General features: G+C 64.0%; 57 protein-coding genes and 1 pseudogene (1 of these 58 only partly in view). 15 read left to right on the plus strand and 43 right to left on the minus strand.

Annotated elements, in window-relative coordinates:
- Positions 1–143 precede the first annotated feature (143 nt).
- From NKI79_RS13695 to NKI79_RS13715, 5 genes are all read right to left on the minus strand, one after another.
- On the minus strand, positions 144–1,082 hold the full coding sequence (locus NKI79_RS13695; protein WP_352802115.1) for an ABC transporter substrate-binding protein: 939 nt from the start codon (positions 1,080–1,082) through the stop codon (positions 144–146).
- A gap of 86 nt (positions 1,083–1,168) precedes the next feature.
- Positions 1,169–2,146, minus strand: a complete 978-nt coding sequence (locus NKI79_RS13700; RefSeq protein ID WP_502894194.1) for an ABC transporter permease subunit — start codon at positions 2,144–2,146, stop codon at positions 1,169–1,171.
- 20 nt (positions 2,147–2,166) lie between these two features.
- Positions 2,167–3,711 (minus strand): sugar ABC transporter ATP-binding protein, encoded by a 1,545-nt coding sequence (locus NKI79_RS13705; RefSeq protein ID WP_352802117.1) that lies wholly within the window; start codon positions 3,709–3,711, stop codon positions 2,167–2,169.
- Entirely contained in the window at positions 3,708–5,087 is a 1,380-nt protein-coding gene (locus NKI79_RS13710) for an FGGY-family carbohydrate kinase (protein WP_352802119.1), read from the minus strand. Before NKI79_RS13710 ends, NKI79_RS13705 begins: the two co-directional genes overlap by 4 nt.
- Positions 5,084–5,866 (minus strand): DeoR/GlpR family DNA-binding transcription regulator, encoded by a 783-nt coding sequence (locus NKI79_RS13715; protein WP_254817809.1) that lies wholly within the window; start codon positions 5,864–5,866, stop codon positions 5,084–5,086. Before NKI79_RS13715 ends, NKI79_RS13710 begins: the two co-directional genes overlap by 4 nt.
- Before the next feature lie 226 nt (positions 5,867–6,092).
- Between NKI79_RS13715 and NKI79_RS13720 the strand changes: the two genes are divergently transcribed.
- Genes NKI79_RS13720 through NKI79_RS13730 form a run of 3 tightly spaced genes read left to right on the plus strand, consistent with a single transcriptional unit; the run spans position 6,093 to position 9,272 of the window.
- Positions 6,093–7,136: a class II aldolase/adducin family protein gene (locus NKI79_RS13720; RefSeq protein WP_352802121.1), complete on the plus strand. Its 1,044-nt coding sequence runs from the start codon at positions 6,093–6,095 to the stop codon at positions 7,134–7,136.
- 1 nt (position 7,137) lies between these two features.
- The gene (locus NKI79_RS13725; RefSeq protein ID WP_352802123.1) at positions 7,138–8,424 is read left to right on the plus strand and encodes an FGGY-family carbohydrate kinase; all 1,287 of its coding nucleotides are present in this window, start codon (positions 7,138–7,140) and stop codon (positions 8,422–8,424) included.
- Complete coding sequence (locus tag NKI79_RS13730) at positions 8,421–9,272, plus strand: TIGR01459 family HAD-type hydrolase (RefSeq protein ID WP_352802124.1); 852 nt, start codon at positions 8,421–8,423, stop codon at positions 9,270–9,272. Before NKI79_RS13725 ends, NKI79_RS13730 begins: the two co-directional genes overlap by 4 nt.
- 20 nt (positions 9,273–9,292) lie before the next feature.
- Here NKI79_RS13730 and NKI79_RS13735 read toward each other — a convergent pair whose 3' ends face one another.
- The 6 genes from NKI79_RS13735 to tesB form a co-directional block, all read right to left on the minus strand.
- Positions 9,293–10,099 (minus strand): exodeoxyribonuclease III, encoded by an 807-nt coding sequence (locus tag NKI79_RS13735; RefSeq protein ID WP_352802126.1) that lies wholly within the window; start codon positions 10,097–10,099, stop codon positions 9,293–9,295.
- Between the two features lie 134 nt (positions 10,100–10,233).
- Positions 10,234–10,917 carry an outer membrane lipoprotein carrier protein LolA gene (locus NKI79_RS13740; RefSeq protein WP_254817814.1) on the minus strand — a complete coding sequence of 228 codons (684 nt, stop codon included), beginning with the start codon at positions 10,915–10,917 and terminating at the stop codon, positions 10,234–10,236.
- Between the two features lie 133 nt (positions 10,918–11,050).
- The gene (locus NKI79_RS13745) at positions 11,051–13,705 is read right to left on the minus strand and encodes an FtsK/SpoIIIE family DNA translocase (protein ID WP_352802127.1); all 2,655 of its coding nucleotides are present in this window, start codon (positions 13,703–13,705) and stop codon (positions 11,051–11,053) included.
- A gap of 340 nt (positions 13,706–14,045) precedes the next feature.
- A complete protein-coding gene (locus NKI79_RS13750) occupies positions 14,046–15,368 on the minus strand; it encodes an ammonium transporter (protein WP_254818068.1) in 1,323 nt (440 codons plus the stop codon).
- Between the two features lie 49 nt (positions 15,369–15,417).
- Positions 15,418–15,756 carry a P-II family nitrogen regulator gene (locus tag NKI79_RS13755; RefSeq protein ID WP_023679755.1) on the minus strand — a complete coding sequence of 113 codons (339 nt, stop codon included), beginning with the start codon at positions 15,754–15,756 and terminating at the stop codon, positions 15,418–15,420.
- A gap of 220 nt (positions 15,757–15,976) precedes the next feature.
- The gene (tesB, locus tag NKI79_RS13760; protein ID WP_352691683.1) at positions 15,977–16,852 is read right to left on the minus strand and encodes an acyl-CoA thioesterase II; all 876 of its coding nucleotides are present in this window, start codon (positions 16,850–16,852) and stop codon (positions 15,977–15,979) included.
- 100 nt (positions 16,853–16,952) lie between these two features.
- On the opposite strand from tesB, the gene NKI79_RS13765 reads away from it, so the two are divergent.
- Positions 16,953–18,197, plus strand: a complete 1,245-nt coding sequence (locus NKI79_RS13765) for a ubiquinone biosynthesis hydroxylase (protein ID WP_352802364.1) — start codon at positions 16,953–16,955, stop codon at positions 18,195–18,197.
- 34 nt (positions 18,198–18,231) lie between these two features.
- Here NKI79_RS13765 and NKI79_RS13770 read toward each other — a convergent pair whose 3' ends face one another.
- The 4 genes from NKI79_RS13770 to NKI79_RS13785 all read right to left on the minus strand — a co-directional run bounded on the left by NKI79_RS13770 (position 18,232) and on the right by NKI79_RS13785 (position 19,478).
- On the minus strand, positions 18,232–18,447 hold the full coding sequence (locus NKI79_RS13770; protein ID WP_352802128.1) for a hypothetical protein: 216 nt from the start codon (positions 18,445–18,447) through the stop codon (positions 18,232–18,234).
- A gap of 4 nt (positions 18,448–18,451) precedes the next feature.
- Positions 18,452–18,757, minus strand: coding sequence for a hypothetical protein (locus NKI79_RS13775; RefSeq protein WP_352802129.1), 306 nt, complete (start codon positions 18,755–18,757; stop codon positions 18,452–18,454).
- A 143-nt stretch (positions 18,758–18,900) separates the two neighbouring features.
- Positions 18,901–19,257: a YciI family protein gene (locus NKI79_RS13780; protein ID WP_352479974.1), complete on the minus strand. Its 357-nt coding sequence runs from the start codon at positions 19,255–19,257 to the stop codon at positions 18,901–18,903.
- Between the two features lie 2 nt (positions 19,258–19,259).
- Positions 19,260–19,478, minus strand: coding sequence for a hypothetical protein (locus NKI79_RS13785; RefSeq protein WP_352802130.1), 219 nt, complete (start codon positions 19,476–19,478; stop codon positions 19,260–19,262).
- 222 nt (positions 19,479–19,700) lie between these two features.
- Between NKI79_RS13785 and NKI79_RS13790 the strand changes: the two genes are divergently transcribed.
- Positions 19,701–20,126: an OsmC family protein gene (locus tag NKI79_RS13790; protein WP_254817821.1), complete on the plus strand. Its 426-nt coding sequence runs from the start codon at positions 19,701–19,703 to the stop codon at positions 20,124–20,126.
- Positions 20,127–20,435: 309 nt separating this feature from the next.
- On the opposite strand, the gene NKI79_RS13795 is transcribed toward NKI79_RS13790, so the two are convergent.
- The 7 genes from NKI79_RS13795 to NKI79_RS13825 form a co-directional block, all read right to left on the minus strand.
- Entirely contained in the window at positions 20,436–21,074 is a 639-nt protein-coding gene (locus NKI79_RS13795; protein ID WP_352479972.1) for a YceH family protein, read from the minus strand.
- Between the two features lie 239 nt (positions 21,075–21,313).
- Positions 21,314–22,093 (minus strand): succinate dehydrogenase iron-sulfur subunit, encoded by a 780-nt coding sequence (locus tag NKI79_RS13800; RefSeq protein ID WP_352802133.1) that lies wholly within the window; start codon positions 22,091–22,093, stop codon positions 21,314–21,316.
- Positions 22,093–22,530, minus strand: coding sequence for a DUF3052 family protein (locus tag NKI79_RS13805; protein ID WP_352479734.1), 438 nt, complete (start codon positions 22,528–22,530; stop codon positions 22,093–22,095). The genes NKI79_RS13800 and NKI79_RS13805 overlap by 1 nt, the downstream gene beginning before the upstream one ends.
- A 2-nt stretch (positions 22,531–22,532) precedes the next feature.
- Complete coding sequence (sdhA, locus tag NKI79_RS13810) at positions 22,533–24,371, minus strand: succinate dehydrogenase flavoprotein subunit (protein ID WP_352802135.1); 1,839 nt, start codon at positions 24,369–24,371, stop codon at positions 22,533–22,535.
- Positions 24,372–24,374: 3 nt separating this feature from the next.
- Positions 24,375–24,770, minus strand: coding sequence for a succinate dehydrogenase, hydrophobic membrane anchor protein (gene sdhD / locus NKI79_RS13815; RefSeq protein ID WP_352802137.1), 396 nt, complete (start codon positions 24,768–24,770; stop codon positions 24,375–24,377).
- 1 nt (position 24,771) lies between these two features.
- A complete protein-coding gene (sdhC, locus tag NKI79_RS13820) occupies positions 24,772–25,191 on the minus strand; it encodes a succinate dehydrogenase, cytochrome b556 subunit (RefSeq protein WP_292663224.1) in 420 nt (139 codons plus the stop codon).
- A gap of 243 nt (positions 25,192–25,434) precedes the next feature.
- The gene (locus tag NKI79_RS13825; protein WP_352802139.1) at positions 25,435–25,815 is read right to left on the minus strand and encodes a hypothetical protein; all 381 of its coding nucleotides are present in this window, start codon (positions 25,813–25,815) and stop codon (positions 25,435–25,437) included.
- Positions 25,816–26,065: 250 nt separating this feature from the next.
- Between NKI79_RS13825 and NKI79_RS13830 the strand changes: the two genes are divergently transcribed.
- The gene (locus NKI79_RS13830; RefSeq protein WP_352802140.1) at positions 26,066–26,425 is read left to right on the plus strand and encodes a hypothetical protein; all 360 of its coding nucleotides are present in this window, start codon (positions 26,066–26,068) and stop codon (positions 26,423–26,425) included.
- Here NKI79_RS13830 and NKI79_RS13835 read toward each other — a convergent pair.
- Together NKI79_RS13835 and NKI79_RS13840 are read right to left on the minus strand one after the other, a co-directional pair.
- On the minus strand, positions 26,409–27,629 hold the full coding sequence (locus tag NKI79_RS13835; RefSeq protein WP_352802142.1) for a GGDEF domain-containing protein: 1,221 nt from the start codon (positions 27,627–27,629) through the stop codon (positions 26,409–26,411). The two genes, NKI79_RS13830 and NKI79_RS13835, sit on opposite strands and share 17 nt — an antisense overlap.
- 77 nt (positions 27,630–27,706) lie before the next feature.
- Positions 27,707–28,903 (minus strand): GGDEF domain-containing protein, encoded by a 1,197-nt coding sequence (locus tag NKI79_RS13840; protein ID WP_352802144.1) that lies wholly within the window; start codon positions 28,901–28,903, stop codon positions 27,707–27,709.
- Between the two features lie 160 nt (positions 28,904–29,063).
- Here NKI79_RS13840 and NKI79_RS13845 point away from each other — a divergent pair, with 160 nt between their 5' ends.
- On the plus strand, positions 29,064–29,375 hold the full coding sequence (locus NKI79_RS13845; protein WP_352508957.1) for a hypothetical protein: 312 nt from the start codon (positions 29,064–29,066) through the stop codon (positions 29,373–29,375).
- Positions 29,376–29,435: 60 nt separating this feature from the next.
- Here NKI79_RS13845 and leuC read toward each other — a convergent pair whose 3' ends face one another.
- The 5 genes and pseudogenes from leuC to rplS all read right to left on the minus strand — a co-directional run bounded on the left by leuC (position 29,436) and on the right by rplS (position 34,457).
- Positions 29,436–30,845 carry a 3-isopropylmalate dehydratase large subunit gene (gene leuC, locus NKI79_RS13850; RefSeq protein ID WP_352802145.1) on the minus strand — a complete coding sequence of 470 codons (1,410 nt, stop codon included), beginning with the start codon at positions 30,843–30,845 and terminating at the stop codon, positions 29,436–29,438.
- Positions 30,846–31,094: 249 nt separating this feature from the next.
- Positions 31,095–31,729, minus strand: a pseudogene (locus tag NKI79_RS13855) (class I SAM-dependent DNA methyltransferase).
- A gap of 52 nt (positions 31,730–31,781) precedes the next feature.
- Complete coding sequence (locus NKI79_RS13860; protein ID WP_352802147.1) at positions 31,782–32,597, minus strand: amino acid ABC transporter permease; 816 nt, start codon at positions 32,595–32,597, stop codon at positions 31,782–31,784.
- Positions 32,598–32,863: 266 nt separating this feature from the next.
- Positions 32,864–33,661 carry a transporter substrate-binding domain-containing protein gene (locus NKI79_RS13865; protein ID WP_254817834.1) on the minus strand — a complete coding sequence of 266 codons (798 nt, stop codon included), beginning with the start codon at positions 33,659–33,661 and terminating at the stop codon, positions 32,864–32,866.
- 256 nt (positions 33,662–33,917) lie between these two features.
- Positions 33,918–34,457, minus strand: a complete 540-nt coding sequence (gene rplS / locus NKI79_RS13870) for a 50S ribosomal protein L19 (RefSeq protein WP_254817835.1) — start codon at positions 34,455–34,457, stop codon at positions 33,918–33,920.
- 356 nt (positions 34,458–34,813) lie between these two features.
- On the opposite strand from rplS, the gene NKI79_RS13875 reads away from it, so the two are divergent.
- A complete protein-coding gene (locus NKI79_RS13875) occupies positions 34,814–35,566 on the plus strand; it encodes a sulfite exporter TauE/SafE family protein (protein WP_023679781.1) in 753 nt (250 codons plus the stop codon).
- Here NKI79_RS13875 and trmD read toward each other — a convergent pair.
- Positions 35,548–36,246, minus strand: a complete 699-nt coding sequence (gene trmD / locus NKI79_RS13880) for a tRNA (guanosine(37)-N1)-methyltransferase TrmD (RefSeq protein WP_254817836.1) — start codon at positions 36,244–36,246, stop codon at positions 35,548–35,550. The two genes, NKI79_RS13875 and trmD, sit on opposite strands and share 19 nt — an antisense overlap.
- Positions 36,243–36,842, minus strand: a complete 600-nt coding sequence (rimM, locus tag NKI79_RS13885; RefSeq protein WP_352802149.1) for a ribosome maturation factor RimM — start codon at positions 36,840–36,842, stop codon at positions 36,243–36,245. The genes trmD and rimM overlap by 4 nt, the downstream gene beginning before the upstream one ends.
- Before the next feature lie 115 nt (positions 36,843–36,957).
- Here rimM and NKI79_RS13890 point away from each other — a divergent pair, with 115 nt between their 5' ends.
- Positions 36,958–37,896 (plus strand): tyrosine recombinase XerC, encoded by a 939-nt coding sequence (locus tag NKI79_RS13890; RefSeq protein ID WP_352802151.1) that lies wholly within the window; start codon positions 36,958–36,960, stop codon positions 37,894–37,896.
- An 85-nt stretch (positions 37,897–37,981) separates the two neighbouring features.
- Positions 37,982–39,049, plus strand: a complete 1,068-nt coding sequence (locus NKI79_RS13895) for a TraB/GumN family protein (protein ID WP_352802152.1) — start codon at positions 37,982–37,984, stop codon at positions 39,047–39,049.
- A 373-nt stretch (positions 39,050–39,422) separates the two neighbouring features.
- On the opposite strand, the gene NKI79_RS13900 is transcribed toward NKI79_RS13895, so the two are convergent.
- From NKI79_RS13900 to mdh, 10 genes are all read right to left on the minus strand, one after another.
- A complete protein-coding gene (locus tag NKI79_RS13900; RefSeq protein WP_352802153.1) occupies positions 39,423–39,752 on the minus strand; it encodes a hypothetical protein in 330 nt (109 codons plus the stop codon).
- A 58-nt stretch (positions 39,753–39,810) separates the two neighbouring features.
- Positions 39,811–41,217 (minus strand): dihydrolipoyl dehydrogenase, encoded by a 1,407-nt coding sequence (lpdA, locus tag NKI79_RS13905; protein WP_352802155.1) that lies wholly within the window; start codon positions 41,215–41,217, stop codon positions 39,811–39,813.
- 18 nt (positions 41,218–41,235) lie between these two features.
- Positions 41,236–41,991 (minus strand): SDR family oxidoreductase, encoded by a 756-nt coding sequence (locus NKI79_RS13910; protein WP_352802156.1) that lies wholly within the window; start codon positions 41,989–41,991, stop codon positions 41,236–41,238.
- Entirely contained in the window at positions 41,988–42,443 is a 456-nt protein-coding gene (locus NKI79_RS13915; protein WP_502895552.1) for a hypothetical protein, read from the minus strand. The genes NKI79_RS13910 and NKI79_RS13915 overlap by 4 nt, the downstream gene beginning before the upstream one ends.
- 96 nt (positions 42,444–42,539) lie before the next feature.
- Positions 42,540–43,841 (minus strand): 2-oxoglutarate dehydrogenase complex dihydrolipoyllysine-residue succinyltransferase, encoded by a 1,302-nt coding sequence (gene odhB, locus NKI79_RS13920; protein ID WP_352802157.1) that lies wholly within the window; start codon positions 43,839–43,841, stop codon positions 42,540–42,542.
- A gap of 29 nt (positions 43,842–43,870) precedes the next feature.
- Positions 43,871–46,858, minus strand: coding sequence for a 2-oxoglutarate dehydrogenase E1 component (locus tag NKI79_RS13925; protein WP_352802159.1), 2,988 nt, complete (start codon positions 46,856–46,858; stop codon positions 43,871–43,873).
- 131 nt (positions 46,859–46,989) lie between these two features.
- The gene (gene sucD, locus NKI79_RS13930; RefSeq protein WP_352802161.1) at positions 46,990–47,892 is read right to left on the minus strand and encodes a succinate--CoA ligase subunit alpha; all 903 of its coding nucleotides are present in this window, start codon (positions 47,890–47,892) and stop codon (positions 46,990–46,992) included.
- A gap of 48 nt (positions 47,893–47,940) precedes the next feature.
- The gene (locus NKI79_RS13935; protein WP_352738344.1) at positions 47,941–48,312 is read right to left on the minus strand and encodes a cupin domain-containing protein; all 372 of its coding nucleotides are present in this window, start codon (positions 48,310–48,312) and stop codon (positions 47,941–47,943) included.
- A 4-nt stretch (positions 48,313–48,316) separates the two neighbouring features.
- Positions 48,317–49,510 (minus strand): ADP-forming succinate--CoA ligase subunit beta, encoded by a 1,194-nt coding sequence (gene sucC / locus NKI79_RS13940; RefSeq protein ID WP_352802163.1) that lies wholly within the window; start codon positions 49,508–49,510, stop codon positions 48,317–48,319.
- 41 nt (positions 49,511–49,551) lie between these two features.
- Complete coding sequence (gene mdh, locus NKI79_RS13945) at positions 49,552–50,520, minus strand: malate dehydrogenase (RefSeq protein WP_352507328.1); 969 nt, start codon at positions 50,518–50,520, stop codon at positions 49,552–49,554.
- 232 nt (positions 50,521–50,752) lie between these two features.
- On the opposite strand from mdh, the gene NKI79_RS13950 reads away from it, so the two are divergent.
- Entirely contained in the window at positions 50,753–51,181 is a 429-nt protein-coding gene (locus NKI79_RS13950; protein ID WP_352479661.1) for a GNAT family N-acetyltransferase, read from the plus strand.
- Between the two features lie 34 nt (positions 51,182–51,215).
- On the opposite strand, the gene zapE is transcribed toward NKI79_RS13950, so the two are convergent.
- A complete protein-coding gene (gene zapE, locus NKI79_RS13955) occupies positions 51,216–52,418 on the minus strand; it encodes a cell division protein ZapE (protein ID WP_352802165.1) in 1,203 nt (400 codons plus the stop codon).
- Between the two features lie 140 nt (positions 52,419–52,558).
- Positions 52,559–53,098: a protease inhibitor Inh/omp19 family protein gene (locus NKI79_RS13960; protein ID WP_352802166.1), complete on the minus strand. Its 540-nt coding sequence runs from the start codon at positions 53,096–53,098 to the stop codon at positions 52,559–52,561.
- Between the two features lie 314 nt (positions 53,099–53,412).
- Here NKI79_RS13960 and NKI79_RS13965 point away from each other — a divergent pair, with 314 nt between their 5' ends.
- From NKI79_RS13965 to mtaB, 4 genes are all read left to right on the plus strand, one after another.
- Positions 53,413–54,423, plus strand: a complete 1,011-nt coding sequence (locus NKI79_RS13965; protein WP_352802168.1) for an MBL fold metallo-hydrolase — start codon at positions 53,413–53,415, stop codon at positions 54,421–54,423.
- A gap of 71 nt (positions 54,424–54,494) precedes the next feature.
- A complete protein-coding gene (locus NKI79_RS13970) occupies positions 54,495–54,656 on the plus strand; it encodes a DUF1328 domain-containing protein (RefSeq protein WP_352479665.1) in 162 nt (53 codons plus the stop codon).
- A gap of 75 nt (positions 54,657–54,731) precedes the next feature.
- Positions 54,732–55,616, plus strand: a complete 885-nt coding sequence (gene dapF, locus NKI79_RS13975; RefSeq protein WP_352479666.1) for a diaminopimelate epimerase — start codon at positions 54,732–54,734, stop codon at positions 55,614–55,616.
- On the plus strand, positions 55,616–55,791 hold the 5' end (the start) of the coding sequence (gene mtaB / locus NKI79_RS13980) for a tRNA (N(6)-L-threonylcarbamoyladenosine(37)-C(2))-methylthiotransferase MtaB (protein ID WP_352802170.1). Its footprint extends 1,126 nt past the window's final position; 176 of the gene's 1,302 nt are visible here — the first part of the coding sequence; it begins with the start codon at positions 55,616–55,618; its stop codon lies beyond the right edge, outside the window. Before dapF ends, mtaB begins: the two co-directional genes overlap by 1 nt.

Below are 55,791 nucleotides of genomic sequence, written 5' to 3' on the forward strand. Positions count from 1 at the left end.
CATTGATTGTATGCGGTGGCCCCATTTTTTGGGCGCGGGTATTCCCCGGCGCCGCGCCCCCTCGCCAAAAGCGGTTTTTGCAAACCCTTCCCCCCTAAAAACGGGGGCGGCCGGTCCCCCCGCCCCCACCAGGCTTGGGAGGCTTAGCGAGCTGCGGTCCAGCCCTTGTAATCCTTCAAATTGTCGGCCGTGATCAGCTTCGGGTCGAGCAGTACCGTCGGCTCGGCCGGCTTCTTGCCAGCAAGCAGGTCAGCCGCCATCGTCAGCGACTGACCGGCCATCACATAGGGATCCTGCGAGGCCGAGGCTTTGATCATCGACGTGCCGGAAGCGAGTTCCTTCTCGATATCGGGCGCGCCGTCGACCGCGGTGAAGATGAACTCCGAGCGGTTGAGCTGCTTGGCCGCAAGCTGGGCGCCGATCGCCGTCGGATCGTTGATGGCGAAGACCGCGTCGATCTTGTCGAAACGGGTCAGCAGCGACTGGAACACTTTCAGGCCGCCGTCACGCGAGCCTTCGGCGTTCTGGTCGTCGGAAAGGATCTTGATGTCGGGGTGTTTTGCCAGCACGTCCTTGCAGCCCTTGACCCGCTCCAGGATCGATGACGAGGCCGGGCCGTTGAGGATGACGTAGTCGCCCTTGCCGCCGGTATGATCGACCAGATATTGGCACGCCTCTTCGCCGGCCTTGACGTTGTTGGTCATCACGGTGACGTCGGCGCCCGGCGCCGAAACGTCGAAGGCGGCAACGACGATGCCGGCCGCCTGTGCCTTCTTGACCGCCGGCGCGATCGCCTTGGCATCGACGGCGTTGAGCATGATGACGTCGACACCGGCGGCGATGAAGGAATCGACCTGCGAAACCTGCTTGTTGAGGTCGTAGTCGGCCGATACCGAGGTCACCTGCACATTCGGATTGATCTTCTTGGCCGCGTCCTCGATGCCCTTGATGGTGGCGACGAAGAACGGATTGCCGAGCAGGCCGACCGAGATGCCGACCTTGTTCAGGTCCTTGGCCGATGCCGGCGCGATGACGGCGGCCGCAAAGGCTGCGCCGCAGAGCAGTTTAGCGATGGTCTTCATTGTTTTATTTTCCTCCTGATGCCCCGCGCCTCTCACGGTGCGTTACACATGAAACCGGCTCGTTGGATGCCGGCGACTAAGGGCCATCACGTTCTTGCTCCTGCCTGGAGCCGGTAACGGTCGAGGGCGACCGCCACGATGATGACCAATCCCTTGATGATGTACTGCCAGATGTCCGAAACACCGGCGAGGATGAGCCCGTTGGACAGCACGGCGATGATCAGGCCGCCGATCAGCGTGCCCCAGATCGAGCCGACGCCGCCGACGAAACTGGTGCCGCCGAGGATGACCGCGGCAATCGCGTCGAGTTCGTAGGACTGGCCGAGCTGCAGCCCGTTGGCGGCATAGAGCCGGGCCGCCGACATAGCGCCGCCAAGCCCGGCCAGAAGGCCGGAAACGCCATAGACGAAGAGCAGCACCAGCGGCACCTTGATGCCGGTCAGCCTGGCGGCCTCGGCGTTACCACCGACGGCATAGATCCAGGTGCCGAGCACGGTGCGCTTGAGCACCAGCCAAGACAGCACCACGACCGCCAGCGCGATGATTACCAGCCACGGAATGCCGAACAGCGAACCGTTGCCGATGAAGTCGAACGGCAGGTCTGCGTTGAACACCGTAGTGTCCTGGCCAAGCAGGCGGGCGACGCCGCGCACGGCGGTCAGCGATCCCAGCGTGACGATGAAGGGCGGCAGCTTGATGTAGGCGATCAGCAGCCCGTTGATGACGCCGAAGCCGAGCCCGACGAGAATGGCCGCCGGCACGCCCAGCAGTCCCCAATCGGGCACCAGCGACACCATCACCGCCACCATCGCCGAGGCAGCAAGGATCGAGCCGACGGACAGGTCGATGCCGCCGGTCAGGATGACGAAGGTCATGCCGGCCGCCAGCACGATGTTGATCGACGATTGCTGCATGACGATCAGCAGATTGGTCTGGGTGAAAAAGCGCGGGTTGATGAACTGGAAGCCGACCGCCAGCAGAATCAGGATCGGCAGCATGCCGAGTGCGGCGATGGCGGTGCGCCACCTCGTACTTCTGCCGATCGCCCGGTCGTCCGCTTTCATCGTGTCGGCCACCTTGTCGGTCATCGCTGAGCCGCTCCCGTTGCAAGTTCCATGATCGCTTCCTGCCGCAGCGGCTCGCCCTCCAACGCCGTCACCTCGCCGGCAATGGTGCCGTCGCGCATCACCAGCACGCGGTCGGCGATGCCGATCACCTCCGGCAGTTCGCTGGAGATCATCAGGATGGCGATGCCTTTCTTGGCCAGGTTGTCGATCAGCCGGTAGATTTCCGACTTCGCCCCGACATCGACGCCGCGGGTCGGCTCGTCGAGGATGACGACTTGCGGCTCGGTTTCCAGCAGGCGGGCGAGCAGCACCTTCTGCTGGTTGCCACCCGACAGCGAACCGGCATTGGCCTGCACCGAGCTGGTGCGGATGGAGAGGTCTGACACCGCCTTGGCGGCGCGCTTTTCGGCAGCCGCGAAGTCGCGCAGACCGCCGGCCTTCGCGTCCTTTGCCAGCACGCCCATGCTGATGTTGTCGGAGATCGACATGTCGAGAAACAGGCCAAGTTGCTTGCGGTCCTCGGTCAGGTAGGCGATGCCGGCATCGAGCGCCTCGCTCGGCGAACCGATGGATATCGGTTTGCCGCCGAGCTCCAGCGTGCCCGAGATGTGCCTGTCGGCGCCGAAGATCAGCCGTGCCAGTTCGGTCCGGCCCGAGCCGACCAGGCCGGCCAGTGCCAGCACCTCGCCTTTGTGGAGGTCGAAGGAACAATTCTTTATGAGATTGCCGTCCGACATGCCGCGCACCGACAGCGCGACGGCGCGCTTGCTGTCCGGCGGGCGATGATCCTTCTTGTAGAAGGTCGACAGATCGCGCCCGACCATCATCGATACCAGGCGCGAGGCGTTCAGGTCGGCGCGGTCGAGCGTGCCGACATAGCCGCTGTCGCGCAGCACGCTGACGCGGTCGGCGAGCTGGTAAACCTCTTCCATGCGGTGGCTGATGTAGATGATGGCGATGCCTTGCGACTTCAGCGTCGCGATCACCTCGAACAGCCGGTCGGTCTCACGCGAGGTCAGCGACGTGGTTGGCTCGTCCATGACGATGATGCGCGCATTGGTCGACAGCGCCCGGGCGATTTCCACCAGCTGGCGCTCGCCGAGCGACAGGCTGGTGACCGGGGTGCGCGCCGAAAAGGCCACGCCGAGCCGCGCGATGATCTCGCTGGCGCGCCGGTTGCACTGCTCGCGGTCGACGATGCCGAACCGTCTTGGCTCGTTGCCGAGGAAGATGTTCTGCGCCACCGACAGATTGGGCGCCAGCGACAGCTCCTGATAGATGACCGCAATGCCGGCGGCGCGCGCCTTAATCGGGTCGCCGGTGGCGGCCGGTACGCCGTCGATCAGGATTTCGCCGCCGGGGTCCGGGCGGTAGGCGCCGGACAGCACCTTCATCAGCGTCGACTTGCCGGCACCGTTCTCGCCCATCAACGCGTGCAGCTCGCCGGCGTGAACGGTCAGCGACACATCATGCAAGGCGCGGATCGCCCCGAACGTCTTCGAGATGTGGCGCATCTCCAGCACCGGCTGGCGCACCGTCTCGATCCGGGCGGCGGCGCTCATCGTGCACCTCCCGAGGCCGCCCTGGCCACGCCCCGGTCGGCGGCAAGGCCGCGCCAGTCGTTGCGGTAGCCGGCAAGGCCGCTGAAGCTTGCCGCGTGCACCGCCTCCGGCGCCTCGGTGGCAAACTCGCGTCCGACGCTTTCAAAGGCAAGTGCGGCGGCGCCGGTGGCGCTGCCCTCCAGCGTTGCGCCCTGCAGGAAGGCCTGCCCAGGCCGCAATTGCGCCAGCAGCGCGGCAAGCAGCCCGCCATTGTTCAGGCCGCCATCGACGATCACCGTATTGTCCGAATGGATCAGCTCGAGACATAGATCGAGCATCAGCGCGACGTAGAGCAGCGCCACGGCCGCGCGTTCCTCGGCATTGGGCGTACGCCCGACCAGTTCGCCTCGGCGGTGCGGCATCGGGCCGCCGGGCGCGAAGCTCGGCAGCGCCATGATGCCGGCGTCGATCACCCGTTGTACCGATGACGGCGCAATTGCGCCCTGCCAGCCGGCGCTGATCGTGGCGAATTCGCGGCCGCCCATGAAGCGGATGGTCGGCACCGGGCCGCCGTCGACATCGACATTGACCAGCATGTCGCGCTCGCCATCGAGTGCATCGAGCGGACAGTCGGGATTGAGCACGACCACCCAGGTGCCGGTCGAGACCACGGTCACCGGCCCGAGCTGCTGTCGGCGGTAGGCATGGAGCGCAGCATTGCTGTCATGGACGCCGTTGTGGACGGCGACCGGCTTGGCGGCCCGGCTGAAGCGCTGCTCGCCGATCACCGCGCCGGCACGCTCGAAGGCGGGCATCTGGCCGCGCCAGCCCTCGGCATCGACCAGCGAGCTGAAATCGCGTTTGCGCGGCGCCCATAGATGCGAATGGCAGCCGAGATAGGAGACCTCCGACACCGGCCGGCCGCCAAATCGCCAGCTCCAATATTGGGAGTAGCCGAGGATCGACGTCGCTGTGGCGAAGGCACCGGGCTCCACCTCCTTCAGCCACAACATGTGGCGGCCGTAGTTGAAGCCAAGCGGCAGGCGCGGCGAAAAGGTCTCGGCAAAATCCGGAATGCGGCGGTCGATCTGCGCGGCGATTTCAGCTGGCGGTTCCTGCTCGTAATCGAGGATCGGATGCGTCAGCGCGGCTTCGTCGATCAACGCGAAGGTGCAGCCATGGCCGGATACCATCAGCCCTTCCACGCCATGCGTATCGACGGCGTCATCAATGGCGCGAGCCGCCCAGTCGTGCAGCGTTGCCTCGTCGAGGACGCTGAAGCGGCCTTTGCGGATCCAGCTCGGCTGGGTGCGGCGCTCGTCTAGGATCTGTCCGTTCTGGGCGAAGACGAACAGCTTCGAATTGGTCTTGCCGAAATCGAGGACCGCGATGTTCACTGGGCGCCTCCTGAGGAAGCGGCGATCCTCACCGTGACGCCGGCATCTTCGAGCATGCGGGCATCTGTCTCGGACAGGCCGTCATCGGTGACCAGCGTGCCGATCCGCGACAGCGGCAGCGCCACATTGCGCGCGTGGATCGACAGTTTTCGGCTGTCGGCCAGCACGACGATCTGGTCGGCGCAGAGGCTGAGCTCGACGATCGAGCGGACCAGCAGCGGGTGTGATTCCAGAAGGCCTTCCTGGCCGATGCCTTGCGCGCCGAGAAAAAACTTCGAGGCGTAGAACGGCACCGTCTGCGTCAGCGAATGGATGATGCCCGGCTCGCGGTGAAGGTCGCCGCCGGCAACCGTCAGACTGCAATGGCCGTGATCGCTGAGATAGGCCGCGAGCGGCATCGAGTTGGTGTAAAGCCGGATATTGCGGTCGGCGAGCTTGACGCCGAGATGGAAGCAGGTCGAACCGCCATGCACGATGACCGCGTCGCCGTCGCGCACCATGGTGGCGGCGAGAGCCGCGATCTGCCGCTTGGCCTCGACGGCAAGGTCGCGGTTCTCGTCATAGGGCCTGGCATAGGCGACGCCGGCTTGCGAAGCGCCATCGAGCGCCGAGATGCCGCCATAGACCTTGCGCGCTTCGCCGGCCTCATCGATCTTGTCGATGTCGCGCCGCACCGTCGCCGCCGACACGCCAAGCCGCTCCTGCAGCTCGCGCACCGATGCGAAAGGCCGGTCCCGCAAAAGCTCGACGATCTGACGCTGGCGGCCGGAGTCGCTCAACCCTTACCTCCCAATGCGCTTGCCTCCCAAGCCACTGCACGGCATTGCCATTTTGCACGGCAATTGGTGCAACTTACTCAACGGCCCTCGGATTGCAAGTCTGATTTGACGCGATAACATCACTGTTGACGTAACTTACTCGCATCTGCGATACCAGCGTCGGTCTTCGTCCCGGCGACAGGGCGTCCAAAGCCGTGGCCACGCGGCCGGTTTGTGGAGGATTTCGATGACGATCAGTGCGGATGCGCAGGAATTGGCAGCGCTGCGGTCGCTTTCCGCCGAGATCGGCAGCGACCCGCATCTGACCCAGGCCGCCGGCGGCAACACCTCGCTAAAAGCCGGTGACACGCTCTGGATCAAGGCCTCCGGCACCTGGCTGAAGGACGCGCTCACCGCGGACATCATGGTGCCGGTCAGCATTCCGCCATTGCTCGACGCCATCGAACGACGCGAGCCGACCGCCGAACAGCCACAGGCCTTCGCTATCGGCGCCCTCAATCCGTGCGGCTTGCGCCCCTCGATCGAGACCACCGTACATGCGCTGATGCCGCAGCGCATCGTTCTGCATGTCCACTGCGTCGAGACCATTTCGCTGGCCGTGCAGGCCGACTGCGAGGCCGAGGCCGCCAGGCGGCTCGACGGCCACCAATGGGCGTATGTTCCCTATCGCCGGCCGGGACTGCCGCTCGCCCAGGGCATCGCCGAGCGCCTTCGGCCAGGCGTGGATATCCTGATCCTCGGCAACCACGGCCTGGTCGTTGCAGCCGACACCGTCGCTGAGGCAGGCATGCTGCTGCGCAGCGTAACCCGGCTGTTGTCACGGCCGCCGCGCCAGGTAACTGAGCCGGACACCGCGGCATTGATGGCGCGCGCCGGCGACAGCGACTACAGATTGCCGGCGGATGTCGAGGCGCACGCGGTGGCGATCGACCCCGAAAGCTGCCGCATGGCTTCGGGTGGCAGCCTCTACCCCGACCACGTCATCTTTCTCGGCAAGGGCTCGGTCGTGGCGAGACCGGGCGAGGGTGTGAAGCGCGTCATCGAGCGCTGCGGCGCCGCACCCGCGGCGATCCTGTTTCCCGGGCTCGGGGTGCTGATGCGCGGCGACGCGGGTGCCGGTGCCGACGCCATGCAGCGCTGCCTCGCCGACGTGACAGCGCGGGTCGATGTCGCGGCGAAGCTTAATTATCTGACAGCGGCAGAGAATGACGAACTGATCAACTGGGACGCCGAAAAATATCGCCAGAAACTCAATGCCGGAGGCAGCTGACATGCCGCATTCGTCTGGCCCGCTTGCCATCGGCATCGACATCGGTACATCCGGCGCGCGCGCCGTCGCCATGCGCCCGGACTTTTCCATTGCCGCGCATTCCGCTATTGCCCTCGAGCGATTTGGGCTGAACGGCCGCGACCCCGCCATCTGGTGGGAGGCCGTCGGCGCGACGCTGGCGGAACTGCTCAAATGTATCGATCGCGCGGCAGTGCGCTCGATCGCCGTCGACGGAACGTCGGGCACGCTGCTGCCGGTCGACGGCGCCGGGCGACCGCTGGCCGAACCGCTGATGTACAACGACAAGGTCGCTGACGACACTATTCTGACTGAAATAGCCCGCGCGGCACCGGCAACGAGCGCTGCACTCGGGGCGACGTCCGGTCTCGCCAAGGCGCTGTCTTTCCAGCACCTGCCCGGCGTCGCCGCTGTGCTGCACCAGGCCGACTGGATCGCCGGACAGTTCTCCGGCCGCTTCGATGGCAGCGACGAAAACAACGCATTGAAAACCGGCTACGATGTCGAAACCCGCCGCTGGCCGGACTGGATCGCGGCCACCGGAATGCGCATGGAATTGCTGCCTGGCGTCGTGCGGCCGGGCGATGTCACGGGTACGCTCACCGCCAGCGCCGCGAAAATGTTCGGCCTGTCGCGTGACGTGGTCGTGGTCGCCGGCACCACCGATGGCTGTGCGTCGTTCCTGGCAACCGGCGCGACGGCGGCGGGCGACGGCGTCACTGCGCTCGGCTCATCGCTGACCATCAAGATTCTCTCCGACCGGCCGATCTCGGCGCCGCAATTCGGCATCTACAGCCATCGTCTGGGTGACACCTACCTGGCAGGCGGCGCCTCGAACTCCGGCGGCAAGGTTCTGGCCCAGCATTTCCCCGTCGCCCGCATTGTCGAACTCAGCAAAAAAATCGACCCGGCGACCGAGACCGGTCTCGACTATTACCCGCTGCCGGCGCCGGGCGAACGCTTCCCCATAGCCGATCCGGCCTTGCCGCCGCGCCTCGAGCCGCGGCCCGCCGACGACGCCGATTATTTGAAAGCGATGCTCGAGGGTATTGCGGCGATCGAAGCGCTCGGCTATCGCCGACTTGCCGAACTCGGCGCACCCCGGCTGACATCGGTCAGGAGCGTCGGCGGCGGAGCGGCCAATCCGGCCTGGACGGCAATCCGGCAGCGCAAGCTTGGCGTCGCTCTCGTGCCGGCTCTTTCGGAGGAGGCCGCCGCCGGCACGGCGCGGCTGGCGCTGATGGGCGCTAGGGCAGCGGGGCTTTTATGACGGCCAAGGCAATTCAGCACCTCGACGGCATCGCCGCGCTGGCCGAGCACTATCAGGTATTCCTGCTCGACCAATTTGGTGTGCTGCACGACGGCACCAGCGCCTATCCAGGCGCTGTCGAGGCCTTGTCGGCACTCAAGCGTGCCGGCAAGACCATCGTGCTGATCTCGAATTCCGGCAAGCGGGCGCAACCCAATGAGCGCCGCCTGCTGAAGCTCGGCTTCGAACCGGGAAGCTGGGATCACTTTGTCTCATCCGGCGAGGTGGCGTGGCGCTCCTTCCATCAAATGGCGGCATCCGGAGCCCTGCGCCCGCAGACAAAATGCCTGCTGATCCGCCGCGACAATGACCGTTCGGCTGTTGACGGCCTGCCCTTCGTGCTGGCCAAGGACGGCGACGATGCCGAACTGGTGCTGATTTCCGCCAGCGAGGGCGATCGCTACGACCTCGACCACTATCGCCGGCTTCTTGGTCCGGCGGCCGCGCGCCGGGTGCCATGCTTCTGCACCAATCCCGACAAGATCATGCTGACTGCCGTCGGCCCTCGCTTCGGCGCCGGCCGGCTCGCCGATCTCTATGAGAGCCTCGGCGGCAGCGTGGCGCGCATCGGCAAGCCCAATCCGCAGATATTCGAGGCAGCGCTGGCACTGGCGGGTCACCCGGAGCGCGACAGCGTGGTCTGCGTCGGCGACAGCGTCGAGCACGACATCGCCGGCGGCAACGGCGTCGGCGTCGCGACGACGCTGGTCCTATCGGGCATATTGGCGGGGGCGCCTGACCTGGACGACGTTTTCGCCGCGCTCAACGCCCGTCCCGACTACATCGCGGATAGCTTCAGGTTTCGTTGAGTTGTTAAGGCGAGATAAAGCTAATCGAGGTTGAAACACCCGATCACCGGCACGTGGTCCGAGGGTCGTTCCCAGCCGCGTGCCGGCCGCAGGATTTCATAGCCGGCAAAATGCGGCACCAGGTTTGGCGACGACCAGATATGGTCGAGGCGGCGGCCGCGATTTGAGGCCTGCCAATCCTGGGCGCGATAGCTCCACCAGGTGTAGAGTTTCTCCTCGTAAGGCACATTGAGCCGCATCAGGTCGACCCAGTTGCCGGAGAGCCGCATCGCCTCGAAATTTTCCGTCTCGACCGGCGTATGGCTGACGACGTTGAGGAGCTGCTTGTGCGACCAGACATCGTGCTCGAGCGGCGCGATGTTGAGGTCGCCGACCAGGATCGAGCCGGAGTGCTCGTCATGCTCGGCCCGCACGGCGTTCATCTCGGCAACGAAATCGAGCTTGTGTTTGAACTTTCGGTTGACGGCCGGGTCGGGCTCATCGCCGCCGGCCGGAACGTAGAAATTGTGCAGCAGGATCGTTTTGCCGCCGGCCTTGACGGTGACCGACAGATGCCGGCTGTCGTCGATCTCGCAGAAGCGGCGCTTTTCGACCACCTCGATCGGGCGGCGCGCTATGGTCGCAACGCCGTGATAGCCCTTCTGGCCATGGAAGGCGATGTGCTCGTAGCCGAGCTTGCGGAACGCCTTCTCCGGAAACAATTCGTCCGGAACCTTGGTTTCCTGCAGGCAGAGCACGTCCGGCGCCTGCTCGACCAGCAGGCGCTCGACGATCGGCATGCGCAGTCGAACGGAGTTGATGTTCCAGGTAGCGACGGAAAACGGCATGTGGGGTTCCGGACAACGCAAGATCCGCCGGATGGCTCCGACGGAAGTCAATCGCGGAAACTACTGCCAGCCGCGCACCGCAAAAACAAGCCGCCCGCACCAACGCGCAAAAGCCATCCCGCAGCAGTAGAAAGTTACCGCGTCTTGGTGTTCAGCTCGCGGTTCGCCGTATAATCGATGGCGAAGGTGTCGGGGGCGAAGCTGACGCCCTCCTTGGTGTTGAAGATCATCACCGTTGTGTCCTTGCCTTGCGCATCGGTGATGGTCCACTGCCGCAATTCATAGGATTTCGGATCGAACATCATGGTGATCTTCGAATTGCCGAACACCGATTTGTCGGCAAGCTGGATGGTGGTGAGATCGTTTTCTTCCTTGACGCTTCTGACGCGTCCGCCCGAGAGATCGATCTTGTCGTCGAGCAGCAGCTTCAGCGGCGTCTTCGACAGCGGATAGAGGTCGGAGGTCCGCAGTTTCTTGTTGAGGATGACCACCGACTTGCCGTCGGAAATCACCCTGAAATTCGAGGCGCCGTCATAATTGAAGCGGATCTTGCCCGGCCGTTCCAGAAAGAACTTGCCGCCGGTCTGCTCGCCCTTGGGCCCGAACTGCACGAACTCGCCGCTCATCGATTTGACCGAGGAGAAATGATCGGCGATCTTCTGCGCCGTCGCCGGAACCGCTGCTTGCGCCGACGCCAGCAGCTGGAAGCCGGGCACGACATTGGCGGCCGCCGCACCGGCCAGGACCAGACCGAGGCCGAGCACCTGCCGGCGGGTTGGGGCGAAATCCCTTTTGGGGGCGAGAGTTGCGTTTTTCATGCCGGTCACCATCATCTGATTGCTTGCTCGTTATATTGGTCTGGCCCCCCAGTTGGGCTTAAGTTTGGCGGGCCGCACGGCGCTCATCGTTGCAACGCGCCAAAAGGTTCAAAGTTGCCGGCGCGGATGTGCTCTAGAACTTGTCGTCCTCCGTCGGCACCAGGATTTCGCGTTTTCCGGCATGGTTGGCCGGGCCGACAATGCCTTCCTTCTCCATCTTCTCGATGATCGAGGCGGCGCGGTTGTAGCCAATGCCGAGCCGGCGCTGGATGTAGCTGGTCGAGGCCTTGCCGTCGCGCAGCACCACCGCAACCGCCTGGTCGTAGGGATCGTCGGAATCCTCGAAATTACCGCCGTCGCCGCCGCCACTGCCTTTGCCCGTCGGCTCGTCGTCATCCTTGTCGTCGTCCTCGGTGATGGCGTCGAGATATTCCGGCACGCCCTGCAGCTTCAGATGCGCGACGATCTTCTCCACCTCGTCGTCGGAGACGAAGGGACCGTGCACGCGCTGGATGCGGCCGCCGCCGGCCATGTAGAGCATATCGCCCATGCCGAGCAGCTGTTCGGCGCCCTGCTCGCCCAGGATGGTGCGGCTGTCGATCTTCGATGTCACCTGGAACGAGATACGGGTCGGGAAATTCGCCTTGATGGTGCCGGTGATGACGTCGACCGACGGCCGCTGCGTTGCCATAATGACATGGATGCCGGCGGCGCGCGCCATCTGCGCCAGGCGCTGCACCGCGCCTTCGATGTCCTTGCCGGCGACCATCATCAAATCGGCCATCTCGTCGATGATGACGACGATGTAGGGCATCGGCTCCAGGTCGAGGTTCTCCGTCTCGTAGATCGCTTCGCCGGTCTGGCGGTCGAAGCCGGTCTGCACGGTGCGGGAGATCCTTTCGCCCTTTTTCTCGGCCTGCTGCACGCGGGCGTTGAAACCGTCGATGTTGCGAACGCCGACCTTCGACATCTTGCGGTAGCGGTCCTCCATCTCGCGCACGGTCCATTTCAGCGCCACCACCGCCTTCTTCGGATCGGTGACCACCGGCGTCAGAAGATGCGGGATGCCGTCATAGACCGAGAGTTCCAGCATCTTTGGATCGATCATGATCAGCCGGCAGTCCTGCGGCGTCAGCCGATAGAGCAGCGACAGGATCATGGTGTTGATGGCGACGGACTTGCCCGAGCCGGTGGTGCCGGCGACCAGCACGTGCGGCATTTTGGCGATGTCGACGATCACCGCCTCGCCATTGATGGTCTTGCCCAGCGCCAGCGCCAGCTTGGCCTTGGTGGTCTCGAAATCGCGGCTGGCCATGATCTCGCGCAAATAGACGGTCTCGCGCCTGGCGTTCGGCAATTCGATGCCGATGGCATTGCGGCCCGGCACCACGGCGACACGGCAGGCGATGGCGCTCATCGAGCGGGCGATGTCGTCGGACAGGCCGATGACCCGCGACGATTTGATGCCGGGCGCCGGTTCCAACTCGTAGAGCGTGACGACCGGACCCGGACGCACATGGATGATTTCGCCTTTGACGCCGAAATCCTCCAGCACGCCCTCGAGCAGGCGGGCGTTCTGCTCCAGCGCGTCCTTGGACAGGCTTGCGTCGCGCACCACGTTCTTCGGTTCCGACAGGAAATGCAGCGACGGCATCTCGAATTTCTCCGAGCCGATCAGCGACGTCTGCGCCTCGCGCTGGACGCGGGCGCCTGGTGCCGGCCCCGGCGCCGGCGCCGCGACGCGCGTCGCCGCGGCGGAGCGGAAGTTCTGCACCTTTGCCGTCGGCGCGGCGCGGCGCTGGCCGGCCGGCTCGGGCGCGAAATCCATGTCGTCATTGTCGTCGTTGTCGAAGACGTCGGCATCGTCGGGGTCGATCGAGGCACTGCGGTCGTTGACCATGGCGGCGAAGAATTCCGGCTCGACGCGGGCGCGCCCGCCCGGGCTCATCCGCGCCTCGGCGAACTCGGCCGATTCGACCCGTTCGGCCGCCCGCCGCCAAGCGCTGGGGCGCGGTTCCATCTCCGGTTCGAAATCGTCGCGCTCGCGCCGACGCGCGGCGCGGCGGCGCAGGTAGGCCCGCAGCGACAGCCACCAGTGGGTGATGGCGCCAAGCGCCAATATGCCTTCGTCGCCCTCGTCCTCTTCATTGTCGAAAAGCAGGTCGTCCTGCGGATCGGGCACTGCAGGCTGTTCGAGGACGGCAAAGCCGTTCTTGCGCGAAATCAGCGCCGAGCCATACAAGAATACCCACAGCGCCGGCGCTGCCAGGAGCACGGCGAGCACGCTGGCGACGAGGCCGGTCGGATAGCCGCCGATGATGAGGCCTGGAATATTGAGCACCATATCGCCGAATACGCCGCCGAGGCCGGTCGGCAGCGGCCAGGTCTTGGGCGGCACCACGCAGCCGGCAATTGCCGCGCCAAGCAGCGAAAACGCGAACCAGGCCAGCGCCCGTTTCGGCAGCCTGTCGACGCCGCGCGCGGTAAACAGCAGAAATCCCCAGATCACCGCCGGCACCAGCGCCGCAACGGCGGCAAGCCCGAAGAACTGCATGGCGATGTCGGAAAAGACGGCGCCCGCATAACCCATTGCATTGGTGACGATATTATCGGTGGCGTGCGAAAAGCTCGGATCGGCGACGTTCCAGGTGGCAAGGGCGGCGACGCCGAAGCCAACCAGAGCAAACAGCCCGGCACCGACCAGCCGCCCGACCTGGCGCCTCGCGAACGCCCGGATGCCGTGCCCCGTATCGGCCAGCGCAAGCGGTGCTGAAGCCCCTGAACGCATGCTCTTCCTCGTCTGTCGTTGCCCGGCCGGGCGCGGACGCGCAACACGGCAGATTCGGCTGTCAGACTAGCGGCGGGAAGGTTAAGGGCGCATTAACCATGGGCAATCTGCGTCACCGGAACGGGCGACCGCCACCACAGTTCGGAACCGCTGCGGCCGATGTTTCACGCCGCCGGCGGATCGAGCACCTTGATCAAGCGACCGCGATCGAGCCATCACGGCCATCCGCGCGCAAAAAAGAGGCCCGGAAGGTTTCCGGGCCTCAAGGCGTGAGTCCTTTCGGGAGCGTCACGACGGGATCTTCCCGGCACCGGCAAAACGCCGATGCCGGCCAATGCCTTTACGCCACCACTTCGCCGTGCTGGCTGATGTCGAGGCCTTCGACCTCTTCCTGGGTGGAAGGACGCAGGCCGACCAGCGCCTTGACGATGTAGAGGATCACGAAACTCGCGATCGCCGTCCACAGGATGGTGAAGACGATACCGTAGAGCTGCTTGCCGACGGAGGCGCCTGAGCCGAGGCTGTTGATCGCCGGATCGGCGAGCACGCCGGTCAGCAATGCGCCGATGATGCCGCCGATGCCGTGCACGCCGAATGCATCGAGCGAGTCGTCATAGCCGAACGCGTGCTTGAGCTTGACGGCCGAGACGTAGCACAGCACGCCGGCGACGATGCCGACGATGAAGGCGCCGGTCGGATTGACGAAGCCGGAAGCCGGCGTCACCGCGACCAGGCCAGCGACGGCGCCCGAGATGATGCCGAGAACGCTCGGCTTCTTGGCGACGATCCATTCGGCGAACATCCAGGCGAGCGCCGCAGCGGCAGCGGCAACCTGGGTGTTCAGCATCGCGGCACCGGCAAGGCCGTCGGCGGCCAGTTCCGAACCGGCGTTGAAGCCGAACCAGCCGACCCACAGCAGCGAAGCACCGATTACGGAGTAGACGAGGTTGTGCGGCGCCATGTTGGTGGTGCCGTAGCCTTCACGCTTGCCGAGAACCAGCGCGCAGACCAGGCCGGCAACACCGGCATTGATATGAACGACAGTGCCGCCGGCGAAATCGAGAACGCCGGCTGTGCCGAGGAAGCCGCCGCCCCACACCCAGTGCGCGATCGGGGCATAGACCACCAGCAGCCACGCCCCCATGAAGATGAGCAGCGCCGAGAACTTCATGCGTTCGGCGAAGGCGCCGGCAATCAGCGCCGGCGTGATGATGGCGAAGGTCATCTGGAACATCGAGAAGACGAACTCAGGGATGTTCGCCACGCCCGGCAGCCACAGCGACGAGGTGGTGATGCCGTTGTGGAAGAACTTCGAGAAGCCGCCGAGATAGGCATTCATGCCGCCGCCATCCGAGAAGGCCAGCGAGTAGCCGAACATGAACCACAGCACCGTCACCAGGCAGGTGATGGCAAAGCTCTGCATGATGGTGGCGAGCACGTTCTTCTTGCGCACCATGCCGCCATAAAACAGCGCCAGGCCCGGTATGGTCATCATCAGCACCAGCGCCGTCGAGGTCAGCATCCAAGCGGTGTTGCCGGTGTCGAGCGCGGGCGCTGGGGCAGCCGGTGCTGCCGGTGCCGCTTCCTGCGCGAACGCAGCAACCGTGCCCAGTGCAGCGAGAGCGAGCGAGCCCAAAACGGCCGCGCGTCCCGTTATCTTCAAGGTGGAAGGAATATTCATTGAACTCTCCATTGGAATACGTATCGGCGGCTCAAAGCGCGTCGGTGTCTGTTTCGCCGGTGCGAATGCGCACCGCCTGGTCGATGCCGAAAACGAAGATCTTGCCGTCGCCGATCTGGCCGGTCTTGGCCGCGGCGGTGATGGCCTCGACGGCCTTGTCGACCATGTCGACAGCGACCGCGACTTCGATCTTGATCTTCGGCAGGAAGCTGACCGCGTATTCCGCCCCGCGATAGATTTCCGTGTGCCCCTTCTGGCGTCCGTAGCCTTTTACTTCGGTGACGGTCAGGCCCTGGATGCCGACCGCGGTGAGCGCCTCGCGCACCTCGTCGAGCTTGAACGGCTTTATGATTGCCATCACGATCTTCATAAGGTTTCACCCTTTGCTGTTGCGGGTCCCCGCGTTTTGCACGACTTCGCCGATCCCCATGAGAGCCGGAGAGTGCCCGCTAGGATTCAAGCTCCGTGCCAATTGCCGAAGCAGGGTGTTAAGCTCTTGTTAAACAACGAAATCGGGAAGGTTTGCCGACTGCCTGTTCACAGTCGCGGCAGTGCATATGATTAAAAAATAGGCAAATTTCGAAAAATGCCTACTCCGCAGGCGGCCGCTTCAGCCGGATGAGTCCTTCTTGGGCAACCGAGGCGATCAACGTGCCGTCGCGCGCAAACAGCGAGCCGCGGGTAAAGCCTCGCGATCCTTGCGTCGACGGGCTGTCTTGCGTGTACAGCATCCAGTCGTCGAGCGGGTGGCTGCGGTGGAACCACATGGCATGGTCGAGGCTGGCCGCCTGGATATCGCGATCGAAAATGGCGCGGCCATGGGCAAAGGTCGAGGTGTCGAGCAGCGTCATGTCGGAGAGGTAAGCGAGCACGGCCGCCTGCGTGGCGCGGTCGGCCGGCACCGGGCCGGTGGTGCGGATCCAGATGTTCTGCTTCGGCTCGAGCTTTTCCCGGCTGGTATAATGCTTCAGCATCACCGGCTTCATCTCGATCGGCCGGTCGCGCTCCCAATAGCGCTTGATGCCCTCGGGCACCGCTTCGCCGAACTTGCCCAGCAACTCGCGTTGCGACAGCAACGTGTCGGGCGCCGGCACGTCCTGCGGCATCGGCACCTGATGTTCCAGGCCGACCTCATCCTGCTGGAACGAGGCTTCCAGCGAAAAGATCGCCTGGCCGTGCTGGATAGCGACGACGCGGCGCGTGGTGAAGGAGCCGCCGTCACGGATGCGGTCGACCTCGTAGATGATCGGCACCTTGGTGTCGCCCGGCCGCATGAAATAGCCATGCAGCGAATGCACATGGCGCTCGGGCTCGACCGTTCGCTGCGCGGCGACCAGCGCCTGGGCGATGGTCTGGCCGCCGAAGATGCGCTGCCAGTCGAGCTTGGGGCTGCGACCACGATACAGGTTGTGTTCCAGCTGCTCGAGGTCGAGAATGCCGAGAAGCTCGTCCATGGCTGCCGTCATCTTGACCTCGCCGCAAAATTACCATGGCGGTTTCCGACAGGAACAGCGGGCAGTCAAGGGCGGAAAGCCCGGCGACGGTCAGGCTGCGAAAGGAATTGCCATGGTGGACCGCAAGAATTCGCTCGACGTTCTTGTCGCCGGCGCCGGCTATGTCGGCCTGGCCGCCGCCGTATCGCTGAAGCAGGCGCGGCCGAGCCTTGCCGTTGCCGTCGTCGATGCAGCACCCGCCGGGGTCTGGCGGAAGGACGGCCGCGCCTCGGCGATTGCCGCCGCCGCGTGCCGCATGCTCGACCAGCTCGGCGTCTGGAACGAGATCGCGCCGGAGGCGCAGGCGATCACCGAAATGATCGTCACCGATTCGCGCACATCCGATCCGGTCCGCCCGGTGTTCCTCACTTTCGATGGCGAGGTCGCGCCCGGCGAACCCTTCGCGCATATGGTCGCCAACAAGGATTTGAACGGCGCCTTGCGCCGGCGCGCCGAACAACTCGGCATCGGCATCATCGAAGGCGTCGCCGTCAGCGCCTTCGACATCAACGGTGCCGGCATCACCGTGCATCTTGCCGATGGCGCGACGCTGAAAGCGCGGCTGCTGGTCGCCGCCGACGGCGTCAACTCGAAGCTGCGCGACATGGCCGGCATCAAGACGGTGAAATGGGAGTATGGGCAGTCCGGCATCGTCTGCACGGTGGCGCATGAGCGGCCGCACAACGGCCGCGCCGAAGAGCATTTCCTTCCCGCAGGCCCGTTTGCCACGCTGCCGCTCAAGCCGGGCAAGGACGGCACCAACCGCTCGTCGATCGTCTGGGTCGAACGGTCGCAGGATGCCGACAAGCTGGTCAGTGGCGACACCCTGGTCCTGGAATATGAGCTCGAGCAGCGCTTTGGCCTGAAACTCGGCGAAATCCATATCGCCGACAAGCCGCGTGCCTGGCCGCTTGGGCTGATCATTGCGCGCGCCTTCGTCGCGCCGCGCATCGCCTTGGCCGGCGACGCCGCCCACGGCATCCACCCGATCGCCGGCCAGGGCCTGAATCTCGGCTTCAAGGACGTGGCGGCGCTGGCCGAAGTGGTGGTTGAGGCCGACCGGCTCGGCCAGGACATCGGCGCGCTGGACGTGCTTGAGCGCTACCAGCAATGGCGGCGTTTCGACACGGTGCAGATGGGCATCACCACCGATGTGCTGAACCGGCTGTTTTCCAACGATTTCGGCCCGCTGCGCACTTTGCGCGACATCGGCCTCGGCCTTGTCCAGCGCATGCCGCGGCTGAAGGGGTTCTTCATCCGCCAGGCGTCGGGTCTGTCCGGCGACACGCCGAAACTGTTGAAGGGTGAGGCGATCTAGGCCCGGCAAGCGCGCGCGTTTTACTGGCGTTCGGTCAGTTGACCTCAAAGCCTAGCTTCTGGCGCAGCCGGAGCATGCGCTGGTCGGGAATCGGCAGGTTTTGTCCACCAGCTTCCGCCGCACGGCTGACCATTCGCAGCAGATCGTTCCTTTCAGCTGCGTCGAGCCGTTCGCGCAGGAACGGTGCCAGCTTGTCGATGACGACCGTGGCGTCGTCGATTTGCGATGCCGCCCATTTGGCGTAGATCACGGCTTCACCGGTCTGCTTTTTGTCCGCGATCCGAGATCACCGATCGAATGTCGGCTTCGCGTTGCGGCAGCACAGGACCATGCTCGGAAACAATCGCGGTGATCAGCGTCGCGGCGGCGACGACCGGATCGTCGATCGCCGTCAGCGGCGAGAGCGCCGCCTGCTTGCGCAGCTTCTTGCGGCGGATATTGCCCTGGACGCGGCCAACGACGTCGGCAACCTCACGCGCCGCGTCGTTCATGATCTTCAGCCGGTACCACCAGAACGCCGCTGCGCCCAGCAGGCCGATTGCAGCAATCAATATATGCATACCCCAAGATCCCCAATCTCGGGCGACGATAGGAAAAGTATTGCTTCGCTTCAACACGCAAAAGTTGCATCGATCGAAGAAAACGAAAGCCTGCGCCAGTCATCGGCCGCCATCACTGTGCCAAGGATCCTATCGGGACATCCCTACGACCCCGGTACGTTGTAGATCGCCCGCACCTCGATCGTGCCGATTTCGGCCAGCGGGATTCCGCCGGCGATCTCCAGCGCCTCGTCGAGATCCCCGGCCTCGATCATGACGAAACCGAGCAACTGCTCCTTGGTCTCGGCGAAGGGGCCGTCAGTGACCAGCCGCTTGCCCTGGCGCCGGCGCACGGTCTTCGATGTCTTCACCGATTGCAGCGCCTGCGCGATGATCAGGCGGCCGCTTTGCGCCACCGACCTGTCATAGGCCAGCGAATCGGCGTCGAGCTTGGCCAGCCTCGCAGGCGTCATTGCGTAGAGATCTTTTTCTTCACCGTAGACCAGGCAAACGTATCTCATCTTTACCTCCATTCCTGAGTTGGACCGTAGGACGAGGCTACGGAAACATTGGCCGGGCCTTTGGTCGCTGCATAATCGAGAAAGGACACCGCAATGCCGATAATGGCAATCGCCGCAAGCAGCCGGCCGAAGCCGGAGGGCGGCAGGCGCGACCAGTCGGCTTGTTGTTCACCGGCCATGTGGCTGGTGCTTGTCCAGTGAGCAGAAAACAGATTGTTCATGTGGTCCTCCATCCGGCCACCAATTCCATGGCCGCCCGCAGGACGGCCGGGACAGATGGAAGTCGACATTTTTGCACGCGTATTTTTTCAATTTTTTTTCGCTCGAACATGGTGTGTCACGCTGCCGCCGATACGAAAGCGTGGGTGGCCTTCGCTCCGGCGCGCGCTATAGTCGACCGGACGCCGACTACGGGCTCAATCACGACAATCAAGGAGGAATTGATGGACCGCACCGCCAACGCCGTTTGGAAAGGCAGTTTCAAGGAAGGCAAAGGCACGCTCGATACCCAGAGCGGGACGCTGAAAGGCACGCCCTATTCTGCCAAGATGCGTTTCGAGGACGAGAGCGGCAAATCCGGCACCAACCCGGAAGAGCTGATCGCCGCCGCCCATGCCGGCTGCTTTGCCATGCAACTTGCGCATCTTCTTGCCGAGAACGGCACTCCGGCTACCGAGCTCGACGCCAAGGCCGTGGTGACACTGGTCCCCGGCACCGGCATCACCGGCAGCGCGATCACGCTGGTCGGCAAGGTACCGGGCATCGATGCCGCCAAATTCCAGGAACTAGCCGAAAAAGCCAAGGGCGGATGCCCGGTCTCGAAGGCGCTCGGCGCCATCAAGGTATCGCTCGACGCCAGACTTGGCTGACGGGCGAGGTTCGGGGCAATCGCTTCAGACAGATGGACCCAATTGTCTTGGACGCCAATTGTTGAAGCGGACGCTGGCCCTCATTGCCCTGCCGGGCATTTCTCCCCGTATAGTTACGGGGAGAAAGAAGCTGGCCGCAGCCGCGGCACCCTTCTTGCAACGCTAACTATTGGGCGAAACCATCGATGAGAGCGTCCTCTCCCCGTCACCATCCGGGGAGAGGTCGCCGGTAGGGGCAGCGCTAGCCGATCGAAAGCGGCAACGAACATGTCACCTTGGGGGCGCTGTCCGCCAACGTCTCGAAAATCCTTATCGCCCATCGCCGGTCAGCGCATCGAGGCGGGCGCGCAATGCGGCGACCTCCTCCTCGAGGGCCTGCACGCGCGTCTCCAGATCCGAGGCCGGCGAGGACGATTGCAGGGGCGCTGCTGCAGTCGACAGTTGCACCGGCCCGCTGAGCAGATGGACATAGCGATCCTCGCGCTGGCCTGGGCCGCGATCGATCTGCTGCACTAGCGGCGGCCTTCGGCCGATCAGCAGATCGAGATTGCCGCGAAGCTCGTCGATCGACGGCAACCGCGCCAGGCGCTCGCTTCGCGCCAGCAATTCATAGGCCGTCTGCGGGCCGCGCAGCAACAACAGGCCGAGCAGCGCGATCTGCGCCGAGGTCAGGGAAAAGCGCTGCGCCACGACATGCTCATAGCGCTCGACGCGCGACGCGAACACCTGCCTGACGAGGCCCTTCTGCTCGAGCTGGCCAAGCGCCCGTCTGACCTCGGCAAGCTCGACCGACATTACCGGCTCGCGCGCCGTTTTCTGGTTGGCCGCCGCATGTGCCGCATTGAGCGTCAGCGGATAGACGTCCGGCGTCAGTTCCTTCTTCTCGATCAGGCAGCCGAGGACGCGCGCTTCGATGGGAGAGAGGATGGGAAGGTCGGAGTCGGTCATTAGATCGGCTATCCTTCTGAGGCCGGAGGGACAGCACCCCCCTCTGTCCTGCCGGACATCTCCCCCGCAAGGGGGGAGATCGGCAGCTTCAACGCTGTGCGTCCATTCTTGCAATGGTGGAGATTAGCGAAAGCCAAGATGACGGCCAATCTCCCCCCTTGCGGGGGAGATGTCCGGCAGGACAGAAGGGGGCGCGAAGGATCGCTACGGACAACACGATCGGCAAAGCCGATCACCCCCTATACCCGTCGCTCCACCATCATTTTCTTGATCTCGGCGATCGCCTTGGCCGGGTTGAGCCCCTTGGGGCAGGTCTGGGCGCAGTTCATGATGGTGTGGCAGCGATAGAGCCGGAACGGGTCTTCGAGATTGTCGAGCCGCTCGCCCGTCGCCTCGTCCCTGGAATCGATCAGCCAGCGATAGGCCTGCAGAAGCGTCGCCGGGCCGAGATAGCGATCGCCGTTCCACCAGTAGCTCGGGCAGGAGGTCGAGCAGCAGGCGCACAATATGCACTCGTACAGCCCGTCGAGCTTTTCGCGGTCCTCGTGGCTTTGCAGCCATTCCTTGGCCGGCTCGGGCGACACCGTCTTCAGCCACGGCTCGATCGAGGCGTGCTGGGCGTAGAAATTGGTGAGGTCGGGCACCAGGTCCTTGACCACTTGCATGTGCGGCAGCGGATAGACCTTGACCGCGCCGGAAATGTCGTCGCAGCCCTTGGTGCAGGCGAGCGTGTTCGACCCGTCGATGTTCATGGCGCAGGACCCGCAAATGCCTTCGCGGCAGGAGCGGCGCAGCGTCAGCGTCGGGTCGATCTTGTTCTTGATCCAGAGCAGCGCGTCGAGCACCATCGGCCCGCAATCGTCCATGTCGACGAAATATGTATCCATGCGCGGGTTCTCGTCATCGTCCGGCGACCAGCGGTAGATGCGGTATTCGCGCAGATTGGTGGCACCCTCCGGCTTCGGCCAGGTTTTTCCGGCCATGATCTTCGAGTTTTTCGGAAGCGTCAGTTCGACCATTACCTCAGGTCCTTTCGGATGACGAGCTTCAGCCCGGACCAGATCTCGTTCACGGCGGCGACCTTGACGTCGACGAGGTCGAGCTTCAGCGCCTCGGCGCGGATAACGTCCTCGGTGACGTCGGTCGGCACTTTCGACGCCTTTTTCGGCCAGGACACCCAGACCATGCCGTCGCGCTTGATCGCCGCTTCGACATCGGCGAGACGGTCCTCGATCTCTGCACGCTGTCTGGTGAAGGCGTGAACGGCATCGTATTTCAATGCAGCGTTTGAAATCTTCGACCAGTCGGCCAGCCGGTCGACATGGGCGAAATCGACGGCCTCGGCCAGATCGTCGAGTTCAGGCGGCAAGGCGATGAAGGCGGCAATCATCCCGTCCTTCAGGCCGAGCTTGGCCGGAAGGGGCGTGCCGGAATATCCTGCAACCGCCAGCGCCACCATCAATACACCCTGGCCTTCGGCGCAATCTTGGCCGGATTGATGCCGCCATCTGCCTCCTTGAGCAGCGTCTCGGTGTGCACCGGCCGGTAGCTGAGCGCCACCTCGCCGGCCTCGTTGAGCCGGGCCAGCGTATGCTTGCGCCAGTTGGCGTCGTCGCGGGCCGAAAAGTCCTCCCGCGCGTGCGCGCCGCGGCTTTCCTTGCGCGCCTCGGCGCCGTAGACGGTGGTGATGGCGTTGGCCATCAGATTTTCCAGCTCCAGCGTCTCGACCAGGTCGGAGTTCCAGATCATCGAGCGGTCAAACACCTTGACGTCCTTGAGCTCGCCCCAAAGCTGCGAAATGCGCCTGCAGCCGCTTTCCAGCGATTCCTGGGTGCGGAACACCGCCGCGTCCTCCTGCATCGCCTTCTGCATTTTTTCGCGCAAAACCGCTGTCGGCGTCGAGCCGTTGGCGTGACGCAGCCGGTCGAAGCGGTCCATGATCTTTTCGACGGCGGCCTCGTTGGGCGAAGGGATCGCCGATGTCCGGTCGATCACCTGGCCGGCCCGGATTGCCGCCGCACGGCCGAACACCACCAGGTCGATCAGCGAGTTCGAGCCCAGCCGGTTGGCGCCGTGCACCGAGGCGCAGCCGGCCTCGCCGACCGCCATCAGCCCGGGCGACACCTGGTCCGGGTTCAAGGCAGTAGGGTTGAGCACTTCGCCCCAGTAATTGGTCGGCACGCCGCCCATATTGTAATGGACCGTCGGCAGCACCGGGATCGGCTCCTTGGTCAGGTCGACGCCGGCAAAGATCTTTGCCGATTCCGAAATACCCGGGAGCCTCTCGTGCAGAACGGCCGGGTCGAGATGGTCGAGGTGCAGGAAGATATGATCCTTGTTCGGGCCGACGCCGCGGCCCTCCCTGATCTCCAGCGTCATACAGCGCGAGACCACGTCGCGCGAAGCCAGATCCTTGGCTGACGGCGCGTAGCGTTCCATGAAGCGCTCGCCCTCGGAATTGACGAGATAGCCGCCCTCACCGCGCGCGCCCTCGGTGATCAGGCAGCCGGCGCCGTAGATGCCCGTCGGGTGGAACTGCACGAATTCCATGTCCTGCAGCGGCAGCCCTGCGCGTGCGGCCATGCCGCCGCCATCGCCGGTGCAGGTATGCGCCGAGGTGGCCGAGAAATAAGCGCGGCCATAGCCGCCGGTCGCCAGCACCACCATTTTCGCCGAAAAGCGGTGGATGGTGCCGTCGTCGAGGTTCCAGGCGACGACGCCGGTGCAGGTGCCGTCCGGCTCCATGATCAGGTCGAGCGCGAAATACTCGATGAAGAACTGCGCATTGTGCTTCAGCGACTGGCCGTAGAGCGTGTGCAGCATGGCGTGGCCGGTGCGGTCGGCGGCCGCGCAGGTGCGCTGCACCGGCGGCCCCTCGCCGAAATTCATCATCATGCCGCCGAACGGCCGCTGGTAGATTTTCCCGTCCTCGGTGCGGCTGAAGGGGACGCCGTAATGCTCGAGCTCGTAGACTGCCGCCGGCGCTTCGCGCACCATGTATTCCTGCGCGTCGGTGTCGCCCAGCCAATCCGAGCCTTTGACGGTATCGAAGAGATGCCACTGCCAGTTGTCGGGACCCATATTGGCGAGCGAGGCGGCAATGCCGCCCTGCGCCGCAACCGTATGCGAGCGCGTCGGGAACACCTTGGTGATGCAGGCGGTGCGCAGGCCCTGCTCGGCCATGCCAAGCGTGGCCCGCAGGCCGGCGCCGCCGGCGCCGACGACCACGACGTCGAATTTGTGGTCGACATAGCTATAGGCGGAAGCCGTGTTGGCGTTCTTCGCGTCCTTGGCCAAAACTCAGCCTCCAAATGCCAGTTTAAGCAGGGCGAAGACCGAAGCGACGCCGACGACTACGGGAAAGAATGTGTTGAGGGCGAGCAGCGCCAGCCTGGCGCCTTCGCCATGCACATAGTCTTCGATGATTGCCTGCATGCCGAGCCGCATGTGGTAGAGCACCGACAGCAGCACCAGCGCCAGCACCAGTGCCACGAACGGATTGGCAAGTGCGGCGCGCACCTCGACATAGCTGGCGCCGTTGAGTGCGATCAGGAAGCCGACGAAGAACAGGACCAGCGGGATGTTGGAGATCGCCGTCAGCCGCTGGCGCCAGAAATGGCCGGTGCCCTCGCGGGCGGAACCGAGGCCGCGGACCTTGGCCAGCGGCGTGCGCATGTCGGTGTTTTTGCCGCTCATGTCAGGCTCCCCGGGCCATGTAGCCGGCGATCCAGATCAGCAGCGTCAGCGTGACCGAGCCGGCCAGCGTCGCCCAGGCGATCCTCGACGCGGTATGCTTTTCCAGCCCTGCCCCAGTGTCCCAGATCAGATGGCGCACACCGCCCAGCATGTGGTGCATCAGCGCCCAGCTGTAGCCGAACAGCACCAGCCTTCCCAGCCACGAGCCGAAGGCCCAGTTGACGGCATTGAAGGTCGCCTCCGAACTCGCCGCCGCCATCAGCCACAGCGCGACCAGCAGCGTGCCGAAATAGAGCGCCCCGCCGGTGATGCGGTGGACGATCGACATCGTCATGGTGATCGGCGGCCGATAGACGGTCAGGTGCGGCGAAAGCGGCCGTTCACGTCTGGCAAATTCGCGGGTGGCTGGTGATTTGCTCATGGCTCCCCCAGTTCGGCGTCTCTGGAGCCTCAGGTGGGAATGCGGCATTGCCGCTTCCGGTTGCGACTTCGGACAGCCGGTTTCTAATGCTCTTTTTGCACCGCGTCAAAGCCGGAAAACCGTTTCGAAAACGTAATTTAGTCTGATGAAAGCGGCGCTTTCAGCTTCAATCGATTAGGACTATCGCCTTGAGCCGGCACAATGTCGCTGCACTGCAAAATATGGCTGCCACAAAGGGGCGGATCAGCGCTTGCAGGCCAGCGGTGACGCACCGCCCTTCATCACCAGCGCGTCACGCCCGTCGATCACGATTGCGTCATGCGCCTCGCCGTAACGGCTGGTCTGATTGGCCGGTGAAGCCGGCAGCTCGGAGCTGGTGCCGTCCTGGCCGAGCACGCGCACCGACGTGCCCAGGTTCTCGATGGTCATCACGCTACCGTCGGCGCAGTTGTAAGTAGCAATGCGCGGCTGCGGTGCCGTCGGTTCGCTGGCGGCGGGAGCAAGCGACACGGAAGCGGCGGCCGTATTGCCAAGCTTGGGCGCGCTGGTCTGCGGCGCGCAGGCGGCGGCAGCCAGTAGCGGCGGAATGGCCAGCGCCATCCGAAACCTGCGGTGTAACCTCATGCTGCCTTCCCCCGCGCATCGAGCCTGCAGCGATGCTCCGGAAAGCCCCGGATTTCATGCTTTTTGAGTCGCGCCCGATGCCGGCGATGGTGGGAACAAGGCATGGCCGAATGATGGCCGGCGGGCGATCGGGTATTAACCATATTTTCCGAGACCTCGCCCCGGCTGCGGTTGCCCTCTTAACAAAGGTTAATAAAAGGTTAATTTCTGATTCGAGGAGGCTTGCCTCTCAGCAATGGAGCAGCACGCCATGCATTCGAATTCAGCAGGATCGCGCCTTCCCTGGTTCCTATTGGCGGCGCTCGCCGTCGGCGTCGTCGCACCGGCATTCGCCGGGACGCGCCATCATGACCGCGTCTATGCCGATTCCTTCGGCAATCTGGTCATCGAAAGCGCCGCCGGCTACAAGCGTATCCTCGTTGGCGAGGGCAAGCTGGCCAAGGAATTGTCCGACTACACCGGCGCCAGCCAGCCCGACGTGATCTACGAAAACGAATCGGACGATGTCCGCCGCGGCGACTGCTACAGGCCGCCGGTTTTCGTCAAGGGCCGCAGCTATATGTACGGCCTCTCCGACGGCGAGATGCCGGAGCTCAGCCCCTGCCGCTGACGGCCACGCCGCCCTTGGTTGACGGCGCCGGCAGGGCAACAGCCGGCGCCACCGAGACACGCACGCAATCGCGGCCGCTGCCCTTCGCCTGATAGAGCGCTTTGTCGGCGCGCCGCAGCAGGTCGGAAAAGCTTTCGCCCGGACCAAGCTCTGCAACGCCGAAGCTGGCGCTGCAGCGGTGATTCGCGGGCAGGCAGTCGATCGGCGTGGCACCGAAGGCGCTGCGCGTGCCCTCGGCAAAGAGCCGGGCGGCGGCTAGATTGGTCCCCGGCAGAAAAATAGCGAATTCCTCGCCGCCGATGCGTCCGGCGACATGATGGTCGGCCGCGGCATCGCGGAGAAAACCGGCAAAGGCCTCGATGACCCGATCGCCCGACGCGTGGCCGTAAGTATCGTTGATGCGCTTGAAATGGTCGAGATCGGCAATGACCAGTGCCGCTGGAACGGCGCGCCGCATGGCGTCACGCAGTGCGATCTCGGCATGGCGCTCGAAGCCGCCACGGTTGAGCAGCCGCGAAAGCGTGTCGGTTTCCGATTTCGACGTCGCCTCGGCGAGCACGTCGCGGACCAGGATAGCCAATGTCATCAGCGCAAGCGCCAGGCCGAACACGGTGCCGACAGACTGCGACACCAACGCATAGCTGGTCTGCGCATAAGATTGCGGGTTGGCGCCCCAGCCCCCAAGCGCATGGGCGATGAAAGGTTTGCTGGCGAATTGCAAGGTGCTGGCCGCCAGGACAGCCATCAGCATATAGTCGAGCCGCTCGCGTCTTTGCCTGGACGACAAGACGATCGCCAGCCCGGTGAATTGCATGGCCGCATAGGGAAGCTGGTAGGCCGCCATTCGCACAAAGGATTGGCGTGGCAGGTCCTGCACGAAGTAGACCGCGAGGGTGGCGAAGACCAGGAAGAGCAGCATCGGCGGCCAAGGCGGCGAAACGCGGTATTTATGGGCAAGCCCGCCATTGAAGGCGATGGTAGCAGCAAGGAAAGCGGCAAAGGCGGTAACAACTACGGGGCGCGCATTGTCGAAGGCAGGAATGCTGAACTCGATCGCGAAATAAGCCATGCCGAGCACATAGCCCAACGCTAGCCAGCGCGCCGACACCCGGCCGGCGTCATAGACCGCGATCGTCATGAAGGCCGCCGCCAGCAGCCCGGCAACGAACAGGTTGATCAGCAGGATGAAATTGGCGCTGCCCATGGCGTTTTGGCACTCCCCCCGGAACAGCAGATCACCAACGCGCGAAAAAGACGTTAATTCGAAGCCGCCGCTGATGCTCAGCCAGCACTGGTCCGATTGGGAAGGACGACCGTTTCAGGCCGCTGATAGGACAGGCACACGCTGTCGCGGCCATTCCTCTTGGCTTTGTAGAGCGCTTCGTCGGCGCGGCGCATCAGCGGGTCCAGCCCTTCGTCGCTGGTGCGGGCGGCCACGCCGAAGCTCGCGGTCACTCTTGTCTCGGGCGGAAGCCCGTCGATTCGGCCCGCCGAATAGAGCGTGCGAATGGTTTCGGCATACAGTCTTGCCGCGCCAAGGTCGCTGAGCGGCAGCAGCACGGCGAACTCTTCGCCGCCGACGCGGCCGGCAACGCCGCGCGAACCTGCAGCCGACAGAAGCTTGGCGGCGAAATCGACGATGACGCGATCGCCGGCCGCGTGGCCATGCTGATCGTTGAGTGCCTTGAAATGATCGAGATCGGCCAGCACCAGCGTAACCGGCAATCGCGCCGTGGCACAGTGCTGCAGCACCAGCGTGGCGCGCTCCTCGAAGCCGCGGCGGTTGAGCAGGCCCGACAGCGGGTCTGTCAGGGTTTCGGTCTTCAGGGCCTTCGTCACATCGAGCGCGGCGGCGCCGAACAGGCAAAGTGCGATAAGCAGCGACAGCAATGCATGCGACAGCAGCGCCGTCGTCCAATAGGACGAGGTGTAAAGCCCTTCATAGCTGGTGAACGGCCCATGCGCGATGACGACGGCAAGGGTCCGCGCCAGGAAGTTCATGCCGGAAAGCAGCGACAGCACGAACAGGACCATTTCTGTCGGGCCGTTGTTGCGCACCGCGCGCAACTCGGCGGCAACAACCAGGCTGATGCCGCCGAAGCTGAAATTGATGGCAAGGATGCGCCAGGTGAGATCCGGCCGGGCAAAAAGAAACCACGAGAACGCGGCCAGTCCGCCGCAGGCCAGAATGCCGACCGCCGTGTAAGGCACGCGCCGCCCATAGCGCGCAATGACCGCGCCGGCGAGACAGCAAGTGGCAAAGGTGAAGCACAGGATCGAGATGAGCTTGGTGGGCGCCATACCGACAGGCAGCGTGAAATACTGGAGCAGGAAGCCTGCGGCCGAGGCCGAGTAGCCCGCCGCCAGTACGGCCAGATAGGGACGGTGACGCTGATAGAACCACAGCACGAGAAATGCAGTGCCGAGTGTGAGGGCGATGCCTGGATTGAGCAGCGCTATGAGCAGGCCGGTGTCCAAGCGCTGTAATTTCCCCTCGCTTCCCTCAGGAGACGTTAGAGCGGAAGCCCAAACAAGCGGTTAAGCGAAAGCGAATATACGACAGGTGCGTCGACGCAGCCGCTGGGCGGAACCGCGAACGGCGAGCGGCGTTTCACGACGGCAACCAGGAGACGCTCCGATGGCCGACACGATCATGCTGACCGATCACGATGCAATTCGCTCATGGGCGGCGGCGCGCGCCGGCTTTCCGGCGATCGTCGACGTGTCGCCCGAAGCCGGAACGCAGCCCATGCTGAGGCTGGTCTTCGGCCAGCATGCCTATCAGGACCAGGATGAGCCCGAACGTCCGGTCAATGCCGGCGGCTATGAACTGGTCGAATGGGATGAATGGTTCAAACTCTTCGATGAGCGCCAACTGGCGCTGGTCGTTGCAAAGGACCAACCCGGCCGACGTGAGGGATTTCACGAATTCGTCAGGCGGCCCGGCTGAAGAATGCCCGAACCGCATTGCGGCTCGGGCATTCTCATATCCGACAGGGCGCGCCCTGCGCTATTTCCACTCGCGGATGTCGACGAAATGGCCGGCAATTGCCGCCGCCGCCGCCATTGCCGGCGACACCAGATGGGTGCGGCCCTTGAAGCCTTGACGCCCTTCGAAATTGCGGTTCGAGGTTGAGGCGCAGCGCTCATGCGGCTTCAGCCGGTCGTCGTTCATGGCAAGGCACATCGAGCAGCCCGGCTCGCGCCAGTCGAAGCCGGCCGCGACAAAGATCTTGTCGAGGCCTTCGGCCTCGGCCTGTTCCTTGACCAGGCCGGAGCCCGGCACGATCATCGCGCTGACCCGCGGGTTGACCTTCTTGCCTTCGATCACCTTGGCGGCGGCGCGCAGATCCTCGATGCGGCCATTGGTGCATGAGCCGATGAAGACGCGGTCAAGTTCGATATCCGTGATCTTGGTGCCCGGTGTCAGGCCCATATAGTCGAGTGCACGCTGCTTGGACGTGCGCTTGTTCTCATCGGTGATGTCGTCCGGGTTCGGCACGATGCCTTGCACCGAGACAACGTCTTCGGGCGAGGAGCCCCAGGAGACGATCGGCGGCAGCTTTGCCGCGTCGAGCACGACGACCTTGTCGAAATGCGCGCCTTCGTCGGACTGCAGCGTCTTCCAATAGGCGAGCGCGGCATCCCAGGCTTCGCCCTTGGGGGCGCGCGGCTTGTCCTTGACATAGGCGAAGGTGGTCTCGTCCGGCGCGATCAGGCCGGCGCGCGCGCCGGCTTCGATCGACATGTTGCAGATCGTCATGCGGCCTTCCATCGACAGCGCACGGATTGCCTCGCCGGCATATTCGATGACATAGCCGGTGCCGCCGGCTGTGCCGATCTCGCCGATGATGGCGAGGATTATGTCCTTGGCGGTGACGCCTTCCGGCAGTGCGCCGTCGACGCGCACCAGCATGTTCTTGGCCTTGCGCTGGATCAGCGTCTGCGTCGCCAGCACATGCTCGACTTCCGAGGTGCCGATGCCGTGCGCCAGCGCCCCGAACGCGCCATGCGTCGAGGTATGGCTGTCGCCGCAGACGATGGTCATGCCGGGCAGCGTGAAGCCCTGCTCGGGACCGATGATGTGGACGATGCCCTGGCGGATATCCTTCTCGGAATAATATTCGATACCGAAATCCTTGGCGTTTTTGGCCAGCGCTTCGACCTGGATGCGGCTTTCCTCGTTCTTGATGCCGAACTTTCGCTCCGGCGAGGTCGACACGTTGTGGTCGACGACAGCCAGCGTCTTTTCCGGATGCCGAACCTTGCGGGCGGTCATGCGCAGGCCTTCGAAGGCCTGCGGGCTGGTGACTTCGTGGACGAGGTGGCGGTCGATATAGAGCAGGCAGGTGCCGTCGTCCTGGCGGTCGACGACATGGTCGTCGAAAATCTTGTCGTAGAGGGTGCGCGGTGCGCTCATGTGCGTAAATCCGTCGATTTAAAAAGGGAAAAGGACGCCGGTCGGCCCGGCGAAACAGCCTGGCGAGTCCGCCCTAGCGAAGTCGGCTGGTCAGCGCCCCGCAGACGCGCGCGGAAAATCGCGACGGCAGGCGTTTCCTGTCCTGCAGCACGAAACCTTTATAGGCCGGGTCGCCAAAAAGCTCTTCCATGGCGCTGCTCATATCAATGTTTTGGCTTTTCAGCAATCGCGTCTGCCTTCGCAGGCGCTTCACAGCACCTCGAACACAAACGTCTTCACCAGCGCGTCGGGCTCGGCGATCGCGTAGCAGCGGAACCATGGGCTCTCCTCGACCGGCCGCCATTTTCTCGCCTGCTCCAGTTCGCCAAACACGGCCTTGAACCCGCTGCTTTCAAACACCTGGTCACGGACCGTAAAGATGGCGTGGCCGCCCTTCCGGGTGATGCGCACCAGCTCATGCAGGCCCGACGCCGGCGCGTGGCTGATGGTGAACACGCCGGTCGAGAAAAAGGCGCGGAAATATCCGTCCGGCCAGGGCAATGGCCCGCCGAGCATCGCCTGTTTCAGCTCGCTGTAGGCCTGCCGGTGCCGGCGACTTTCAGCATGTCCTGCGACAGGTCGAGCCCGGCAATGTCGTGGTAGCCGAGCGCCTTGAGCGACGGCCCCGACAGGCCGGTGCCGCAGCCGGCGTCGAGCAGCGGCCCTTCGCCCGGCGGCACGTAGCGCGCCACCCAGGCGGTGAGCAGGAACGGCAGGAGATAGCCGAGCGCCGCGGTTTCGCCGTCATAGGTCGCGGCCCATTGCGCATAGGCCTTGGCGAGCGCCTCAGGCGTGTCGGCCGTGTAGACCGCTTCAAGCGCCGCATTGGCTTTGTCGATGGTCATGGGTCCTCCCCGGTCGCGTCCGCTCGATGGTAGCGCCGTCTTTGCCTGCCTTCTATTCCCCATGCTGGTGGCGCAGCCGCTTCTCCAGCGTCCGCATGGCCAGCGACAGGCCAACGGTCAGGATGAGATAGATATAGGCGACGATCGAATAGGTTTCGAAGAAGCGGAACGAGCCGGCGGCGTAGATCTTGCCCATCTGGGTGATGTCGGCGACGCCGAGCACCGAGACCAGCGAGGAATCCTTGACCATGGCGACGAAATCATTGCCGAGCGGCGGCAGGATGGTGCGGATCGCCTGCGGAAAGACGACCAGCCGGAAGCGCTGCGTGCGCGTCAGCCCGAGCGCCTTCGCCGCCTCGATCTGGCCCTTCTCGACCGCCTGGATGCCGGCGCGGAACACCTCCGAGATGAAGGCGGAATAGCCGATGGTCAGCGCCATGACGGCGCGCCATAAAAGCGAGACGTCGCGTACCAGCAGCTCACCGAAAAGGCCGGCGCTTTGCAACGGCGCCGTCAGCGCGTTCCACGCCGCGACGAAGACCGGCGCGCCGGCAAAGGCGATCCAGAACAACAGCACCAGCATCGGTACGCCGCGGATGATCTCGACGTAGAAGCGGGCGATCTGGCTGAGCCAGCGTGAGCCTGACAGGCCCATCAGCGCGACGCCGAGCCCGATCGCGCAAGCCAGCGCAAAAGCGACCACGGTGACGAAGATGGTGACGCCGATGCCCTTGGCGACGGTTGCGAAGACCTGGGCATAGAGGTCGCTGGCAACGATGAAGACGGCGGCGGCCAAGGCGATCGCCACGGCCACGGCAAGCCACCACGGGAAGTCGGATTTGGCCGAGGCGAGAGGCGGCGACGGCATCAAGCGGTACCGGGGACAGAGTCACGAAGGCAGCGTTCTGTCACACCCCCCTCTGGCCTGCCGGCCATCTCCCCCTCAAGGGGTGAGATCGGCAGCTTTGACCTCGCCGCCCGTTCTGCAACACTGAAAATTAGCGAAAACCGATGCGAAATCCGATCTCCCCCCTTGCGGGGGAGATGGCCGGCAGGCCAGAGGGGGGTGTACGAGCGCAGAGTCAGCGCGAGTTCCCGCGCAAGATCGTCATGAAATGCGCGCCACAAGCGGGCCTACTGCCCCATCTTGTAGTCGAGGAACCACTTCTTGTTGAGCGCGTCGAGCGTGCCGTCGGCCTTGAGCGCGGCGATCGCCGCGTTGACCGGCTTCACCAGATCGGAGCCCTTGGGGAAGATGAAGCCGAAATCCTCGGTGCCGAGCGGCCCGCCGATCAGCTTCAGCCCGCCATTGGACGCATCGACATAGCCCTTGCCGGCAGTGCCGTCGGTGAGCACGACGTCGACGTCGCCGGCCTTCAGCGCCTGCACCGTCGCGCCGAATGTCTCGAACAGCTTTATGCGCGGGTTCTGCTCATTGCCGTCGAGCACGCTGTAGACGGCGGTGTAGAACGGCGTGGTGCCGGCCTGCGCACCGATCAGCCCGTCCTTGAAGGCAGCGAACGTCTTGGCATCGGTGAAGCGTTTCTCGTCGCCGCGCACCAGCATGAACTGTTCCGAGCGCATATAGGGATCGGAGAAATCGACCTTCTGCTTGCGGTCGTCCTTGATGGTGATGCCGGTCATGCCGATGTTGTATTGGTTGTCGGAAACCGCCTGGATCATCGCGTCCCACGAGGTGTTCTGGTACTCGACCTTGAAGTTCAGCCGTTTGGCGATCTCGTTCATCGCGTCATATTCCCAACCGATCTGCTTACCGGTCTTGGCATCGATAAACTGCAGCGGCGGATAGGCGTTTTCGGTCACCACCACCACTTTCCTGCCGCCAAGATCGGGCAGCGCCTGCGCCAGGGCCGCGATGGGCACGAGAAGGCAAGCCAGCAGGCCGGCCAGCAGCAGTTTCGATTTGGTCATGACACGCTCCCCAAGAACTGAACCGCCTCGATCGACCGAGGCATGCAGGAAATCCGGCGCCGACTTTAGCTTTCCGCAGGCGCCTTGCAAGCCGCTCCGATGCGCCGCTCGGCACGAAAATGAGTTTCCGATGCTTTCAATGGCGGCATTACGGAACGATCCGTATCGATTGCGGACCGGCAAAAATCGAATCCACCTCGCACAACAAAAAGGCGGCCGAAGCCGCCTTTCCGAAACCATGGGTTTTAACGACGCCTTATTCGGCGGCAGCTGCTTCCGCGGCCTTGGCGGCCTCGTCGGCGGCCTTCTTCTCGGCGGCGTCCTGCGCGGCCTTCTCGGCGGCCAGCGCCTGGGCGGCGGCCACCTTCTCGGCCTCGATACGCGCCTTCTCGGCGTTCAGCGCATCGCGCTCTTCATCGTTGAGCTTGCGGGCGCGCACGCCGGTGTTTTCCGAAATACGGGCCGACTTGCCGCGACGGTCACGCAGATAGTACAGCTTGGCGCGACGCACCTTGCCACGACGCACGATCTCGACGCCCTCGACCATCGGCGAATAGACCGGGAACACACGCTCCACGCCTTCGCCGTAGGAGATCTTGCGGACGGTGAAATTTTCCTGGAAGCCGGCGCCGGCGCGGGCGATGACGACGCCCTCATAGGCCTGGACGCGGGTGCGAGTGCCTTCGGTCACACGGACCTGGACGCGCACGGTGTCGCCGGGCTGGAATTCGGGAAGCTTGCGCTTGGCTTCGATCTTGGCGGCCTGCTCGGCCTCGAGCTGACGGAGGATGTCCATCTCAATAATCCACTTCTTGTTCTTCCGACAGTCAGAGCGTCCGACACTCGCCTTGCAGTCGCATCGACCGCTCGGCTATGCCCTTCGTTCGAGAACTTCTGTTCGAGAACATCGGGCAGGGGCGACTACACCGTCACTGTTGACGGGTCCGGGAGAATTTTCTTCCGGTTCGGCGCGCACATACAGCTATTTCGGCGCTTTGTCACGCCTTCGCTGGCTCTTTTTTGGCGCTGCTTCTTTTTGGCTGGCGCCGCTGTGGCAATCCCGTGATCGCTTGTGGTCCAGGGGGTTGCGCCCGCGCGTCAAGCTTTCTAAGCCGGAAGATAAGCATTTTTCCTCCAGCGACGACACCCCTCATGCCAATCTTGGACGCGGTCCTGCTCTTTCTCGCCGGCTTTCTATCAGGTGCGGTCAACGCCGTTGCCGGCGGCGGCACGTTCATAACCTTTGGCGCCATGACCCTGGCCGGCCTGCCGCCGATCGTCGCCAACGCGACATCGTCGGTGACGCAATTTCCTGGCTATATCACCTCGACGCTGGCCTATTGGCACGACATCAAGCATTTCTGGCGCGGCGCACTGCTGCTCAGCCTCATTTCGGCTCTCGGTGCGCTGTCTGGCGCGCTCATCCTTCTAGGCCTCGACAACCCGTCGTTCCGCGCCTTGGTGCCGTGGCTGCTGCTGGCGGCAACAGCGTTGTTCGCTGCCGGACCATGGCTGAAGCCGGCGCCCAAGCCGGAGCATGAGGCCGCGGTGGGGTCGCTGGTCGGGTCGCTGGCGCAGTTCGCCACCGCCGTCTATGGCGGCTTCTTCGGCGCCGGCATGGGCGTCATGATGCTGGCGACGCTCGGTCTAACCCAGTCCGGCGATTATCATCGGCTGAACGCATTGAAGAACATGCTGGCCGTGGTCATCGCTGCGGTTGCCATCCTGGTCTTCGTCTCTGGCGGCGTCATCGCCTGGCTGCAGGCGATCATCATGATCCCGGGTGGCGCGCTCGGCGGCTATGCCGGCGTCTGGATCGCCAGGCGCGTGCCGCAGAACGCGGTGCGCGGCTTCGTCATTGCCGTCGGCCTGTTCCTGGCCTTCTACTATTTCGATAAGGGCTGAGCGGCTAAAAGATCCGGCCGTCGCTCCTTCGTCAGCCTCTCCGCTTCGGCCCGCCGCCACGCCGCGATCTTGCTGTGATTGCCCGAAATCAACACTTCGGGAATCGGCCGGCCCTCGAATTCCTGCGGGCGCGTATAATGCGGATGTTCGAGCAGGCCGTTTTCAAAGCTCTCTTCCTCGCCCGATACCGCATTGCCCATCACGCCGGGTAGCAGGCGCACCACGGCGTCGAGCAGCACGAGTGCCGCCGGCTCGCCGCCGGACAGGATGAAATCGCCGATCGAGACTTCCTCGAGGCCTCGCGATTCGATGACCCGCTGGTCGACGCCTTCGAAGCGGCCGCAGACGATCACCGCACCCGGCCCGGCGGCGAGCTCACGCACACGGCGCTGTGTCAGCGGCTTGCCGCGAGGGCTCATCAGCAGGCGCGGACGTGGATCGCCTGCCGGCGAGGCATGGTCGATAGCGCTGGCCAGCACGTCTGCCCGCATCACCATGCCGGCGCCGCCGCCGGCCGGCGTGTCGTCCACGGTCCGGTGACGATCGCGGGCAAAGTCGCGGATCTGGATCGTTTGGAGCGACCAAATGCCGGTCTCGAGCGCGCGGCCGGCCAGCGACAGGCCAAGCGCGCCGGGAAACATCTCGGGATAGAGCGTCAGCACCGAAGCCGAAAAACTCACCGGTTGCCTCCGGCGTCCCTCGGCCCGCGCGGCCGGCCCTTGGGGTCGAAGCTGTCGCGCTCGGCAGACTCTCCGTCCTCGTCCTCGACCAACCCTGCCGCAGCCGGATCGATGCGGACAAAGCCGCCGGCGATCGACACTTCCGGAACAGCGGCCTGCGTGAACGGGATAAGCACGCCTTTGCGCCCCGCCAGCGTCACGTCGAGAATGTCGCCGCCGCCAAAATTATGCACGGCGACGACCTTGCCGATAATGGCACCGGTGTCGTCCTTGACCTCCAGCCCGACGAGATCGGCGTGGTAGAATTCGTCCTCGTCGCCCTCATCAGGCAACACCGAACGGTCGACGAACAATTCGGTGCCGGCAAGCGCCTCGGCGGCATTGCGATCGTTGACGCCTTTGAAGCGCACCACCACGACGGTGTTGGCAGGCCTGATATCGACGATCTGGAAGGCGCGGCCATCCCTGGCGTAGAGCGGACCGTAATCGGCCAGCGCCAGCGGGTCGCCGGTAAAGCTCTTGACGCGCAATTCGCCCTTGATGCCGTGCGCGGCACCGATTACGGCCATCTGGACGGGGTTTTGCGGTTTGCTCATCTGCGGAAAATCCTTTGCCTTGCTCTAACCCCAGCCCATCGTCATTTCAATGATGCCGCTCTTCACCGCTTACTAACCCGCATGCCGGAAGATGGCCGGGAACTGGAAGAGCGCAATGCAGGAATTCCTCATACCGGCAAAACCCGATCTTCAGGCGGCGCGCGAGGCCTGGCTGAAGATGCTGGCGCGCGAACGCCGGCTGTCGCCCGAAACCGTCGAGGCCTATGAACGCGACACGCGCCAGTTCCTGCATTTCCTGACCGGCCATTGCGGCGGCTCGCCCGGTATTTCCGACATCGCCGATCTGCGCCCAGCCGATCTGCGCGGCTTTCTCGCTGCCCGCCGTGCCGAGGGCGCCGGCGCCCGCACGCTCGGGCGCGGGCTGGCCGGCATCCGCTCGCTGCTGCGTTTCCTGGAACGGCGCGGCCTCGCCAATGCGGCAGGTGCGGCAGCCTTGCGCGCGCCGCGGCAGCCGAAATCGCTGCCCAAGCCGCTGACCGCAAGCGATGCAAAGCACGTCGTCTCGGTGGAAGGCCAACTGGCGGAGGAGCCTTGGATTGCCGCGCGCAACGCCGCCGTGCTGACTCTGCTTTATGGGTCCGGCTTGCGGATCTCCGAGGCGCTCGGCCTGTCGGGCGCCGATCTGTCCTCACCTGGTGAGACCGTGCTGCGCGTCACCGGCAAGGGCGGCAAGACGCGGCTGGTGCCGGTGCTGCCGGTGGCGCTGCGGGCGATTGCCGAATACCGTCGCCTCTGTCCCTGGCATCTCGATCCCAAGGGCTTGCTGTTTCGCGGTGCCCGCGGCGGCCCGCTGAACCCGGCGATCGTCCAGCGCGACATGGCCAAGCTGCGCTCGGCGCTCAACCTGCCCGATACCGCGACGCCGCATGCGCTGCGCCATTCTTTCGCCACGCATCTGCTTGGGCGCGGCGGCGACCTGCGCACCATCCAGGAGTTGCTCGGCCACGCCAGCCTGTCGACAACCCAGATATACACCGGCGTCGACACCGCGAGGCTGCTCGAGATTTACGAAGCAGCTCATCCTCGTGCGTGATGGACGCTTGAATAGGTGACGATCTCGCAACAATTTTGATGCGCTGATTAACCGTTTTGCCGCTTTTTGCGCCTACAAGCGCAGCATGAAACGCCTCATCGCCATCGCCGACCGCGCGACCCAAGTGTCGCTGAAGCTGCTCGTCGCGCTCAACGCCCTGTTTTTTCTCTCCTTCCTCATCATCGCGCTGCTCGCCGCGGGCAAGGCACGCGCCGAGGCCCCGGCCTGCACCGGTACCGATATGCTGAGCGCGCTGCAAAAGAACGACCCGGCTGGCTACCGCAAGATCGAGGCGGACGCGGCAGCAACACCGAACGGCAAAGGCTTGCTGTGGAAGCTGGAAAAATCGGGCGAAAAACCGTCCTTCCTGTTCGGCACCATGCACCTTACCGACCCGCGCGTCACCACGCTGCCACCCGCCGCGCAGAAGGCATTCGATGCGGCTGGCACCGTCATCATCGAAACCACCGAAGTGCTCGATAAGCAGAAGATGATGGCAGCATTGCTGAAAGAGCCGGATCTGATGATGTTCACCGACGAGACGACGCTTTCGTCGCTGCTGTCGCCGGAGGACGCGGCGGTGGTCGACAAGGCGCTCGACGCGCGTGGCATCCCGCCAGCGACCGTCGCCAAGATGAAACCTTGGTTGCTGTCGGCGATGGTGGCGCTACCAGCATGCGAAGTCGCCCGCCAGGCTGGCGGCGCGCCGGTGCTCGACGTCAAGCTTGCCAAGGACGCCGAGGCTGCGGGCAAATCAGTCGAGGGGCTGGAGACAATCGCCGACCAGCTGCGCGCCATGGCTTCGCTACCGATCGCCTTTCACCTGAAGGGTCTGGTCGATACGCTGAAGCTTGGCGACAAGGTGAACGACGTCAACGAAACCATGATCGTGCTTTACCGCCGTGGCGACACTGGCATGTACGTACCGCTGTTTCGGGCTGTCGTCCCCGAACAGGTCGACGACCAATCGGGTTACGCCGAATTCGAGCAGACCATGATCACCAGCCGCAACAGGGTGATGGTTGATCGTGCAGCGCCGATCCTCGCCCACGGCAATGTCTTCATGGCGGTCGGCGCCATGCACCTTCCCGGAGCGCAAGGCTTGGTCGAGGGTTTCCGCAAGACCGGCTATACTGTGACTGCCGTCAACTGAACAACACGGCGGAGTTGCACACCGAATCATCGCCACGCCTGGGTCAACCCCTGCTCGTGGCGCGACGGCGGACCAGCCGCGCTTCGTGCCAAGAAACTGAAAAAGGTTCGCTTTGGCTCGACCGAACCCATTTTGCGGTGGAAATGCATGCCTGCAAGGGATTCCGGATCAGAATTGCCCTGTTTTCGGCGTTTTCAACGCCTAATGTGAAACTGATTCAACGATTGTACGTTGATGGCTATTACTTGATGTTTTTCATCCACGGAGGACACTTTTATGGCGAACACACCCAATCCGAACGACCCATTCACCTCGCCGGGCTCCGCACGGCCAAGCGGCGGCGGCAGCGGCTGGCTGATTGCCCTGGTCGTCGTTATCCTGGCAATTGTCGCCTATTATGTTTTTGGAAGACGTAGCGAGGCACCTGCGCCTGCCGAACCGCCCGCAGCCAGCACACCAGCTCCGGCCCCAGCGCCCGCCGAGCCGATGAAACCAGCCGAACCGGCTCCTGCGCCAGCTCCGGCAACACCGGCTCCGGCTCCGGCAGAACCCGCTCCTGCTCCGGCCCCTGCGCCGGCCCCGGCCCCGGCACCAGCACCAGCACCTGCCCCGGCTCAGTGATCAAACTGCTGATTTGATATAAGAACGGCCCGCTGAAAAAGCGGGCCGTTTTGTTTTTGGGAGCAGCCGTCGAGGGCTTCATCCCTGGGGTGACGAAGCGCGGATGTTTCAGCCAAAATCTAAGGTTTGCGATTCACCGCTCAGATATGGATCGGCTTGAAGAACGTCGCCAGTGCCGCCTCCTTTACCGCTTCCGACATAGTCGGATGGGCGTGACAGGTGCGGGCCAGGTCCTCCGACGAGCCGCCAAATTCCATCAGCACGGCCGCCTCGTGGATCATCTCGCCGGCGCCGAAGCCGACGATGTGGACGCCGAGCACACGGTCGCTGGCCTTGTCGGCCAGGATTTTCACAAAGCCGTCGGTGTGCAGCATGGCGCGCGCCCGTCCATTGGCGCTGAACGGGAATTTTCCGGCTTTGTAGTCGACGCCGGCCTTTTTCAATTCTTCTTCGGTCTTGCCGATCGAGGCGATTTCCGGCGTGGTGTAGACGACGCTCGGAATCACGTCATAGTTCACATGCCCGGCCTGGCCGGCGATGGTTTCGGCCACCGCCACGCCCTCGTCCTCGGCCTTGTGTGCAAGCATCGGCCCGGCGATGACATCGCCGATGGCATAGATGCCAGGCACGTTGGTCCTGAGATGGCCGTCGGTCTTGACCCGGCCGCGCTCATCAACGTCGACGCCGGTCTCCTTCAGCCCGAGAGCGTCCGAATAGGCCCGTCGTCCCGTCGCAATCAGCACCGCGTCCGCCTCGATCGTCTCGGCTGCTCCGCCCTTGACCGGCTCGAAGGTAACCGTCACCCCCTTCCTGGCCTTGGCGACGCCGGTCACCTTGGCGCCCAGCCTGAACTCAAAGCCCTGCTTCGACAGCAGGCGCTGGAACTGCTTGGAGACCTCGCCATCCATGCCGCCCAGGATGGTGTCGAGGAACTCGACCACGGTCACCTTGGCGCCGAGCCGCGCCCATACCGAGCCGAGCTCCAGACCGATGACACCACCGCCGACCACCACCAGATGGCCCGGCACCTTGTCCAGCGACAGCGCGCCGGTCGACGAGACGATCACCTTCTCATCGAAATCGACCTCGACGCCGGGAATGCCGGCGACGTCGGAGCCTGTGGCGATGACGATGTTCTTGGTCTCGATCTCCTCGACCTTGCCGTCATCGGAGGTCACCGACACCTTGCCGGCCGCAACTACCTTGCCGGTGCCACGAAAACTGTCGATCTTGTTTTTCTTGAACAGGAAGGCGACGCCATTGACGTTGGCGGTCACCGTCGCATCCTTGTGTGCCATCATCTTCCCAAGGTTGAGCTTGGGCGCGCCGATCTCGACGCCGAGCGCCTCGAAGGAATGGCCGGCCTCGGCAAACATCTCGGTCGCATGCAGCAGCGCCTTTGACGGGATGCAGCCGATATTGAGGCAGGTGCCGCCGAAGGTCGGGTTCTTTTCGACCACCGCCGTCTTCAGACCGAGCTGTGCCGCCTTGATGGCGCAGACATAGCCGCCTGGTCCCGATCCGATGATAACGACATCATAGGCCATGATACTGTCCCTTTTACTTTAGCGGCCGCCGCCGATTTCCAGATTGGCGCCTGTTGTGTAGGACGCCTCGTCCGACAGCAGCCACAGAATTGCGGCTGCGACTTCCTCGGCGGTTCCGACGCGCTGCATGGGCACCACCTTGCGCATTCTCTCGGCGCGATCCGGCTGACCGCCGGAGGCATGAATTTCGGTGTCGATGATGCCCGGGCTGACCGCGTTGACACGAATGCCTTCGCCGGCCACTTCGCGGGCAAGCCCGATGGTGAAGGAATCGATCGCGCCCTTCGAGGCGGCGTAGTCGACATATTGACCCGGCCCGCCAAGCCTTGCCGCGATCGAAGACACATTGGCGATGGCGCCACCCTTGCCGCCATGCCTGGTCGACATCCGCTTCACCGCCTCGCGGGCGCAAAGCATCGGCGCGATCACATTGATGCGCATCATGCGCTCCAGCCTTGCAGCGCTAAGCTCGTCGACGCGCGCGCTCTGGTCGACCACGCCGGCATTGTTGACGAGCGCGTCGAGCCGACCGAAACGGGCGTCGAGAGCCTCGAACATGGCCAATACGTCCGTCTCGTTGCCGACATCGGCCTTGACTGTGAAGGCTTCTCCGCAAGCAGCCTCGATGTCGGCGACCACCGTTTCGGCGGCTTTTGCATTCGACGCGTAATTGACCGCAATGCGATAGCCGGCCTTGGCAGCAAGCCTGCATGTAGCGGCGCCAATGCCGCGGCTGCCGCCGGTCACCAGCAGGATCTTTCCGCTCGCGCTCATTCCTGACATCCCTTCAGGGCAAAGACGTCCCAGGGCACCCTGGAAAAGCCGTTGGCGCCATAGGCAGCCGACATCTGCAACGACGCTCCCAAGTCAGGCAAGATCAGCTTCTTCGGCGCATCCTTTGCTTCGCCCGGCAGCAACGCGATGTTGCCCTGGTCGTCGGCAGTGTAGATGACGCCCTCCCACACGGTGCAGGCGGCGAGCTCGTCGCCGGTGACGTCGCCGGCCGGGCATTTGTACATCAGCGAGCCGTGCGGCCGCGCCACGCCCTCCGTCCACATGACGATGCCGTCGAGCACGACGCCGTTGTCGAGCACCATCTTGAAGGTATTGGTGACGGTAGCCGACTCCATGGTCGGCCTGAAATCGATCTCGGCGGCGTTCTCAGGATCGCCATAGACGGCCAGTTCGAGCGGGCAGGCGGCGAGGGCCGCGGAGACCGTCTGCACGCCGAGTGCGCAGATTGTGACAAACAAACCGGACCGGAAACGACACGAACTCATCCGGCGGCGCAGATCCATGCTCCGGCCCACGTCGGCCGCGCCCTAGAGGTCGAGCACCAGCCGCTCAGGATCCTCCAGGCTTTCCTTGACCCGCACCAGGAAGGTCACCGCTTCCTTGCCGTCGACGATGCGGTGGTCGTAGGACAGCGCCAGATACATCATCGGCCGGATGACGATCTGGCCGCCGACCACCACCGGCCGCTCCTGGATCTTGTGCATACCCAGAATGCCGGACTGCGGCGCATTGAGGATCGGCGTCGACATCAGCGACCCGTAAACGCCACCGTTGGAAATCGTGAACGTGCCGCCTTGCATATCGGCGACGGAGAGCTTGCCGTCGCGCGCCGCAAGCCCCAGCCTGCCGATGTCCTTCTCGATTTCGGCGATGGACATCTGGTCAGCATTGCGCACAACCGGCACGACAAGGCCTTTCTCTGTACCGACGGCAACGCCGATATGAGCGTAGTTCTTGAAGATGATGTCGGTGCCGTCGATCTCGGCATTGACCGACGGGATCTCCTTCAGCGCATGGGTGACGGCCTTGGTGAAAAAGCCCATGAAGCCGAGCTTCACGCCGTGCTTCTTCTCGAACACGTCCTTGTATTTGCTCCTCAGCGCCATCACCGCGCTCATGTCGACCTCGTTGAAGGTGGTCAGCATGGCGGCGGTCGATTGCGCTTCCTTGAGGCGGCGCGCAATGGTCTGGCGCAGCTTGGTCATGCGCACACGCTCCTCGCGCGACGCATCGTCGGCAGGGGACGGCGCGCGCGCGGCAACGGGTGCCGGTACAGGCGCGGCCTTGGGCATTTCTGCCGGCTGCGACGGCGCGCCCCTGGCGATCAGGTCGAGCACGTCGCCTTTCAGCACCTGGCCGCGCTTGCCCGAGCCCGACACCTGGTCGACCGCGAGATTGTGCTCGGCCAGCAGCTTTGCCGCCGACGGCGCCGGCGGCATGGTGCGCGTCTCGATCGCGCCGGCGTCGCCGGCAATCTTGGCCGTCTCGGCCGCAGCCTGCTTGACGCTCGAGGCCGCAGTCGGAGCCGAGGCCTGCGACACCGCCTCCTGCTTCGTTGCCGGAGCGGCGGCGGCATTGGCTGCCGCGCCGGCGCCTGCCGAAATCGGGCCGAGCAGCGCGCCGACGCCGACCGTCTCGCCTTCCTTGACGGCGATCTCGGCGAGCGTGCCCGCGGCGGCGGCCGGCACTTCCACCGTCACCTTGTCGGTTTCGAGCTCGACCAGCGGCTCATCGGCGGCGATCGCGTCGCCGACCTTCTTGAACCACTTGCCGATGGTCGCCTCGGTGACGGATTCACCAAGTGTCGGAACGCGGATTTCGGTTGCCATTGTGCCTGTCCGTTTCTTTCGGTTCTGTTCTATTCACCAAGCGCGTCGTCGAGCAAGGCGGCAAGCTGGGCGAGATGCTTCGACATCAATCCGGTCGCCGGCGAGGCGGCGGCCGGCCGGCCGGTATAGCGCACCCGCTGATGCTTGGCGTCGATATGCGCCAGCACCCATTCGAGATACGGATCGATGAACGACCAGGCGCCCATGTTCTTGGGCTCCTCCTGGCACCACACCATCTCGGCATTGCGGAAGCGCGACAGTTCGGTGATCAGCGCCTTGGCCGGGAACGGATAGAGCTGCTCGACGCGCAGCAAATAGATGTCGTTGATGCCGCGCTTCTCGCGCTCTTCGTAGAGGTCGTAATAGACCTTGCCCGAACAGAGCACGACACGGCGGATTTTCGAATCCTTGGTGAGCTTGATGGCCTGGCCTGACAGCAGCTGCGCGTCGTCCCACAACAGCCGGTGAAAGGCGCTTTCGCCCGACATTTCCGGCAGGGTCGACACCGCCCGCTTGTGGCGCAGCAGCGACTTCGGCGTCATCAGGATCAGCGGCTTACGGAAGTCCCGCTTCAATTGCCGGCGCAAGATGTGGAAGTAATTGGCCGGCGTCGTGACGTTGGCGACCTGCATGTTGTCTTCGGCGCAAAGCTGCAGGAAGCGCTCGAGCCGGGCCGACGAATGCTCGGGCCCCTGGCCTTCATAGCCATGCGGCAGCAGGCAGACGAGGCCCGACATTCTGAGCCATTTGCGCTCGCCCGACGAGATGAACTGGTCGAACACCACCTGGGCGCCGTTGGCGAAGTCGCCGAACTGCGCTTCCCACAGCGTCAGCGCCTTCGGCTCGGCCAGCGAGTAACCATATTCGAAGCCGAGCACGGCCTCTTCCGACAGCATCGAGTTGATGACCTCGAAGCCGGCCTGCGCCGCCGACAGATTGTTGAGCGGGATATAGCGTGTCTCGTCGCGCTGGTCGTAGAGCACGGAATGGCGCTGCGAGAAGGTGCCGCGCTCCGAATCCTGTCCGGACAGCCGGATCGGATTGCCGTCGAGCAGGATGGCGCCGAAGGCCAGCGCCTCGGCCGTCGACCAATCGATGCCTTCGCCGGACTCGATCGCCTGGCGGCGATTGTCGAGGAAGCGGATGATCGTCTTGTGCGCCTCGAAATCCTTCGGCACCTCGGTCAGTTTCTTGCCGATCTCCTTCAGCGTCTTGACCGGCACGGCGGTCTTGCCGCGCCGCTGTTCGTCCTGGTTGTCGGCCGAGCGCAAGCCGGACCACGCGCCGTCCAGCCAGTCGGCCTTGTTCGGCTTGTAATGCTGGCCGACCTCGAATTCCTGCTCGAGATGCGCCCGCCAATCGGCCTTCATCTTTTCGAACTCGGCCTGGGTGATGTGGCCTTCGGAAATCAGCCGGTCGGCATAGATCTGCACCGTCGTCTTCTGGTTGCGGATCTTGCGATACATGATCGGCTGGGTGAAGGCGGGCTCGTCGCCCTCATTGTGGCCGAAGCGGCGGTAGCAGAACATGTCCACCACGACAGGCTTGTGGAACTTCATGCGGAATTCGATCGCCACCTTGGTGGCATGGACCACGGCTTCCGGATCGTCGCCGTTCACGTGGAAGATCGGCGCCTCGATCATCTTGGCCACGTCGGACGGATAGGGCGACGAACGCGAAAAGCGCGGGTTGGTGGTGAAGCCGATCTGGTTATTGATGATGAAATGCAGCGTGCCGGCGACGCGGTGGCCGCGCAGGCCGGACAGGCCGAGGATTTCGGCAATCACGCCCTGGCCGGCAAAGGCGGCGTCGCCGTGCAGCAGCAACGGCAGCACCTTGGCACGCTCCTCCAGCGGCACGATCTCCTCGCGGCTGCGGCCGAACAAATAGTCCTGTTTGGCGCGCGCCTTGCCCATCACCACCGGATCGACGATTTCCAGATGCGAAGGATTGGCGGTCAGCGACAGATGCACCTTGTTGCCGTCGAACTCGCGATCCGACGAAGCACCGAGATGGTACTTCACGTCGCCCGAGCCTTCGACCTCGTCGGGCGCGGCCGAGCCGCCCTTGAACTCGTGGAAAATGGCGCGGTGCGGCTTGGCCATCACCTGTGACAGCACGTTCAGCCGGCCGCGATGCGCCATGCCGAGCACGATCTCCTTCATGCCGAGCTGGCCGCCGCGCTTGATGATCTGCTCCAGCGCCGGGATCAGCGACTCGCCGCCATCAAGGCCGAAGCGCTTGGTGCCCTTGTACTTGACGTCGATGAATTGCTCGAAGCCTTCCGCCTCGACAAGCTTCTGCAGGATCGCCTTCTTGCCGGCTGCGGTGAAGGAGATCTCCTTGTCGGTACCCTCGATGCGCGCCTGGATCCAGGCCTTCTCCTCAGGATCGGAAATATGCATGAATTCGACGCCGAGCGTCGAGCAATAGGTCCGGGTCAGGATATCGAGCATCTGCCGGATGGTGCCGAATTCCAGCCCGAGCACATTGTCGAGGAAGATCGGCCGGTCGTAGTCGGCTTCGGTGAAGCCGTAATTCTCCGGCGACAGCTCGTTATAATCCTCCAGCGGCTTGGCAATGCCAAGCGGATCGAGATTGGCGTGCAGGTGGCCGCGCATGCGGAAGGCGCGGATCATCATGATGGCGCGGACGGAATCGCGCGTCGCCTGATGCACGTCGGCGTCGGAAAGCGCTGCGCCGTTGCCGGCTGCCCTGTCCTTGACCTTCTTTTCGATGTGCTTTTCGACCAGGCCCCAATTGCCGTCCAGCGCCGAGACCAGCTCGCCATTGGCCTGCATCGGCCAGGAGGGCTTGGCCCAAGAGGCGCCCTTGGCATTCTTGCGCACGTCGCCGGCGTCGTCCTTCAGCGCCGCGAAGAAGTCCTGCCATTCGGGATCCACCGAAGCAGGATCGTCCTCATAGGCGGCATAAAGCGCGTCGATATAATCGGCATTGCCGCCATAGAGGAAAGAGGTAAGCGAAAACTGGTCGTTGGCCTGATCTTGTCTTGCCATTTTTGTCCGCGGAGCCGCGCTCCGTCTCCTTTTCAGAGCGAATAGAGAGTAGCGAATAGCGAGTAGGGATTTTCCCTGGTTCGCGCCGTTACTCTGTTCTTACCTATTCGCTATTCACTACTCGCTACTCACTAACCTTTGATCGCCTCGACCAGCGTCGTGCCGAGCCGGGCCGGCGATGGCGAAACCTTGATGCCGGCCGATTCCATCGCCGCGATCTTGTCTTCGGCACCGCCCTTGCCGCCGGAGATGACCGCGCCCGCATGACCCATCGTGCGGCCGGCCGGCGCGGTGCGCCCGGCGATAAAGCCGGCCATCGGCTTGCTGCGGCCGCGCTTTGCCTCGTCCTTGAGGAACTGCGCGGCGTCTTCCTCGGCCGAACCGCCGATCTCACCGATCATGATGATCGACTTGGTCTCGTCGTCGGCGAGGAACATCTCCAGCACGTCGATGAACTCCGTGCCTTTGACCGGGTCGCCGCCGATGCCGACGGCGGTGGTCTGGCCGAGACCGACATTGGTGGTCTGGAACACCGCCTCATAGGTAAGCGTTCCCGAGCGCGAAACAACGCCGACCGAGCCCTTGCGGAAGATGTGGCCGGGCATGATGCCGATCTTGCATTCGTCGGGGGTCAGCACGCCGGGGCAGTTCGGCCCGATCAGCCGCGATGTCGAGCGGTCGAGCCTTGCCTTGACCTTGATCATGTCCATCACCGGTATGCCCTCGGTGATGCAGACGATCAGCGGGATCTCGGCCTCGATCGCTTCCAGGATCGCTTCGGCAGCACCCGCCGGCGGCACGTAGACGACGGAGGCATTGGCACCGGTCTTCGCCTTGCCTTCGGCAACGGTGGAGAAGATCGGCAGCGTCTCGCCCTTGGTGCCGGTCCAGGTCTCGCCGCCCTTCTTGGGGTGGATGCCGCCGACCATCTTTGTGCCGTGATAGGCGAGCGCCTGTTCGGTGTGGAACGTGCCGGTCTTGCCGGTCAGGCCCTGTACCAGCACCTTGGTGTTCTTGTCGACGAGAATGGACATGGTGGTCCTTTTAAAAACCGTTGATCGGGGAAGGCCGCGCGCTCATGGTCACAACCGCTTCAGGTCGGCGACGGTGAGGTCGCTTTTGGCGTTGCCGGTGTTGAGCGTCGTCGCCGGCTCGAACATCAGCACGACAGGTTCCTCGCTCAGCGAGCGCGGCCGGTGCTCGACGGCGCGCGGCACGACGATGAACTCGCCGCTGCCAAGTTCCACCGTGCCGTCGCGGAAATCGATGGCGATGCGGCCCCGCAGCACGAGGAACGCCTCGTCCTCATTGTCATGTGCGTGCCAGTCGAAGACGTCGCCGAACTTGGCGATCTTGACCTGGCTGTCATTCACGTCGCCGGCAATATGCGGATCGAAGACCTTCTTGATCTTCGCATCCGCCGCCTCGATGAGATTTATCTTGTGGGGAGGCACAGACTCAGCCCTTCACCGCCGCGACAATCTTCTTGGCTGCGTCATCGAGGTCATCGGCCGACACCACGTTCAGTCCGCTGTCGTTGATGATCTTCTTGCCGAGCTCGGCATTGGTGCCTTCCAGCCGCACCACCAGCGGCACTTGCAGGCCGACCTCCTTGACCGCGGCGATGACGCCCTCGGCGATGATGTCGCACTTCATGATGCCGCCGAAGATGTTGATCAGGATGCCTTTGACCGCCGGATCCTTGGTGATGATCTTGAACGCCGCCGTCACCTTTTCTTTCGACGCGCCGCCGCCGACGTCGAGGAAGTTGGCGGGCTCGGCGCCGTAGAGCTTGATGATGTCCATCGTTGCCATGGCGAGGCCGGCGCCGTTGACCATGCAGCCGATATTGCCGTCCAGCGCGACATAGGCGAGGTCGTATTTCGACGCCTCGATCTCCTTCTCGTCCTCTTCGGTGGTGTCGCGCAATTCAAGCACGTCCGGGTGACGGAACAACGCATTGTTGTCGAACGACACTTTTGCGTCGAGCACGCGCAGCCGGCCGCTCTTCATGACGATCAGCGGGTTGACCTCGAGCAGGCTCATGTCCTTCTCGACAAAGGCCTTGTAGAGGATCGGAAACAGCGTGGAGCCGTCCTTGGCGGCGTCGCCGTCGAGCCTCAGTGCGGCGTTGAGCTTCTTCACATCGTCGGCCGTCACGCCCTTTTCCGGGTCGATGGCGACGGTAATGATCTTTTCCGGCGTGTCGTGGGCGACCGCCTCGATGTCCATGCCGCCCTCGGTCGAGACGACGAAGGCGACGCGCCCGACCGAGCGGTCGACCAGGATCGACAGATAGAGTTCGCGCTCGATGTCGGCGCCGTCCTCGATATAGAGCCGGTTGACCTGCTTGCCGGACGGGCCGGTCTGCTTGGTGACCAGCGTGTGGCCGAGCATCTCCTTGGCGTTGGCGACGACCTCGGCCACCGACTTCGCCAGCCTGACGCCGCCCTTGGCATCGGGCCCGAGCTCCTTGAACTTGCCCTTGCCGCGGCCGCCGGCATGGATCTGGCTCTTGACCACATAGAGTGGGCCGGGCAGCGCCTTGGCGGCAGCTTCCGCCTCGCTCGCCTTGAACACCGGCACGCCCTCGGCTACCGGTGCGCCAAAGCCTTTCAGCAGCGCCTTGCCCTGATACTCATGGATGTTCATGCGCTATGTCTCCAGCTTGCTTGGCGGGCTTGGTTACCGGCTTACTTGGCCGCGAGATGTGGAGCGATCTTGACGCAGGCGTCGCACAGGCCCTGCACCGCCGCGACCGAATTGTCGAACATCTTCTGCTCGTTCTTTGTGAGCTCGATCTCGATGATCCGCTCGACGCCGCCGGCGCCGATCACCACGGGAACGCCGACATAGGTGTTCTTGACGCCATATTGGCCGGAGAGGTACGCCGCACAGGGCAGCACCCGCTTCTTGTCCTTGAGATAGGCTTCGGCCATGGCGATGGCCGAGGCGGCCGGCGCATAAAAGGCAGAGCCGGTCTTGAGCAGGCCGACGATCTCGGCGCCGCCGTCGCGGGTGCGCTGCACGATCTGGTCGAGCCGCTCCTTCGAGGTCCAGCCCATCTTGATGAGGTCGGGCAACGGGATGCCGGCAACCGTCGAATAGCGGATCATCGGCACCATGGAATCGCCATGGCCGCCGAGCACGAAGGCGGTGACGTCCTCTACCGAGACCTTGAATTCCTCGGCCAGGAAATAACGGAAGCGCGAACTGTCGAGCACGCCGGCCATGCCGACGACATGGCTCTTGGGCAGGCCGGAAAACTTCTGCAGCGCCCAGACCATGGCGTCGAGCGGGTTGGTGATGCAGATGACGAAGGCTTTCGGCGCGTATTTCTTGAGGCCGGCGCCAACCTGCTCCATCACCTTCAGATTGATGCCCAGAAGATCGTCGCGGCTCATGCCGGGCTTGCGCGGCACGCCGGCGGTGACGATGCAGACGTCGGCGCCCTCGATGCCGGCATAGTCGTTGACGCCGGTCAGCCTGGAGTCGAACCCATCAACCGGCGACGACTGCGCGATGTCCAGCCCCTTGCCTTGCGGGATGCCTTCGGCGATATCGAACAGCACGACGTCGCCGAGATCCTTGAGGCCGACCATGTGGGCGAGGGTGCCGCCGATCATGCCCGAGCCGATGAGCGCTATCTTGTTGCGTGCCATGTCAGGATGTTTTCCCTTTGACTATGACGGCGCCCAAATCCTTGACGATTTGATGACGGCGTCGGAGGAAGAGGCCGGAATGCTGCGGAACCGCGAAATTCGCCGCACGCAATAGCCCCGGCCGCACAAAAATTCAAACGATTATTTTGCAGTGAATAATTTCAATCGGTTAGAAACAATGGGACTTACGTAAACGTCAAAATTCTGAAGCCGGCTAGAGGAATTCTACACAATGGCACTGGAAATCAGAAGGCTGTTTCCTGGCGATGACGCCCTTGTGATGCGGGTTGCCGACGAAGTCTTCGACGAGCCGGTCAGGCCGGATCGGCTCTCCGCCTATCTTGCGGAGCCCGGTCATTTCATGGTCGTGGCCGTCGCCGACGGCATCGTCGTTGGCCAATGCGCAGCCGTCATCCACCGCCACCCGGACAAGGTGAGCGAACTCTACATAGACGAGGTCGGCGTGGCGCCGGCCTTTCAACGCCAGGGCATTGCGACGAGGATGCTCGACGCCATGTTCGCACTCGGTTGCGAGCATGGCTGTGAGGAGGCGTGGGTCGGCACCGAGCCGGACAATGTTGCTGCTCGCGCACTTTACGAGTCGCGAAAAGAGCCGCGTGGGCCGGCGGAGGGGTTCGTCATGTATATTTATCGGTTATAGGCGCCGGCGGCAGGGGCCCCTTCTGTACTATCCCTCACGCCTGAGCCTGCCGTGCCTCGGTCGATGATCCCTGCGCCCTCTGCCTCTCCGCCCAGTTCTCCAGCCAGTCGTGGCTCTGCATCTCGATCAGCCGCGATGCGGTGCGCTCGAACTCGAAGACTTCGTTGCCGCGCTTGGCCGTATAGAGCTGCGCCGGCGGTGCCGCGGCGCTCATCACCAGCCGTACATGATGATCGTAGAGCGTATCGACCAGCAGGATGAAGCGCTTGGCTTCGTTGCGCTTGCCTTCGCCGAGCACCGGCACCCGGTCGATGACGATGGTCGAGAAACGGCGGGCAATGGCAAGATAGTCGCGGGGCCCGAGCGGCCTCTCGCAGAGATCGGCAAAGGAAAACCGCGCCGCCTCGCCGGCAGTACGCGGCACCACGACGTGTCGGCCCTTAACCGTCAGCATCGTCTCGGCCGTCGGCCTGCCATGCGTCATCACCGCCCACAGCTCGTCGAGCGCATGGTCGGCGGCGGCATCGGCCGGGGTGATGTAGACCGGCATGCGGCTGAGCTTGTCCCGGCGGTAATCCTTGTCGGCGTCCAGCGCCAGCACGTGCGCGTGGCGCTCCAGGATAGCGACAAACGGCAAAAACAACTGACGGTTCAGGCCGTCGCGGTAGAGATCCTGCGGCGCGACATTGGAGGTGGCGACCAGCACCACGCCATTGGCAAACAACGCCGAAAACAACCTGGACAGGATCATCGCATCGGCGATGTCGGTGACCGAAAACTCGTCGAAGCACAGCACCCAGGCTTCCTCGGCAAGCGCGCGCGCCACCGGCGGGATCGGGTCGTCCTCCTTGACCGTACCCTCTTTACGCGCCTGCCGGTGCTTCTGGATGCGGTCCTGCACGTCGGCCATGAAATCGTTGAAATGCACGCGGCGCCTACGCCGCACCGGCAGCAGCTCGAAGAACATATCCATCAGCATGGTCTTGCCGCGGCCGACGCCGCCATGGATATAGAGGCCCTTGACCGCTTCGTGCACCTCGCGCTTGCGGGCGAACAACCACCCCAGCGCGCTTGATTTCTGCGCCAGCCGCTTTGCCGATATTTCGTCGATCAGCCGGTCGAGCGCAGCGGCGATCCGCTCCTGCGCCGGGTCGCGCCCGATGGCGCCCGTCTCGACCAGATGGTCATAGCGCTGCTTGACGGTCGCATGGGTCTGGAGGCCGTCACGCAGATGCATTGGTCACGTCGTTCCGGAGCAAATCCAAGAAAAGTGTGTAGCGGTTTCCTGTCCGGAATTGCGTAAAAAAGAGAGAGCAATTCCAGGAAAAGTGTGTAGCGGTTTTCCGTCCGGAATTGCGTAACAATGGGGCCGTTCTCTTACCTTGTAAGCGAGATCGGCAGGCCGTTGGAAGTCTGGCCGTCGAATTTCTCGCCGCCCGAGGAATAAAGCCGTGCCAGCGTGCCGCCATTCTCGTCATAGAGCGTCAGTTGCTTGCCGGCGACGTTCCAGGATTTGATGCCGTCGATCGGCGCCGGGCAATGCAGCGGTCCGGCGCGGTAGCCCGACCCGAATTTGGTCTGCGGCGTCGCCACCTGACAGCTCTGGCCGGACACGCTTGCTTTCCACACACCAGCGACGCTAGAGGCGGTCAGGTCGGCCGCACCGGCCGGCGCCGTCCCGTCGGGCGGCAGCGAGGCGACCTGCGTGTTCTGCGGCGCAGTCGGAAATTTCGACGGGTCGGCGGCGCCGGGTGTCGCCGGTGGCGGCAACTGGTTTGCAGTCACCTTGCCGGCGGGCGCAGCTTCCAGCGGCGCCGGCTGCTGCTCGTCCATCGATGAGAACCGTGAGGTTGAACAGCCGCTCGCAACGAGCACGGCCAACGATACGGCCAGCAGGCCGGTTTTCGAAAATTTCATTCTTCAACCTCCGTCGGATCGGGCTGGGGATGCCGTCCGCGCAATGTCCCCCTCACCAAGATGGAGAAGGTGGCGAAATTTCAACCCGATATGGTTAAAATACGGTTTGCGCCGCTAATGTTGCAAATTTGTCGCAAAATGCACATTGCCTGAATTGCGTCGCGCCTTGGCCTTTGGCCGGCACCTCCGGTTGATGCGATGCGGCGCGCTGGCGTCAAATCCTTCGCGTTTCCTTGGCGTTCACCTCAAATGCTTGTGCGGGCCGGCTCCGGCATTATCTCTTGGCGATCAGCAAACTGCAGGGAGCCGATTTCTTGGTCGCGAGAAAGAGAGCCGCCAACCGCTATTACAGCGGGCCGCCCAGCGATCATTTCGACGGCACCTTGTTCTTCAATCCCGGCGGACGGCCGCCGGGTCGCTTTGCCGATCTGTTGAAGTGGCAACTGAGCCGCGAGCGCTCGAAATGGCCGACGGCGGATCCGAGCCCGTTTCCGCCGGCAAGACCGGTCGAGCGCATCGATGGTTCTGCGCTGCGCCTCACCATGGTCGGTCATTCCTCGCTGCTCGTCCAGACAGCAGGCCTGAACATCCTGACCGATCCGGTCTGGTCGCGGCGTGTCTCGCCGCTCTCCTTCGCCGGGCCGAAACGCGTCAATCCGCCCGGCATCGCCTTTTCGCATTTGCCGCCGATCGACCTCGTGCTGGTCAGCCACAACCATTACGACCATCTCGACCTCGCCACGCTGAAGCGCCTGAAGGCAAAACACGACCCGCTGCTGCTGACGCCGCTCGGCAACGACACAATCATCGGCGCCGCCGTGCCCGGTATGCGGCTTTCCGCGCATGACTGGGGCGACCGGGTCGATATCGGCGATGGCGTCGCCGTCCACGTCGAGCCGGTGCATCACTGGTCGGCCCGCGGTGCTCGCGACCGGCGCATGGCGCTGTGGGCGGGTTTCGTCGTCGAGACGCCCGACGCAAAGATCTATTTCGCCGGTGACACCGGCTTCCACGGCGGCATCAATTACCGGCTGATGGCGCAAAAGCACGGCGGCTTCCGCCTCGCCATCCTGCCGATCGGCGCCTACGAGCCGCGCTGGTTCATGGCGCCTCATCACCAGGATCCGGAAGAGGCGGTGCAAGGCATGCTTTTGTGCAACGCCGCCTATGCCGCCGGCTGTCACTGGGGCACGTTCCGGCTCACCAACGAGCCGATCGAGGAGCCGCCCAGAAAGCTCGGCGAAGCGCTCGATGCTGCCGGCCTGCCGCGGCAACGTTTTCGCGCCTTGCGGCCGGGGGAAGTCTGGGACGTACCGGAGGTTTAGCGCGGCGGAACCTGAGGCATCACATAGACGTTTGTAGGTTGTTCAAACCTGTCGGTTGCGAGGTGCCTCTTATGATCAGGTGGATTATCATTCTTTTGATTATCGCGGCCGCGGCGAGCCTGCTCGGCATGCCGGTACTGGCCGGAGCCGCCGCCACCGGCGCGCGCATCCTCATCGGCATCGTGCTGATCATCTTCCTGCTGATCGTGCTTGGCGTTTTCGCGGTGACGTGAGAATCACGCCGCGCTGGTAATTTCTGCCGCTATCCGCCATATAGGCGCCAAAACCGGCAAGAGACCTTTCGATCGATGGCAAGCGCGGCCCCTTTCGCCAAGATGAACGGCATCGGCAACGAAATCATCGTTGCCGATATGCGTGGCCGTGCCGATCGCGTGGCGTCTGCGGCAGCCGTCGCGCTCAATGCCGACACGTCGACCCGGTTCGACCAGATCATGGCGATCCACGACGCCAGGACGCCGGGCACCGCCTTTTTCATCGATATCTTGAATTCCGACGGGACCAGCGCGCAAGCTTGCGGCAACGGCATGCGCTGTGTCGTCCAGGCGCTCGCCGCCGAGACCGGCCAGAAGACATTTGCCTTTGAAACAGTCGCCGGCATCCTAAACGCCGAGGAACATGCCGACGGAATGATCTCGGTCGACATGGGCAGGCCGCGCTTTGGCTGGCAGGACATCCCGCTGGCCGAGGAATTCCGCGACACCCGCATGATCGAGCTGCAGATCGGCCCGATCGATGCCCCGGTGCTGCATTCGCCGTCGGTCGTCTCGATGGGCAATCCGCACGCTATCTTCTGGGTCGACCGCGACGTCTGGTCCTACGAGCTCGAGCGCTTCGGCCCGCTGCTCGAAAACCACCCGATCTTCCCCGAGCGCGCCAACATCACCATCGCGCAGGTGACTTCGCCGGAGACCATGATCATCCGCACCTGGGAGCGCGGCGCCGGCCTGACCAGGGCCTGCGGCTCGGCCGCTTGCGCCGCCGTGGTCGCCGCGGCCCGCACCCGGCGCACCGGCCGCAGCGTCACATTGATAACGCCCGGCGGCGGCTCGCTGCATGTTCTGTGGCGCGACGACGACCACGTCATCCTCACCGGTGCCGCCGAATGGGAATTTTCCGGCAGCTTCGATCCGGCGACCGGGGCGTGGGCGCGCGACACCGAAAGCGCCGCCTGATGCCTTCTCTTGGCAACAAGGGCATCGAGGTCGTCACCTTCGGTTGCCGGCTGAACACCTATGAATCCGAGGTGATGCGGCGTGAAGCCGAAAGTGCGGGCCTCGGCGGCCTCGAAGGCGGCGCCATCATCTTCAACACCTGCGCCGTCACCGGCGAGGCTGTACGCCAAGCCAA

The sequence above is a fragment of the Mesorhizobium sp. M0340 genome (genome assembly GCF_040321535.1).
Classification (GTDB): Bacteria; Pseudomonadota; Alphaproteobacteria; order Rhizobiales; family Rhizobiaceae; genus Mesorhizobium.

Excerpts from the sequence above, each read along its gene's own strand:
- NKI79_RS13700 (WP_502894194.1), bottom strand. The coding sequence starts at position 2,146 with ATGAAAGCGGACGACCGGGCGATCGGCAGAAGTACGAGGTGGCGCACC.
- NKI79_RS13860 (WP_352802147.1), bottom strand. The coding sequence starts at position 32,597 with ATGCCGTCGCCGCCTCTCGCCTCGGCCAAATCCGACTTCCCGTGGTGG.
- sucD (WP_352802161.1), bottom strand. The coding sequence starts at position 47,892 with ATGTCCATTCTCGTCGACAAGAACACCAAGGTGCTGGTACAGGGCCTG.
- NKI79_RS13835 (WP_352802142.1), bottom strand. The coding sequence starts at position 27,629 with ATGGGCAGCGCCAATTTCATCCTGCTGATCAACCTGTTCGTTGCCGGG.
- lpdA (WP_352802155.1), bottom strand. The coding sequence starts at position 41,217 with ATGGCCTATGATGTCGTTATCATCGGATCGGGACCAGGCGGCTATGTC.
- NKI79_RS13790 (WP_254817821.1), top strand. The coding sequence starts at position 19,701 with ATGGACCGCACCGCCAACGCCGTTTGGAAAGGCAGTTTCAAGGAAGGC.
- NKI79_RS13765 (WP_352802364.1), top strand. The coding sequence starts at position 16,953 with ATGGTGGACCGCAAGAATTCGCTCGACGTTCTTGTCGCCGGCGCCGGC.
- odhB (WP_352802157.1), bottom strand. The coding sequence starts at position 43,841 with ATGGCAACCGAAATCCGCGTTCCGACACTTGGTGAATCCGTCACCGAG.
- sucC (WP_352802163.1), bottom strand. The coding sequence starts at position 49,510 with ATGAACATCCATGAGTATCAGGGCAAGGCGCTGCTGAAAGGCTTTGGC.
- NKI79_RS13895 (WP_352802152.1), top strand. The coding sequence starts at position 37,982 with ATGAAACGCCTCATCGCCATCGCCGACCGCGCGACCCAAGTGTCGCTG.
- NKI79_RS13830 (WP_352802140.1), top strand. The coding sequence starts at position 26,066 with ATGCATTCGAATTCAGCAGGATCGCGCCTTCCCTGGTTCCTATTGGCG.
- NKI79_RS13735 (WP_352802126.1), bottom strand. The coding sequence starts at position 10,099 with ATGCCGTTTTCCGTCGCTACCTGGAACATCAACTCCGTTCGACTGCGC.
- NKI79_RS13950 (WP_352479661.1), top strand. The coding sequence starts at position 50,753 with ATGGCACTGGAAATCAGAAGGCTGTTTCCTGGCGATGACGCCCTTGTG.
- NKI79_RS13865 (WP_254817834.1), bottom strand. The coding sequence starts at position 33,661 with ATGACCAAATCGAAACTGCTGCTGGCCGGCCTGCTGGCTTGCCTTCTC.
- zapE (WP_352802165.1), bottom strand. The coding sequence starts at position 52,418 with ATGCATCTGCGTGACGGCCTCCAGACCCATGCGACCGTCAAGCAGCGC.
- NKI79_RS13695 (WP_352802115.1), bottom strand. The coding sequence starts at position 1,082 with ATGAAGACCATCGCTAAACTGCTCTGCGGCGCAGCCTTTGCGGCCGCC.
- NKI79_RS13730 (WP_352802124.1), top strand. The coding sequence starts at position 8,421 with ATGACGGCCAAGGCAATTCAGCACCTCGACGGCATCGCCGCGCTGGCC.
- tesB (WP_352691683.1), bottom strand. The coding sequence starts at position 16,852 with ATGACGGCAGCCATGGACGAGCTTCTCGGCATTCTCGACCTCGAGCAG.
- NKI79_RS13725 (WP_352802123.1), top strand. The coding sequence starts at position 7,138 with ATGCCGCATTCGTCTGGCCCGCTTGCCATCGGCATCGACATCGGTACA.
- NKI79_RS13705 (WP_352802117.1), bottom strand. The coding sequence starts at position 3,711 with ATGAGCGCCGCCGCCCGGATCGAGACGGTGCGCCAGCCGGTGCTGGAG.
- NKI79_RS13875 (WP_023679781.1), top strand. The coding sequence starts at position 34,814 with ATGCCAATCTTGGACGCGGTCCTGCTCTTTCTCGCCGGCTTTCTATCA.
- NKI79_RS13745 (WP_352802127.1), bottom strand. The coding sequence starts at position 13,705 with ATGCGTTCAGGGGCTTCAGCACCGCTTGCGCTGGCCGATACGGGGCAC.
- NKI79_RS13720 (WP_352802121.1), top strand. The coding sequence starts at position 6,093 with ATGACGATCAGTGCGGATGCGCAGGAATTGGCAGCGCTGCGGTCGCTT.
- NKI79_RS13800 (WP_352802133.1), bottom strand. The coding sequence starts at position 22,093 with ATGGTCGAACTGACGCTTCCGAAAAACTCGAAGATCATGGCCGGAAAA.
- NKI79_RS13890 (WP_352802151.1), top strand. The coding sequence starts at position 36,958 with ATGCAGGAATTCCTCATACCGGCAAAACCCGATCTTCAGGCGGCGCGC.
- NKI79_RS13925 (WP_352802159.1), bottom strand. The coding sequence starts at position 46,858 with ATGGCAAGACAAGATCAGGCCAACGACCAGTTTTCGCTTACCTCTTTC.
- sdhD (WP_352802137.1), bottom strand. The coding sequence starts at position 24,770 with ATGAGCGGCAAAAACACCGACATGCGCACGCCGCTGGCCAAGGTCCGC.
- mdh (WP_352507328.1), bottom strand. The coding sequence starts at position 50,520 with ATGGCACGCAACAAGATAGCGCTCATCGGCTCGGGCATGATCGGCGGC.
- NKI79_RS13960 (WP_352802166.1), bottom strand. The coding sequence starts at position 53,098 with ATGAAATTTTCGAAAACCGGCCTGCTGGCCGTATCGTTGGCCGTGCTC.
- dapF (WP_352479666.1), top strand. The coding sequence starts at position 54,732 with ATGGCAAGCGCGGCCCCTTTCGCCAAGATGAACGGCATCGGCAACGAA.
- NKI79_RS13780 (WP_352479974.1), bottom strand. The coding sequence starts at position 19,257 with ATGAGATACGTTTGCCTGGTCTACGGTGAAGAAAAAGATCTCTACGCA.
- NKI79_RS13795 (WP_352479972.1), bottom strand. The coding sequence starts at position 21,074 with ATGACCGACTCCGACCTTCCCATCCTCTCTCCCATCGAAGCGCGCGTC.
- NKI79_RS13755 (WP_023679755.1), bottom strand. The coding sequence starts at position 15,756 with ATGAAGATCGTGATGGCAATCATAAAGCCGTTCAAGCTCGACGAGGTG.
- leuC (WP_352802145.1), bottom strand. The coding sequence starts at position 30,845 with ATGAGCGCACCGCGCACCCTCTACGACAAGATTTTCGACGACCATGTC.
- rimM (WP_352802149.1), bottom strand. The coding sequence starts at position 36,842 with ATGAGCAAACCGCAAAACCCCGTCCAGATGGCCGTAATCGGTGCCGCG.
- NKI79_RS13845 (WP_352508957.1), top strand. The coding sequence starts at position 29,064 with ATGGCCGACACGATCATGCTGACCGATCACGATGCAATTCGCTCATGG.
- NKI79_RS13785 (WP_352802130.1), bottom strand. The coding sequence starts at position 19,478 with ATGAACAATCTGTTTTCTGCTCACTGGACAAGCACCAGCCACATGGCC.
- NKI79_RS13740 (WP_254817814.1), bottom strand. The coding sequence starts at position 10,917 with ATGAAAAACGCAACTCTCGCCCCCAAAAGGGATTTCGCCCCAACCCGC.
- NKI79_RS13825 (WP_352802139.1), bottom strand. The coding sequence starts at position 25,815 with ATGAGGTTACACCGCAGGTTTCGGATGGCGCTGGCCATTCCGCCGCTA.
- NKI79_RS13910 (WP_352802156.1), bottom strand. The coding sequence starts at position 41,991 with ATGAGCGCGAGCGGAAAGATCCTGCTGGTGACCGGCGGCAGCCGCGGC.
- rplS (WP_254817835.1), bottom strand. The coding sequence starts at position 34,457 with ATGGACATCCTCCGTCAGCTCGAGGCCGAGCAGGCCGCCAAGATCGAA.
- NKI79_RS13775 (WP_352802129.1), bottom strand. The coding sequence starts at position 18,757 with ATGCATATATTGATTGCTGCAATCGGCCTGCTGGGCGCAGCGGCGTTC.
- NKI79_RS13970 (WP_352479665.1), top strand. The coding sequence starts at position 54,495 with ATGATCAGGTGGATTATCATTCTTTTGATTATCGCGGCCGCGGCGAGC.
- sdhC (WP_292663224.1), bottom strand. The coding sequence starts at position 25,191 with ATGAGCAAATCACCAGCCACCCGCGAATTTGCCAGACGTGAACGGCCG.
- NKI79_RS13900 (WP_352802153.1), bottom strand. The coding sequence starts at position 39,752 with ATGAAGCCCTCGACGGCTGCTCCCAAAAACAAAACGGCCCGCTTTTTC.